Origin of the sequence: Halorubrum sp. Atlit-8R (genome assembly GCF_003666025.1) — an archaeon.
Taxonomy (GTDB): Archaea; Halobacteriota; Halobacteria; order Halobacteriales; family Haloferacaceae; genus Halorubrum; species Halorubrum salinarum.
The window spans coordinates 56042-111423 of record NZ_QPLV01000004.1 but is presented as its reverse complement, the minus strand read 5'-3'; the positions used below and the strand labels follow the sequence as shown (position 1 = coordinate 111423).

The 55382-nt window shown below is 71.0% G+C and carries 52 protein-coding genes and 3 tRNA genes (2 of these 55 running past the window's edge); 27 read left to right on the top strand and 28 right to left on the bottom strand.

From position 1 onward, the window contains the following. Both DVK05_RS11580 and DVK05_RS17355 read left to right on the top strand, forming a co-directional pair. On the top strand, positions 1-522 hold the end of the coding sequence (locus tag DVK05_RS11580; protein WP_121563490.1) for an anthranilate phosphoribosyltransferase. The gene continues 576 nt to the left of window position 1, outside the view; only the last 522 of its 1098 coding nucleotides appear in the window; its start codon lies off the left edge, out of view; it ends in the stop codon at positions 520-522. Between the two features lie 243 nt (positions 523-765). Next, on the top strand, positions 766-915 hold the full coding sequence (locus DVK05_RS17355) for a hypothetical protein (protein WP_167551883.1): 150 nt from the start codon (positions 766-768) through the stop codon (positions 913-915). Between the two features lie 112 nt (positions 916-1027). On the opposite strand, the gene DVK05_RS11575 is transcribed toward DVK05_RS17355, so the two are convergent. The 3 genes from DVK05_RS11575 to DVK05_RS11565 form a co-directional block, all read right to left on the bottom strand. Further along, positions 1028-1861: an NAD+ synthase gene (locus DVK05_RS11575; RefSeq protein WP_121563489.1), complete on the bottom strand. Its 834-nt coding sequence runs from the start codon at positions 1859-1861 to the stop codon at positions 1028-1030. A gap of 107 nt (positions 1862-1968) precedes the next feature. Next, a complete protein-coding gene (locus DVK05_RS11570; RefSeq protein ID WP_121563488.1) occupies positions 1969-2607 on the bottom strand; it encodes an NUDIX hydrolase in 639 nt (212 codons plus the stop codon). Further along, on the bottom strand, positions 2604-2987 hold the full coding sequence (locus DVK05_RS11565) for a hypothetical protein (protein WP_053770159.1): 384 nt from the start codon (positions 2985-2987) through the stop codon (positions 2604-2606). Before DVK05_RS11565 ends, DVK05_RS11570 begins: the two co-directional genes overlap by 4 nt. A gap of 130 nt (positions 2988-3117) precedes the next feature. Between DVK05_RS11565 and DVK05_RS11560 the strand changes: the two genes are divergently transcribed. The 4 genes from DVK05_RS11560 to DVK05_RS11545 all read left to right on the top strand — a co-directional run bounded on the left by DVK05_RS11560 (position 3118) and on the right by DVK05_RS11545 (position 6740). After that, on the top strand, positions 3118-4074 hold the full coding sequence (locus DVK05_RS11560; RefSeq protein WP_121563487.1) for a DUF5787 family protein: 957 nt from the start codon (positions 3118-3120) through the stop codon (positions 4072-4074). Positions 4075-4108: 34 nt separating this feature from the next. After that, positions 4109-4516, top strand: a complete 408-nt coding sequence (locus DVK05_RS11555) for a cyclic nucleotide-binding/CBS domain-containing protein (RefSeq protein WP_121563486.1) — start codon at positions 4109-4111, stop codon at positions 4514-4516. Between the two features lie 121 nt (positions 4517-4637). Beyond that, entirely contained in the window at positions 4638-6002 is a 1365-nt protein-coding gene (locus DVK05_RS11550) for an LLM class flavin-dependent oxidoreductase (RefSeq protein ID WP_121563485.1), read from the top strand. 363 nt (positions 6003-6365) lie between these two features. Further along, complete coding sequence (locus DVK05_RS11545) at positions 6366-6740, top strand: tautomerase family protein (protein ID WP_121563484.1); 375 nt, start codon at positions 6366-6368, stop codon at positions 6738-6740. 45 nt (positions 6741-6785) lie between these two features. Here the strand turns inward: DVK05_RS11545 and DVK05_RS11540 are convergent, their stop codons facing one another. Further along, positions 6786-7259, bottom strand: a complete 474-nt coding sequence (locus DVK05_RS11540) for a deoxyuridine 5'-triphosphate nucleotidohydrolase (protein WP_121563483.1) — start codon at positions 7257-7259, stop codon at positions 6786-6788. Between the two features lie 275 nt (positions 7260-7534). Between DVK05_RS11540 and DVK05_RS11535 the strand changes: the two genes are divergently transcribed. Further along, the gene (locus DVK05_RS11535; protein ID WP_121563482.1) at positions 7535-9520 is read left to right on the top strand and encodes an aconitate hydratase; all 1986 of its coding nucleotides are present in this window, start codon (positions 7535-7537) and stop codon (positions 9518-9520) included. Between the two features lie 224 nt (positions 9521-9744). Here DVK05_RS11535 and DVK05_RS11530 read toward each other — a convergent pair whose 3' ends face one another. The 9 genes from DVK05_RS11530 to DVK05_RS11490 form a co-directional block, all read right to left on the bottom strand. After that, positions 9745-10398: a 30S ribosomal protein S7 gene (locus DVK05_RS11530; RefSeq protein ID WP_053770165.1), complete on the bottom strand. Its 654-nt coding sequence runs from the start codon at positions 10396-10398 to the stop codon at positions 9745-9747. Continuing rightward, positions 10395-10823 (bottom strand): 30S ribosomal protein S12, encoded by a 429-nt coding sequence (locus DVK05_RS11525; protein WP_006111505.1) that lies wholly within the window; start codon positions 10821-10823, stop codon positions 10395-10397. Before DVK05_RS11525 ends, DVK05_RS11530 begins: the two co-directional genes overlap by 4 nt. A 201-nt stretch (positions 10824-11024) precedes the next feature. Beyond that, positions 11025-11837, bottom strand: coding sequence for a hypothetical protein (locus tag DVK05_RS11520; protein ID WP_121563481.1), 813 nt, complete (start codon positions 11835-11837; stop codon positions 11025-11027). A gap of 44 nt (positions 11838-11881) precedes the next feature. Further along, positions 11882-12301 carry a NusA-like transcription termination signal-binding factor gene (locus tag DVK05_RS11515; RefSeq protein WP_121563480.1) on the bottom strand — a complete coding sequence of 140 codons (420 nt, stop codon included), beginning with the start codon at positions 12299-12301 and terminating at the stop codon, positions 11882-11884. Further along, positions 12301-13515, bottom strand: a complete 1215-nt coding sequence (gene rpoA2 / locus DVK05_RS11510) for a DNA-directed RNA polymerase subunit A'' (protein ID WP_121563479.1) — start codon at positions 13513-13515, stop codon at positions 12301-12303. Before rpoA2 ends, DVK05_RS11515 begins: the two co-directional genes overlap by 1 nt. Then, positions 13508-16441 carry a DNA-directed RNA polymerase subunit A' gene (locus DVK05_RS11505; RefSeq protein ID WP_199241197.1) on the bottom strand — a complete coding sequence of 978 codons (2934 nt, stop codon included), beginning with the start codon at positions 16439-16441 and terminating at the stop codon, positions 13508-13510. Before DVK05_RS11505 ends, rpoA2 begins: the two co-directional genes overlap by 8 nt. Next, entirely contained in the window at positions 16442-18271 is a 1830-nt protein-coding gene (gene rpoB / locus DVK05_RS11500; protein WP_053770170.1) for a DNA-directed RNA polymerase subunit B, read from the bottom strand. A 2-nt stretch (positions 18272-18273) separates the two neighbouring features. Further along, entirely contained in the window at positions 18274-19839 is a 1566-nt protein-coding gene (locus DVK05_RS11495; RefSeq protein ID WP_053770171.1) for a DNA-directed RNA polymerase subunit B'', read from the bottom strand. Continuing rightward, positions 19836-20066, bottom strand: coding sequence for a DNA-directed RNA polymerase subunit H (locus DVK05_RS11490; protein ID WP_004599097.1), 231 nt, complete (start codon positions 20064-20066; stop codon positions 19836-19838). Before DVK05_RS11490 ends, DVK05_RS11495 begins: the two co-directional genes overlap by 4 nt. Before the next feature lie 276 nt (positions 20067-20342). Here DVK05_RS11490 and DVK05_RS11485 point away from each other — a divergent pair. Next, positions 20343-20415: transfer RNA gene (locus DVK05_RS11485), tRNA-Asp, on the top strand. Between the two features lie 30 nt (positions 20416-20445). Then, positions 20446-20518: transfer RNA gene (locus DVK05_RS11480), tRNA-Asp, on the top strand. Positions 20519-20764: 246 nt separating this feature from the next. Here DVK05_RS11480 and DVK05_RS11475 read toward each other — a convergent pair. The 3 genes from DVK05_RS11475 to DVK05_RS11465 form a co-directional block, all read right to left on the bottom strand. Next, positions 20765-21769, bottom strand: a complete 1005-nt coding sequence (locus tag DVK05_RS11475; RefSeq protein WP_121563477.1) for a histone deacetylase — start codon at positions 21767-21769, stop codon at positions 20765-20767. Further along, positions 21770-22201 carry a histone family protein gene (locus DVK05_RS11470; protein ID WP_004599099.1) on the bottom strand — a complete coding sequence of 144 codons (432 nt, stop codon included), beginning with the start codon at positions 22199-22201 and terminating at the stop codon, positions 21770-21772. Between the two features lie 79 nt (positions 22202-22280). Then, on the bottom strand, positions 22281-23744 hold the full coding sequence (locus DVK05_RS11465) for a single-stranded DNA binding protein (RefSeq protein WP_199712320.1): 1464 nt from the start codon (positions 23742-23744) through the stop codon (positions 22281-22283). A 248-nt stretch (positions 23745-23992) separates the two neighbouring features. Here DVK05_RS11465 and DVK05_RS11460 point away from each other — a divergent pair. Continuing rightward, positions 23993-24065, top strand: a tRNA-Arg gene (locus DVK05_RS11460). A 186-nt stretch (positions 24066-24251) separates the two neighbouring features. Here DVK05_RS11460 and DVK05_RS11455 read toward each other — a convergent pair. Then, complete coding sequence (locus DVK05_RS11455; RefSeq protein WP_121563475.1) at positions 24252-26087, bottom strand: cation:proton antiporter; 1836 nt, start codon at positions 26085-26087, stop codon at positions 24252-24254. A gap of 450 nt (positions 26088-26537) precedes the next feature. On the opposite strand from DVK05_RS11455, the gene DVK05_RS11450 reads away from it, so the two are divergent. Both DVK05_RS11450 and DVK05_RS11445 read left to right on the top strand, forming a co-directional pair. Next, entirely contained in the window at positions 26538-26816 is a 279-nt protein-coding gene (locus DVK05_RS11450; RefSeq protein ID WP_233559366.1) for a hypothetical protein, read from the top strand. A gap of 168 nt (positions 26817-26984) precedes the next feature. Further along, entirely contained in the window at positions 26985-27647 is a 663-nt protein-coding gene (locus DVK05_RS11445; RefSeq protein WP_121563473.1) for a hypothetical protein, read from the top strand. Between the two features lie 14 nt (positions 27648-27661). On the opposite strand, the gene azf is transcribed toward DVK05_RS11445, so the two are convergent. From azf to DVK05_RS11425, 4 genes are all read right to left on the bottom strand, one after another. Beyond that, positions 27662-28564 carry an NAD-dependent glucose-6-phosphate dehydrogenase Azf gene (gene azf, locus DVK05_RS11440; RefSeq protein WP_121563472.1) on the bottom strand — a complete coding sequence of 301 codons (903 nt, stop codon included), beginning with the start codon at positions 28562-28564 and terminating at the stop codon, positions 27662-27664. Positions 28565-28685: 121 nt separating this feature from the next. Beyond that, the gene (sepF, locus tag DVK05_RS11435; RefSeq protein WP_121563471.1) at positions 28686-29036 is read right to left on the bottom strand and encodes a cell division protein SepF; all 351 of its coding nucleotides are present in this window, start codon (positions 29034-29036) and stop codon (positions 28686-28688) included. Positions 29037-29085: 49 nt separating this feature from the next. Next, on the bottom strand, positions 29086-31881 hold the full coding sequence (gene mutS, locus DVK05_RS11430) for a DNA mismatch repair protein MutS (protein ID WP_121563470.1): 2796 nt from the start codon (positions 31879-31881) through the stop codon (positions 29086-29088). 84 nt (positions 31882-31965) lie between these two features. Then, positions 31966-32541, bottom strand: a complete 576-nt coding sequence (locus DVK05_RS11425) for a hypothetical protein (RefSeq protein ID WP_121563469.1) — start codon at positions 32539-32541, stop codon at positions 31966-31968. 274 nt (positions 32542-32815) lie between these two features. On the opposite strand from DVK05_RS11425, the gene DVK05_RS11420 reads away from it, so the two are divergent. After that, a complete protein-coding gene (locus DVK05_RS11420) occupies positions 32816-33691 on the top strand; it encodes a hypothetical protein (protein WP_121563468.1) in 876 nt (291 codons plus the stop codon). A gap of 138 nt (positions 33692-33829) precedes the next feature. Here the strand turns inward: DVK05_RS11420 and DVK05_RS11415 are convergent, their stop codons facing one another. After that, the gene (locus DVK05_RS11415) at positions 33830-34360 is read right to left on the bottom strand and encodes a hypothetical protein (protein ID WP_121563467.1); all 531 of its coding nucleotides are present in this window, start codon (positions 34358-34360) and stop codon (positions 33830-33832) included. 391 nt (positions 34361-34751) lie between these two features. Between DVK05_RS11415 and DVK05_RS11410 the strand changes: the two genes are divergently transcribed. The 10 genes from DVK05_RS11410 to DVK05_RS11370 all read left to right on the top strand — a co-directional run bounded on the left by DVK05_RS11410 (position 34752) and on the right by DVK05_RS11370 (position 46316). After that, positions 34752-36218: a VWA domain-containing protein gene (locus tag DVK05_RS11410; protein ID WP_121563466.1), complete on the top strand. Its 1467-nt coding sequence runs from the start codon at positions 34752-34754 to the stop codon at positions 36216-36218. Between the two features lie 122 nt (positions 36219-36340). Beyond that, the gene (locus tag DVK05_RS11405) at positions 36341-37669 is read left to right on the top strand and encodes a choice-of-anchor W domain-containing protein (RefSeq protein WP_121563465.1); all 1329 of its coding nucleotides are present in this window, start codon (positions 36341-36343) and stop codon (positions 37667-37669) included. A 139-nt stretch (positions 37670-37808) separates the two neighbouring features. After that, positions 37809-39548, top strand: coding sequence for a VWA domain-containing protein (locus DVK05_RS11400; protein ID WP_121563464.1), 1740 nt, complete (start codon positions 37809-37811; stop codon positions 39546-39548). Between the two features lie 136 nt (positions 39549-39684). Beyond that, positions 39685-41394 carry a SipW-dependent-type signal peptide-containing protein gene (locus tag DVK05_RS11395; RefSeq protein WP_121563463.1) on the top strand — a complete coding sequence of 570 codons (1710 nt, stop codon included), beginning with the start codon at positions 39685-39687 and terminating at the stop codon, positions 41392-41394. Positions 41395-41597: 203 nt separating this feature from the next. Then, positions 41598-42380, top strand: coding sequence for a hypothetical protein (locus tag DVK05_RS11390; RefSeq protein ID WP_121563462.1), 783 nt, complete (start codon positions 41598-41600; stop codon positions 42378-42380). Beyond that, positions 42377-43474, top strand: coding sequence for a hypothetical protein (locus DVK05_RS11385; protein WP_121563461.1), 1098 nt, complete (start codon positions 42377-42379; stop codon positions 43472-43474). The genes DVK05_RS11390 and DVK05_RS11385 overlap by 4 nt, the downstream gene beginning before the upstream one ends. Beyond that, positions 43474-44490 (top strand): signal peptidase I, encoded by a 1017-nt coding sequence (locus DVK05_RS11380; protein WP_121563789.1) that lies wholly within the window; start codon positions 43474-43476, stop codon positions 44488-44490. The genes DVK05_RS11385 and DVK05_RS11380 overlap by 1 nt, the downstream gene beginning before the upstream one ends. After that, positions 44487-45266, top strand: coding sequence for a hypothetical protein (locus DVK05_RS11375; protein WP_121563460.1), 780 nt, complete (start codon positions 44487-44489; stop codon positions 45264-45266). Before DVK05_RS11380 ends, DVK05_RS11375 begins: the two co-directional genes overlap by 4 nt. 2 nt (positions 45267-45268) lie before the next feature. Next, the gene (locus DVK05_RS17135; RefSeq protein ID WP_158598861.1) at positions 45269-45430 is read left to right on the top strand and encodes a hypothetical protein; all 162 of its coding nucleotides are present in this window, start codon (positions 45269-45271) and stop codon (positions 45428-45430) included. A gap of 88 nt (positions 45431-45518) precedes the next feature. Next, on the top strand, positions 45519-46316 hold the full coding sequence (locus tag DVK05_RS11370; RefSeq protein ID WP_121563459.1) for a ZIP family metal transporter: 798 nt from the start codon (positions 45519-45521) through the stop codon (positions 46314-46316). A gap of 25 nt (positions 46317-46341) precedes the next feature. Here the strand turns inward: DVK05_RS11370 and thiD are convergent, their stop codons facing one another. Next, on the bottom strand, positions 46342-47184 hold the full coding sequence (thiD, locus tag DVK05_RS11365; protein ID WP_121563458.1) for a bifunctional hydroxymethylpyrimidine kinase/phosphomethylpyrimidine kinase: 843 nt from the start codon (positions 47182-47184) through the stop codon (positions 46342-46344). Between the two features lie 111 nt (positions 47185-47295). Here thiD and DVK05_RS11360 point away from each other — a divergent pair, with 111 nt between their 5' ends. Beyond that, the gene (locus DVK05_RS11360) at positions 47296-47955 is read left to right on the top strand and encodes a DsbA family protein (RefSeq protein ID WP_121563457.1); all 660 of its coding nucleotides are present in this window, start codon (positions 47296-47298) and stop codon (positions 47953-47955) included. Positions 47956-47998: 43 nt separating this feature from the next. Here the strand turns inward: DVK05_RS11360 and DVK05_RS11355 are convergent, their stop codons facing one another. The 4 genes from DVK05_RS11355 to DVK05_RS11340 all read right to left on the bottom strand — a co-directional run bounded on the left by DVK05_RS11355 (position 47999) and on the right by DVK05_RS11340 (position 52406). Further along, on the bottom strand, positions 47999-48859 hold the full coding sequence (locus DVK05_RS11355; protein ID WP_121563456.1) for a phosphatase PAP2 family protein: 861 nt from the start codon (positions 48857-48859) through the stop codon (positions 47999-48001). Beyond that, entirely contained in the window at positions 48856-50721 is a 1866-nt protein-coding gene (locus DVK05_RS11350; RefSeq protein WP_121563455.1) for an ABC transporter substrate-binding protein, read from the bottom strand. The genes DVK05_RS11355 and DVK05_RS11350 overlap by 4 nt, the downstream gene beginning before the upstream one ends. 107 nt (positions 50722-50828) lie before the next feature. Further along, positions 50829-52022 carry a hypothetical protein gene (locus tag DVK05_RS11345; RefSeq protein ID WP_121563454.1) on the bottom strand — a complete coding sequence of 398 codons (1194 nt, stop codon included), beginning with the start codon at positions 52020-52022 and terminating at the stop codon, positions 50829-50831. Between the two features lie 81 nt (positions 52023-52103). Continuing rightward, positions 52104-52406, bottom strand: a complete 303-nt coding sequence (locus tag DVK05_RS11340; protein ID WP_121563453.1) for a hypothetical protein — start codon at positions 52404-52406, stop codon at positions 52104-52106. A gap of 114 nt (positions 52407-52520) precedes the next feature. Here DVK05_RS11340 and DVK05_RS11335 point away from each other — a divergent pair, with 114 nt between their 5' ends. Together DVK05_RS11335 and DVK05_RS11330 are read left to right on the top strand one after the other, a co-directional pair. Then, positions 52521-52952, top strand: coding sequence for an HIT family protein (locus tag DVK05_RS11335; RefSeq protein WP_121563452.1), 432 nt, complete (start codon positions 52521-52523; stop codon positions 52950-52952). An 80-nt stretch (positions 52953-53032) separates the two neighbouring features. Then, positions 53033-53851, top strand: a complete 819-nt coding sequence (locus DVK05_RS11330) for a ParA family protein (RefSeq protein ID WP_121563451.1) — start codon at positions 53033-53035, stop codon at positions 53849-53851. Positions 53852-53875: 24 nt separating this feature from the next. Here DVK05_RS11330 and DVK05_RS11325 read toward each other — a convergent pair whose 3' ends face one another. Further along, a complete protein-coding gene (locus DVK05_RS11325; RefSeq protein WP_121563450.1) occupies positions 53876-54397 on the bottom strand; it encodes a hypothetical protein in 522 nt (173 codons plus the stop codon). A gap of 163 nt (positions 54398-54560) precedes the next feature. Between DVK05_RS11325 and DVK05_RS11320 the strand changes: the two genes are divergently transcribed. After that, positions 54561-55382: the 5' portion of a transcription initiation factor IIB family protein gene (locus DVK05_RS11320; protein WP_121563449.1), read on the top strand. The gene runs 183 nt beyond the window's last position; 822 of the gene's 1005 nt are visible here — the first part of the coding sequence; it begins with the start codon at positions 54561-54563; the stop codon falls past the right edge of the window.

The window sequence follows — 55382 nt, the reverse complement described above, 5'->3', positions numbered from 1 at the left end:
AACACCGTGGAGACGCTGGCGAACCCCGCCGGCGCCTCCGTCCACCTCGGCTCCTTCTACCACCTCGCGTTCGCGAAGAAGGTGGTCGACACGTTCGTGGAAAGCGAGTTCCACGACCTCGACCGCGTCCTGATGTTCCAGGGCATGGAGGGGTACGACGACGTGCGCCCGGGCTACACGAAGGTCGCCGAGTGGGACGCCGCGGGCGACGACGGCGACGAGGCCGGCAGCGAGGGCGCCTCCTTCGACGACTTCGAGATCGAGACCGCGGAGTACGGGATGGACCTCGAGGAGGACGACCTCGCGGTCGACGACGTGGCCGCCGACTCGGCGGCGGTCACGGAGGAGGTGCTGGCCGGCGAGCGCGACGGCGCCTTCGCCGACGCGGTCGCGGTCAACGCCGCGCTCCGGATCTACGCCGGCGGCGACGCCGACTCCATCGAGGACGGCCTCGACGCCGCCCGCGAGGTCATCGACGACGGGAGCGCCCACGACGTGCTCGAAGCCCTGCGCGAGTTCTGACCGCCGGGCCCGTCGGCGGCGCGTCGCGCGGAGCGATCGACGGTCGCGGAGGGCGGCGGCGCGACGGAACCGCGTCGCCGTCGCGCCCGTGAACTCCATTCTCTCGACACGCGTTTTTCGCCCGTGTTCCGGCTTCGGTCCCCCAATTTGGGCCTGATTTGGGACGGAGTTTGAAAAGCGCTCTTGAGGTCAGAGCACCAAGTGAACGTGTACCGAATATGACCCACGATACCATTCACCGCCATGCCGACCTGTGAACACTGCGAGGCGCACGTCTCCGAGCGGTTCGTCCAGGTCTTCGGGGACGACCGGAGACGGGTACACGCGTGCCCGAACTGCTCGGCGAACGCCGGGATCGCCGAGGTGGCGAAGGAACGGGCGCAGAACGCCTGACCCCCGCTGACCGCTTCGGCTCGCCGTCCCGCACGGTCCTCCCGACCCCGGCGGCTCCCCGCCGCTCCGACCCTTCTTACTGCTCTAATCCCTCTTACCGCTCTGACCCCTCTTACCGCTCCGGCGCCGGCGGCATCGCGCGCTTGTGGGCGCTGCGCTCGTGGAGGTCGACCACGCGGTCGACGGCCGCCTCGGGCACGTCGAGTTCGCGGACCGTCGCCGCCCGCGAGAGCCCGCCGTCGACGTGGACCGCGAGGATTGCGTCGACGGTGTCGTAGTCGAGCCCCATCTCCTCGGCGTCGGTCTGTCCCTCCCACATCCCCGCGGTCGGCTCCTGCATCACCAGTTCGCGGGGGACGCCGACGTGCGCGGCCAGCTGGCGCACCTGCTGTTTGTAGAGGTTCCCGATGGGGTTACAGTCGACCGCCTGGTCGCCGTACTTCGTGTAGTAGCCGGTCATCGCCTCCGCGCGGTTCCCGGTCCCGAGGACGACGCGGTCCTCGGCGTTGGCGACGAAGTAGTTCAGCACGGCGCGGGTGCGGACGTAGACGTTGCCCGCGGCGGTGCGGTCGTCGGCCGCCTCCGGGACGGCGTCGAAGACGGCCTCCGCGATCGGCTGGATCTCGACCACGTCGTACTCGATGCCGAGGTCCGCGGCGACCCGCTCGGCGTCGCTCATCACGTCCGGGTCGTTGACCGCGGAGGGCATCGTGAGCCCGTGGAGGCCGTCCTCGCCGAGCGCCTCGACCGCGAGGTACGCGGTGAGCGTGGAGTCGATACCGCCCGAGAGGCCGAGGACCGCGCCCTCGGCGCCCGCGTCCTCGACCACGTCGCGGATGAACGAGACGATTCGCTCGCGGGTCGCCTCGAGCTCCGACTCCGAGAGGCGGAGGTCGAGCGGGGGGTCGTCCGACAGCAGCACCGACTGCTCCGAGGTCTGACTCATGACAGAGTACAGGGACCGAGGCGACTAATACCCCCGCTTCGCCCGGCCGAACTGGACGTACGTCGGGTTCCCTGGGGGATCGGGAGGCGATCGGGCTCCGCGAGCGCCTACAACAGGCCCTCGCGCTCGGCGAGCAGGAGTCCCTCCAGCGTCGCGTCGTTCGTCGGCGGGTCCCGCGCGGTCGCCAGCGCCTCCTCGACCGGGACCGACCGCGGGGCGAGGAACTCGTTGCTGTCGTGGTCGACGTCGACCGGCTCCAGCCCCTCGGCGAACACGTAGCCGCGCCGGTGGCGCAGCACGCCCGTCGAACACCACACCTCCTGGAGCAGCGAGGTCGACGACGGCGCGAAGCCGGTCTCCTCGGCGAGCTCGCGCGCGCCGGCCTCGGTGTACGACTCGCCGGCCTCGACGACCCCCGCCGGGAGCTCCAGCTGCGTGTTCCGCACGGTGGGGCGGTACTGCTCGACGAACAGCACGCGGTCGTCGGCGACGGCGACGATGACGGTCGCGGGCGACAGCTCCGCCCAGTAGTACTTCTTCTCCGTCCCGTCGGGCTGCTCGACGCGGTCGTAGCCGCCGACGAACCACCCCTCGTCGTACTCGACCGCGACCTCCCTGACGGGCCACTCCGGCTCGCCCGGCAGCGAGTGGCTGCGGCCGTCGGAGAACGCGGGGAGGTCGCGGAGGTCGGCCGCCGGCGCGTCGTCCGGGGCGTCGCCCGCGTCCCCGCCGCGGTCGCCCGTCACGGGCGGACCACCTCCGCGTGGTACACCTCGCCGTCGCGGCGCACCCGCACGCCGCCCTCGGTCGCGGCGCCGGGCACCTGTTGGGTGAGCGCGTCCACCTCGTCGAACGGCGTGTGCGTGAACCACTCCTTCACGCCGTACGGGCCGGTCTGGTAGCCCTTCGACCGGCCGTCGTCGCTCTCTATCGCGCCGATCAGGTACGGGTACCGGCGGTCGGAGACGTTGTTCACGTCGGCCGCGGTGCCGTTGGTCTCGATCGGTTCGACCGTGAGGTAGTAGGGGTCGCCGCTGCCGAGGTAGCTGGGGAGCGCGCCGAGCGCGAGCAGCGCGACGACGACCAGCGCGATGGCGACGACGACGTTCCGGGTGACCCGGCGCATGGTCGGGGTAGGTGCCCGCGGGGAATACCGGTTTCGACCGACGGTGGGGGCGTGGGGGGAGGGCGGGCGAAGCCGGGGCCCCGGGCGGGGTCGCCGACGCGCTTTAGCCCGCCGCGTCCCTTCCTCACCCATGGAGTACCGGTTCGAGCTGGCGCTGTGCGCCGCGCTCGAATCCCCCGACCGGGTCGTCGCCCGCCAGCTCGGCGCGGGCGTCGAGACGCCCGGGACGCGCATCGTCGACGTCTGCCTGCTGTCGCCGGGGCCCGGTTTCGACGACCGCGCCGCGATCAGCGCCGAGCGGATCCCCGATCCCGCCGTCGAAGCCGCCGTCGGCCCGGGCGAGGCCGTGCCCGTCGCCGAGGCGTTCGACCACCCGCCGGACCGCGCCGCGGCCGTCGTCGACCGGGCCGTCGAGGTCGGCTACCTCGAACGCGAGCGGCGGAACGGGCGGGACGCCGTGCGCGCGACGGCGCGCTACCCGGACGACTGGGTCGGCGGCCTCGTCGCCGTCGAGAACAAGCCTGACCTCGGGACGCCGGGCGACCTGGAGGCGCAGCTTCGCTACGACGCCGCGCTCGGCCTGTTCGACGAGGTCGTGCTCGCGACCGCCTCCTACGTCACCCGCGCGCACCTCAACCGGATCCCGGAGGCGGTCGGCGTCTGGCGGTTCGACCCGGAGACGGGCGAGCGCGAGGTGGTCCGCGAGCCGACGCCGCTCGACCCGGACGCCCCAGGCGTCGAGATCCGCGCCGAGCGCCCCTCCCGCACGGACGTCGCCCTGGTCGGCCCCGAGGCGAAGGCGCGCAAGCGGCGCCGGGTCGCCGAGCGCGCCTACGGGAAGGGGTGGCGCCCGGAGCCGCCGGCGTGCGCGCACGGCGAGGCGACCGCCGACGGCCGGCCCCGCTGCGCGCACTTCGACCGCGTGGTCGACCCCGGCCGCGAGTGCGGGAGCGGGTGTCCCGCCTTCGAGCCGGCCGACCCGCCCGAGGCGGACCGTGACCGCCTCCGGGACGAGCGAACGGCGTGGGTCGCGGAGCCCGAGGGCGCCGGGCCGCGACGGCAGTCCGGGCTCTCACGGTATCTGTGAGAACGCTTATACGGCGAGGGCGGGTGTTTCAGGTATGGACGAGATCGAAGACGTGTTCGTCGCGCGACTGATGTCGACGGACCTCCACACGGTGACGCCGGACACGCTGGTCGAGGACGCGGCCGCCGTGCTGCTCGACAACGACATCAGCTCGGTGCTGGTCGTCGACGACGACGGGGGGCTCGTCGGAATCCTGACCTCCACGGACTTCGTCGACATCGTCGCGAAGAGCCAGCCGAAGGCAGAGACGACCGTCGAGCGGTACATGACGCGCGATCCGATCACGGCGGGCGCGCAGGACGACGTGGCGGCCGTCGCCGCGACGATGCTCGAACACGGGTTCCACCACGTCCCGGTCGTCGACGGGGACACGCCGATCGGCATCATCACCACCTCCGACTTCGCCGCGTACGTCTCCTCGCCGGAGTCCGTCTCGGCGTAACGCGCCCGCGCCCCGCGTCGACCGCGGCCGCGGTCGCCGGAGCCCGCGGAGTCCGTCCGCGACCGCGACAAGTCCCGCCACTTCCTGTGCCCGTATTACCCCGGAGCGCGTACCGAGAGGCGTGTCCGATCACCTACACCTCAACCTCTTCACCATGGCCTCGGTCGAGCACGTCTCGCCCGGGTCGTGGCGGTACCCCGGCGACCGGTCGGCGGACTACGCCGACCGCGAGTACTGGACCGAGGTCGCGCGCACCGCCGAGCGCGGCGGGTTCGACGCGGTGTTCTTCGCGGACGTGCGCGGCATCTACGACGTGTACGGCGACGACCGCGAGACCGCCGTCGAGAAGGCCGTCCAGACGCCCGCGAACGACCCGCAGCTCGTCGTCCCCGCGATGGCGGAGGTCACCGACGACCTCGGCTTCGCGGTGACGCGCTCGACGACGTACACCCACCCGTACCAGCTCGCGCGCGAGTTCTCGACGCTCGACCACCTCACCGACGGCCGGGTCGCGATCAACGTGGTCACCTCCTACCTGGAGTCGGCCGCCGAGAACCTCGGGCTCGACGAGCGGATGGACAAGGAGACGCGCTACGACCGCGCCGACGAGTTCCTCGACGTCTGCTACAAGCTCTGGGAGGACTCCTGGGAGGACGACGCCGTCGAGGTCGACCGCGAGAGCGGGCGGTACAGCGACCCCGAGAAGGTCCACGCGATCGACCACGAGGGCGACCACTTCTCGGTGCCGGGGCCGCACGGCTGCGAGCCGTCGCCCCAGCGCACCCCGGTCGTCTACCAGGCCGGCTCCTCCGACTACGGCCGGTCGTTCGCCGCGCGCAACGCCGAGGCCGTCTTCGCCAGCCAGCCGACGGAGGAGGGCGTCGTCGAGTACATGGAGGACGTGAAGTCGCGCGCGGCCGACGCCGGCCGCGACCCCGGGAGCCTCCGCTTCTTCATCGGCGTGGTGCCGGTCGTCGGCGAGACGCAGGCGCTCGCGGAGGCGAAGTACGAGGAGTACAAGCGGCACGTCGACGTCGAGGCGACGCTCGCGCTGCTCTCGGGGTTCCTCGACATGGACCTCTCCGAGCTCGACCCGGACCAGAAGGTCGAACACATCGAGACGGACGCGATCCAGGGGACGATGAACGCCTTCACGAAGGCCCAGCCGGACCGCGAGTGGACGGTGCGCGAGGTCGCGGAGTTCTGCGGGCTCGGCACCACCTCGCCGAAGATCGTCGGGACCCCCGAGCTGGTCGCCGACGAGCTCCAGCGCTGGCACGAGGAGGTCGGCGTCCACGGGTTCAACGTCAAGGAGGTCGTCCGCCCGGACTCGCTCGTCGACTTCGTCGACCTCGTCGTCCCGGAGCTGCGCGAGCGCGGCCTCGTCCCCCCGGCCGACGCCGAGCCCCCGGGAGAGACGCTCCGCGAACGGCTCCTCGGCGAGGGGCAGACGCGCCTCCGCGCGGACCACCCCGCTCGGCAGTAGTCGGATCGGATCGACGGACAGATCGGCGGTCGTCGGGTCGCCGTCCGGCGGATTCTCGGTTCCTGTTGACCGCGTGTTGTGAACGCGTTGCCGCTAACTAATACGACAACGCTGCCGCCCCCGGCACGCTTAAGTGTCTACCACCGCTTGTTTCAGGTGACGCTTCGCTTGGAGGGCCGAAGCGTCAGCGGGGACCTACAGAACGACACGCTCGTGCCATCTTTTCCCGGCACGGGCGTGCCGTTCGTTCCTTTACCTACCGAGCGACTCGCTCGCGCAGCCGCCGCGCGCGTTGAGGCGTCCGCACGCGAACTCGCACCCGGGAGCCGATAGCGCGAAGTCCCGCCCGGCCGAAGCGCGGGTATGCCCCTGTTACAGTTCTCGACCACGCTGTCGCTGTCGCCCGCGGAGCGGGAGTCGTTCGTCGCGTTCGTCACCGACCGGTACACCGAGGAGATGGAGACGACGGCCGGGCACGTCGCCGTGACGATCGCCGAGCGCGAGCCGTCGGCGATGGCGATCGGGCGGGGGGTCGACGGCCCGCTCCTCTTCTTGGACGCCGAAATTCGCGAGGGGCGCCCGTTCGAGTACAAGCGCGCCTTCGCGCTGGCGGTGATGGAGCGGGCGGTCGAGGCGTTCGGCGTGCCCGAGCCGAACTGTAAGGTCGTGTTCACCGAACACGCGGGCGAGGACATGATGGGCATCGACCGCGTCGGCGGGGACTGGGACGGGTCGTAGTCGGCCTCGGGGGGTTCTCAGGCGCGGCCGTCCCACACCACCCGCTCAGAGGTTCTCCGCCTGGTAGTCGCCCTCGTACGTCCCGTCGTGGTCGGCCTCGGCGAGGACGAGCTGCGCGATCCGCGCGCCCGGCTCGATCTCGATGGGGTGGCCCACGTCGAGCCGCCCCTCGCCGACGCCCTCGTAGCCCGCGTCCCACACCGCGGTGTCGAGGGTACAGGCGTTCCGCAGCAGCGTCGAGCGCGGGAGGACGAAGCCGATCCGGCCCTCCGGGATCCGCACCGGCTCGCCGTAGCGAACGACGTAGCTCCCGCGTTCGAGCCGGTAGCAGTCGCCCCGGGGCTCCAGCTCCCGCCGCTCGCCCACGCGCTTCCCGTCGCGTCCGAGGCGGCCCGGTTCGGTCTGTGCGAACACCGCGTCGACGGTGAGGTCGACGCCGTTCGGCTGTCGCTGCGCGTCATCGAGGTCGGCGCCGGCCGCCTCCAGCGCCGCCGCGACCGCGGCTCCCGAGTCGAACATGCGCGTCCGGAACCGCGGGCGAGCCAAAACGGTGTCGCCCGCGAGTCGCGGCGCCGACGGGGGAACCGGCCGGAATCACCGGGACCGCCGAGTCACCCGATTTCGGCCGTTTCAGGCGTTTAATGTCCTAAAACACTCGGGACGGCTACGTATTTCACGGTGCGTGGTACCACGCGGAGTTCGGGGCGAGGGTTGCCGCATCGCGGGATCTAACACGGTCGATCTTCTGGAAACTCGCGGGTTTTATATCCACGGGAGAGCCATCATCGCGTACTATGGGACAAACGATTACCGAGAAGATCCTCGATGACCATCTCGTCGAGGGCGAGCTGACGCCCGGCGAGGAGATCGGCATCGAGATCGACCAGGTGCTGACGCAGGACACGACGGGGACGATGGTGTGGCTCCAGTTCGAGGCCCTCGAGATGGACGAGGTCCAGACGGAGCTCGCCGCGCAGTACTGCGACCACCAGACGTACCAGTTCGACTTCAAGAACACCGACGACCACCGCTTCCTCCGCTCCGCGGCCGGCACGTACGGCGCCTACTTCTCGCGGCCCGGCAACGGCATCTGCCACCAGGTCCACAAGGAGAACTTCGCGGCGCCCGGCAAGACGCTGCTCGGCTCCGACTCGCACACGCCGACCCCCGGCGGGCTCGGCCAGCTCGCGATCGGCGCGGGCGGGCTCGACATCGCCGTCGCCATGGGCGGCGGCCCCTACTACGTCGAGATGCCCGAGGTCGTCAACGTCCACCTCGAGGGCGAGCTGCCCGAGTGGGCGACCGCCAAGGACATCGCGCTCCACCTGCTCGGCGAGCTCACCGTCAAGGGCGGCGTCGGCAAGATCTTCGAGTACACCGGCCCCGGCGCCGAGAAGCTCACGATCCCCGAGCGCACCACGATCACGAACCTCGGCACCGAGCTCGGCGCCACCTCCTCGATCTTCGCGACCGACGAGAAGACGAAGGACTGGCTCGCGCGCCAGGACCGCGAGGACGAGTACGTCGACCTCCAGCCCGACGACGACGCGGAGTACGCGGAGACGATCGAGGTCGACTTAAACGAGCTCGAGCCGCTCGTGGCCGCGCCCTCGATGCCCGACAACGTCGCCCCCGTCAGCGAGTACGAGGGCACCGACGTCGAGCAGGTCATCGTCGGCTCCTGTACCAACGGCGCCTACGAGGACATCCTCCCCAGCGCGAAGATGCTGGAGGGCCGCGAGGTCGCCAAGCAGACCGAGATGATCGTCGCGCCCGGCTCGAAGCAGGCCTCCGAGATGCTGGCCCGCGAGGGCTGGACCGCGGAGATGATGGCGGCCGGCGTCAACTTCTCCGAGGCGACCTGCGGCGCGTGTATCGGCATCGGCCACGTGCCCGCCTCCGACTCCGTCTCGCTGCGCACCTTCAACCGCAACTTCGAGGGTCGCTCCGGCATCGAGGACGACTCCGTCTTCCTCTGTTCGCCCGAGGTCGCCACCGCGGCGGCCATCACCGGCGAGATCGTCGACCCGCGTGACCTCGCGGACGAGCTCGGCGACCTCGAGGCGCCCGGCCTGGAGATGGGGACGAAGTACGGCCCCGGCATGGGGAAGGACGACTCGGACATCATCTCGCCCGACGAGGCGATCGACGACGGGCTCGTCAAGGGCCCGAACATCGGCGACGTGCCGCTGAAAGACGGGATCGACGTGGACGGCGGCGAGGCCCTCCTCAAGATGGAGGACAACATCACCACCGACCACATCATCCCGGCGACGGCGGACATCCTGAAGTTCCGCTCGAACATCGAGAAGCTCTCCGAGTTCACGCTCTCGCGCGTCGACGACACGTTCGCCGAGCGCGCGCTCAACGCCGACGGCGGCGTCCTCGTGGCCGGCGAGAACTACGGCCAGGGCTCCTCGCGCGAACACGCCGCGCTCTGTCCGATGTACCTCGGCATCGAGGCCGTCTTCGCGCAGAGCTTCGCCCGCATCCACAAGGCGAACCTCTTCAACTTCGGGATCGTCCCGCTGGCGATCGACGAGGAGACGTACGAGAAGATCGACCAGGGCGACGACCTCGAAATCGTCGACGACGTGCCCGCGGGCGTCCGCTCCGGGCAGGAGGAGTTCACCGTGAGCGTCAACGGCGAGTGGGAGTTCACCGCCGACCTCGACGCCTCCGAGCGCGAGCGCGACATCCTCGCGGCCGGCGGCAAGCTCTCGTGGGTCAAACAGCAGCACGCCGACGGCGGCTCCGGCGCGGCGCCGGCCGACGACTGAGCCGACGGCCGACGCGGACCGCTCGACGCCGACGTTCTCGTTTTTTTCACGCCCCGACAGCGACGGTGCGACGCCCGGCGATCCGACCGGTACGCGACGACGAAGTCACTGACCGACGAGAGAAAGGTACGCGACGACGGAACCGACGACCGGCGACCCGATCGGGACGGACCCGCGGGTGGCCGACGGGAGAGAGACGAGAGAGAAAGCGCCGGCGGCCGAGTTCAGCGGGCCGCGGCGGCGACGCGCTCGCGCTCCTCCTTCTGCGAGATGGAGTAGGAGCCCTCGACGTCGTAGTCGGCGGCGGCGACGAGTTCGTTCGCGAGCGCCTCGGCGGCGGGCGTCGACGACTTGTACGTCGCGCTGGCGACGGCGTCGGAGATGAACAGCAGCGCCTGGTCGACGCGGCGCTGGGGCGCGACGTCGACGGCCTTCGGGACGGAGATGCCGCCGTACTTCAGGCGGACGGTCTCCTCGCGGGGCGCGGCGTTCTCGACGGCCGTCACGAGGATCTGGACCGGGTTCTCCTCGGTCCGCTCGTGGACGATGTCGAAGGCGTCGCGGACGATCCGCGTCGCCTGCTGCTTCTTGCCCGTGTTCTCCTCGGTCTGCATCAGGCGGTTGATCAGCCGCTCGACCAGCGAGATCTCGGACTTCTTGAACTGCTTGGACGCGTGGCGACCCATCGTGTGGGCGATGGGCGTCACCGTCATGTACCGCTTCGTCGAGGGGTCCTCGTAGGCGATTTCGGTGACGTCCCAGACGCCGAACAGCTGGGCGTTCTCGTTGGCCGCCTCGCTGGAGGCGGGCGCGTCCGGGTCCGGCTCGTCGGCGGCGACGTCCTCCTCGGACGGCGCCTCGGTCTCCTCGCCGCTCATCTGACCGGCTTCTCCGCGTTCCCGCGAACCAGTTCGATCATCGACACGCCGTTGACCTTCTCGACCTTGTAGTTGACGCCGGAGAGGTCGCCCATCGCGCGACCCTTCGCACCGCCGATCCCGGCGATGGTGACCTCGTCGTGCTCGTCGATGAAGGAGATCGCGCCGTCACCGGGACAGAACGCGGTGACCTGCTTCCCGTTCTTGATGAGCTGAACCCGAACGCACTTTCGGATCGCCGAGTTCGGCTGCTTTGCCTCGATGCCGACCTTTTCGAGGACGATGCCGCGCGCCTGCGGGGCACCCTCCAGGGGGTCGGACTTCGTCTTGAGCCCGCGCTCTCGCCGAGCGTACTCGGAGTCGGACCAGCGGCGCTTCTGCCGGTCCTTTTTGAGCTTACGGGCCGCGTACTTGCCGTTCGCCATCGTACGCCTACTTCCGAACGGAGCTACTTAAGCGTCGTCTTTCTCCGTCGCGAAACGGCCTCAGATCCTCCGAGCGGTACCTCTCGACGGATCTGAGGGTGTTTCACGGGGCGTCGGTTGTCGGAAACGACGGACGTTCGCTCCCGCTGAGCCGGTAAGCGGACGAGAGCGCCCGTCGTTTCGCCCGGAACGGGACGAGCGTCAGCCGCTCGTCTCGTCGCGCGCCGTCGCGACCCACGCCGGCTCCGTCACCGTCGCGCCGAGGTCGCGGTAGTCGATGTCGACGTCGACCGTCGCCCCCTGCCCGTCGTGTTCGCCCGCCCACGACTGTTCGAGCCGCGGCACGACGCCGGACTCGTACACGTGGACGGTCGCCGACGCCGTCTCGACGGTCTCGGGGACGTTCCGGTCGCCGTCGAAGGAGTCGGACGCGAACCGCGCGGTCGGCTCCCCGCGCACCTCGCCCGCGCCGTCGCTCGTCGGGGCCCAGAGGTTCAGCCCCTCGTACGCCGTCTCGCCGCTCGCGGTCTCGCTCTCGACGCGGATCCCCGTCAGGACCTCCGCGCGCATCGCCGATTCGAGCTCGCTCGCCGAGCGGTCCGTCGACTGCCGACTGTACCGCGTCCCGTCGGCCGTCTCGCGACGGATCAGCGCCACCCCGTCGGCGACGTACAGCTCCGAGACGTCCGGCTCGTCGGTCTCGGTCACTTCCTGTCGCACGTACTGGCGACCGTTTTCGAGGTCGTAGGCGGCCTCGTACTCCTGTGACGGGAGCCACGGGGTCGGCTCCGCGTCGCCGTCGTGGCTCGTCGCCGCCGTCGAGAACAGCGTGGCGCCCCCGGCGTCGACGAGCGCGGCGGCGTGCCGCTCCGCGAGGGTCGCGACGTCGAGGCCGTCCTCGCTCCGCCAGTCGGCGTCGGGGAACGGCCGCTCCGCCGAGTCGCCGCCGAGACAGCCGGCGGCGCCGACCGCGGCGCCGGCGCCGACTCCGGCGAGGAAGCGTCTCCGGTCCATGCGACGAGGAACGGGCGCGTCGGCAAAAGGGCGTGGGTTCGCCGTCAGGTCAGCTGCACGTCGTCGACGTCGTAGTGCCGCTCCGCGAGCCGGCGGGCGGTCTCGATGTTCGCGCCGTCCGCGCCGATGGCGACGCCGCGGTCCGCCTCCGGGACCTCGACGTACGCCACGCGGTCGTTCTGCTCGGAGATGGTGACGGCGTTGACGGCCGCCGGCGCGAGCGTGCTGGCGACGAACGCCTCGGCGGTGTCCGCGTCCTCGACCAGTTCGATCGACTTGTCGAGCCGCCGTTCGGCCTCCGCGACGGTCTCGCCGCCCTGACCGATCGCGGCCGCCATCTCGCCGGCCGGGACCACGAACACGAGCCGGTCGCCCTCCACGAGGCAGTCGGTCGGCGTGACCCCGGTCAGCTCGTCGAACCGACCGATGTACCGCCGCGCCTCGTCGGAGAGCTCGACGTACATTAGTCGTCGCTCACGACGCGCGACCCCATCCGGAGGTCGACGTCGCCGGTCCCCATCGAGATGGGCTTGCCGGCGATGACGTTCTCGATGACGCCGTCGAGGTCGTCGTACTCGCCGTGGATCGCGGCGTCGAGCAGGTGGTTGACCGTCACCTCGAACGCCGCGCGCGCGAGGACCGAGTCCTTGTTGCCGGAGATGCCGTGCCGGCCGATCGACTCGATCTCGCCGTTGTTCGTCATGATGTCGGCGACGAGCATGAGGTGGCGGACGTTCACGTCGTCGAGCCCCTGCTCTTCGAGCGTGTTCTTCGTCTCGTCGATGATCGTCTCGCGGGCCGCCTCGACCCCGAGGTTCCGGTAGATCTCGTGGATGTTGTTACACGTCGTCCGCGAGGCGTCGACGCCCTCGATGTCGAGGGTGTCGCCGAACGCCGACCCCTCGGTGTAGAGGACGAACTCCTCGTCGCCGTCGATCTCCTCTTTGCGGATGACGACCCGCTCGATCTCCTCGATGCCCTTGAACACGATCTCCCGGAGCCGCTCGACGAGCTGGAGCAGCTCGCGGTAGCTCGGCTCGTTGGGGCCGAACTCGATGACCGTGCCGGCCTGTCGGGTCTCGACGCCGAGCGAGTCCTCGATCGTCTCGGCGATGATCTCCGCGACCTCCGTCGCGTCGGAGTGGGTGGGCCACCGCTCGAGGAGGGTGTCGTCGTTCAAGTCGATCCGGACCAGCATGTCGGCGACGTTCGTCGACACGTCGCCGAGCGCGAGGATGCGCGTCGCCTCGATCGACCAGACGACCTCGTGGGCCTTCTCGCGGTCGGTCGCGTACTCGCCGTCGAGGTGGACCGTCATCATCGGCGTGTCCGGCGTCTTCCGGGCGTCCACCAGCTCGATGAGCCGGGGGAGCCCCTGCGTGACGTCGATCTCCGCGACGCCCGCGTAGTGGAACGTGTTCATCGTCATCTGCGTCCCGGGCTCGCCGATCGACTGCGCCGAGACCGTCCCGACGGGGTCGAGGGGGTCGACCCGCGTCTGCTCGTAGCGGTTCACGACGCCGTCGACGATGTCGGTTGCCTGCTCGATGGTGACCTCGCCGGCCTCCTCGGCCTTCCGGTCGATGGCCTCGTACACCTTCGTCTTGAGCCGACGGGGGAGCTCGGTCGCCTCCACGACCGCCTCCATGTCGTCGGTGACGCCGTCGTACTCAGTCATCGGACTCCACCCCCGGCCCGCCGGCCTTGTTCAGCCCCGGCCCGGCGTGCTCCGAGAGGTTCGTCGGCGGCTCGCGCTCGCCGAGGAACCGCTCTTTCTCCTCGTCGGAGGCGAACTCCGCGTCGACCACGCGGTCGACGATCCCCTCGACGTCGATGCCGTCCTCCTCGCCGGAGGAGACCTTCACCGGCGAGGTGCCGTCCTCGCCGAACTCGAACTGGACGATCCGGCCCGAGGTGTCCCGGACCGTGCCGTCGTACTGCGCCTCCAGTTCGGAGAGCGCGTTGATGAGCCGGCGCTGGAGGTAGCCGGACTTGGAGGTCCGGACCGCCGTGTCGACGAGCCCCTCGCGGCCGCCCATCGCGTGGAAGAAGAACTCCTGGGGCGTGAGCCCGCCGCGGTAGGAGTTCTCCACGAAGCCGTGGGCCTCCGAGGAGAGGTCGTTCGGCCGGTAATGCGAGAGCGTCCGGTCCTCGTAGCCGCGGTTGATCCGCTCGCCGCGGACCGCCTGCTGGCCGACCGAGCCGGCCATCTGCGTCAGGTTCAGCATCGAACCGCGGGCGCCGGAGCGGGCCATCACGACCGCCGGGTTGTCGTCGCCGAAGTGCTGGTCGGCGATCTCGCCGGCCGAGTCGCGGGCCTTCCCGAGCGTCTGCATGATCTTCATCTCCAGGGTCTCGTCGACGCCGCGGCCCGGGAGCGACTCCAGCTCGCCGGCCTCGTACGTCTCGATGAGCTCCTGGACGCGGTCGTAGGCGCTCTCGATGGCGTCGTCGACCTGCTCTTCGGCCTCCGGCGGGATCGACTCGTCGTCGATCCCGATCGAGAACCCGAAGTTCATGATCGCGCGCATCGCCAGCGACGCGATCTCGTTGATGAACACGCGGGCGCGGGTCTCGCCGTACTCCTTCGTGAGCGTGTCGACGACCTCGCCGCCGAACGCGCCGACCGCGTCCTCGTCGATGGTGCCCTCGATCAGCTGGCCGCCCTCGATGACGACCTCGTCGCCGGCCGAGGAGGTAAAGGAGAGGTCCAAGTCGTCCGGGAGCAGCTCCGAGAACAGCGTGCGGCCGGTCCAGAACTCGCGGCCGTCGTCGTCGACGCCGTCGGCCTCGGGCAGCTCGTCCACGCGCGTCGCGCGGAGCAGGTCCAGCGCCTGCGTCTCCGTGAACTCGGGGTTCGAGTGGGTGAGCAGGTAGGTGCCGGAGATGTGGTCCTGGATGGCGCCGATGATGTTCCCGCCGAAGCGGGGCGAGAGGATCTGCTCTTGGACGCGCATGAGGACGCGGGCCTCGGCGCGGGCCTCCTCGTTTTGCAGCGCGTGCATGTTCATCTCGTCGCCGTCGAAGTCGGCGTTGTACGGCGGACAGACGACGGTGTTGAGCCGGAACGTCTTGTACGGCATCACCACGACCTCGTGGGCCATGATGGACATCCGGTGCAGCGAGGGCTGCCGGTTGAAGATCACGATGTCGCCGTCCACGAGGTGGCGGTTCACTTCCCAGTCGGCCTCGACCTTCTCGGCGAGCTCCTCGCAGTTCTTCTCGGTCACCTTCAGGCGGCGGCCGTCGGGGCGGCGCACGTAGTTCGCGCCGGGGTGGGCCTCGGGCCCGTTCCGGACGTACTGCCGCGCCTCCTCGACGTTGCGCTCGGTGACGTTGAGCGTCTGCGTCATCTCCTTGGCCACGCGGTCGGGCACGCCGACCTCGTTAAGCGAGAGCGTCGGGTCGGGCGAGATGACGGTCCGGGCGGAGAAGTTGACGCGCTTGCCGGACAGCGAGCCGCGGAAGCGGCCCTCCTTGCCCTTCAGCCGCTGGCTGAGGGTCTTCAGCGGGCGTCCGGAGCGGTGTCGCGCCGGCGGCGTCCCGCTGATCTCGTTGTCGACGAACGTGGTGACGTGGTACTGGAGGAGCTCCCAGAGGTCCTCGATGATCAGCTGCGGGGCGCCGGCCTCGCGGTTCTCCATGAACCGCTGGTTGATCCGGATGATGTCGACCAGCTTGTGGGTGAGGTCGTCCTCGGAGCGCTGACCGTTGTCCAGCGTGATCGAGGGACGGGTGGTCACCGGCGGCACCGGCAGCACCGTCAGGATCATCCACTCCGGCCGGGAGTGTTCGGCGTCGATGCCGAGCACCTCGAGGTCCTCGTCCGGGATGTCCTCGAACCAGTCGCGGATGTCCGAGGGCATCAGCTTGTTCATGTCCTCCTCGGTGAGGTCGACGTCTAACGCCTTCTCGATGGCGCGGCGGTCCTCCTTGCGCGGGCGGAACTCGCCGGCCATGATCTCGTTGATCCGGTCGAGGGCGATGTCGGTCGCGTCGGCGAGCTCCTGCGGGGAGGTGCCCGGGTCGTCCTCCTCCTCGTCGGGCTGCATCGCCGCCGCGATGCGCTCGGAGTAGTCGCCCGAGAGCACGTCCTGGACCTCGTAGTAGGTGGTCGGCTTCTCGTGTTTGATGTCCGCCTGCGGCTCGCCGCAGAACGGGCAGGTCGACGCCTTCCGGGCCTGCCGGACGGCCGCCTTCAGCACGTCGTGCTCGTCGTCGCCGAGCTCCTTCGCCCGCTCGTAGCGGTCGCGGAACTCGTCGCGCTGCGCGTCGTCCAGGGCGAGCCGCCCGCACTCGCGGCACGTCGAGCGGAGCAGCCGCCGGATGAGCTTCGTGAAGCCCACGTGGATGACGGGGGCGGCCAGCTCGATGTGGCCGAAGTGGCCGTTACAGGAGCCGGAGTGGGACCCGCAGGTGCGGCACTCCAGGCCGGGGTCGATGACGCCCAGTCGCGGGTCCATCAGCCCCATGTCGATCGGATAGCCGTCGTCGTCGTACGTGTCGGCCGTGATCACCTTCGTCGCGGACATGTCCCGGTACGTCTCCGGGTCCATGAGGCCGAAGTCGATCCCGCCGAGCACTTTCGGTGTTTGCGTTGACATCTAAATCGCGTCCTCCAGTTCGAGTTTCGGTCGGATGCCGAGGGCGATCATCTCGTCGAGCAGGAGCTTGAACGCGTAGCTGACCTCCAGCTCGTGGATGTCGTCCTCGTCGCCCGTGACCGGGTCGTACACGCGGCGCTGCTCTCGGTCCTCGACGGCGACGAGCCCGGTCTCCGCGGAGACGTGGACCGTCTCGGCGTCGGAAGACTCCAGCAGCCGCTCGTTGAGCACCATCGACGCGCCGTGGCCGATGATCGTGTCGCGCTCCATCTCCCCGACGCGCAGGCCGCCCTCGCGGGCGCGCCCCTCGGTCGGCTGGCGCGTGAGCACCTGGACCGGCCCGCGCGAGCGGGCGTGGAGCTTGTTCGACACCATGTGGTACAGCTTGTGGTAGAAGATCGTCCCGACGAAGATCTCGGCGTCGATCTTCTCGCCGGTGACGCCGGAGTACATGACCTCCTTGCCGGAGGACTTGAAGCCGTACTCCTCGAGCTGGTCGCGGAGCTCCTCCTCGTCTTCGCCCTGGAACGGCGTGCCGTCGACCCGCGAGCCGCGCAGCGAGCCGACCTTGCCGCCGAGCATCTCCAGCACGTGGCCGACCGTCATCCGCGACGGCAGCGCGTGCGGGTTCATCACGAGGTCGGGGACGACCCCCTCCTCGGTGAACGGCATGTCCTCCTGGGGCGCGAGGTGGCCCACGACGCCCTTCTGCCCGTGTCGGGACGCGAACTTGTCCCCGAGCTCGGGGACCCGCTGGTCGCGCACCTTCACCTTCGAGAGCTTGGAGCCGTCCTCGCCCTCCATCAGCGTCACGGTGTCGACGACGCCCGACTCGCCCGAGCGCATCGTCACCGAGGTCTCCCGGCGCTTCTGCGGGGAGAGCCCGCCCATGTCGTCGGGCTCCTCGAGGAAGCGCGGCGGGCTGGTCTTGCCGAGCAGGACGGAGGACTCGTCGACCTTCGTCTCCGGGTTGACGAGGCCGTCCTCGTCGAGGTGCGTGTAGGCGTCCTCGCCGCGGGCGCCGCGCACGTCCTGGTCCGGGATCTCGAAGCGGTCCTCCTGACCGCCGGGGTAGCGGCGCTCCTCGCCCTCGTAGGTCCGGAAGAAGTGCGAGCGGGTGAGCGCGCGGTCGACGGAGCCCTGGTTCATCACCAGCGCGTCCTCGATGTTGAACCCCTCGTAGGACATCACGGCGACGACGAAGTTCTGCGCCGCCGGCCGCTCGTCGAAGCTGATCTGGTCGGAGGTCTGCGTCTTCACCATCGCCAGCTGCGGGTAGTGGAGGAGGTGCTGGCGCGTGTCCGGCCGGATCCGGTAGTTCGCCGAGGGGAGCCCGAGCGACTGCTTCATCATCCCCGCGCCCATGGTAATCCGGGGCGAGGCGTTGTGCTCGGGGTAGGGGATCATGCCGGCGCCGATGCCGAAGACGAGCTGCGGGTCGATCTCGAGGTGCGTGTGGTCCTCGGTCACGTCCTCCTCGTCGACGGCGACGAGGATGTCCTCCTCCTCCTCGGCGTCGATGAACTCGACGTAGCCGCGCTCGACGAGGTCCTCGAACTCGACGTCGCCGCGTTCGAGGGCCTCGATCTCCTCGTCGCCGAGGAGGGGCTCGCCGTTCTCGACGACGATGAGCGGGCGCCGCGCCCGCCCCGCGTCGGCGTTGACGATGACCTCGCGGGTCCGGTCTTTGACCGAGACGTTCACCATCTCCGAGACGTCGCCCCGGCGGCGCGCCTCGCGGATCTGTTCCGCGAGCTCGTGGGGGTTCTCGTGGGTGCCCACGAGGCTCCCGTTGACGTACACCTTCGCTTCGCGTTCTGCTTGTGCCATGATCAGTCGTCCGCCGTCTGTCGGTCGACGCCCTCGATGCCGGGGATCCCCTCGACACCCATCGACGCCAGTTCTCGTTTCAGCCCCTGTTCGTCCTCGACCGTCTGTGACAGCTCCATCGCCTGCGCGAAGTTCTTCACGAGCCCGCAGTTCGGCCCCTCCGGCGTCTCGGAGGGACAGATGCGACCCCACTGGGTCGCGTGGAGGTCCCGCGCCTCGAAGTGCGGCTGCGACCGCGACAGCGGCGAGCGGAGGCGCCGCAGGTGCGAGAGCACGCCCATGTAGTCCGTCCGGTCGACGAGCTGGGAGACGCCCGAGCGGCCGCCGACCCAGTTGCCCGTCGCGATCGGGTGTTCGAGCCGCTCGGTCAGCACGTCCGAGCGGACGACCGTGTTGACCGTGAGCTGCCGGTTCCGCATGTTCGCGCGTTCGAGCTGGTACTTCACGTCGCGCGCCAGCTTGTTCAGGGCGGTGCGGAACAGGTCGCGCATCAGGTCGCCGGAGACCTTCAGGCGCTTGTTCGCGTAGTGGTCCTTGTCGTCGGCCTCCCGGCGGTCTAAGGCGAGCTCGAAGCACGCCTCGGCCATCCGGCAGAGGTAGTACGCCTTGTTGATCCGCACGTCCTCCTCGTCGACGCCCTCCTCGTGGAGGTGCGGGAGCAGGTAGCGGTCGATGACGTAGTTCGCCCGCTTGAGCTGGTAGTTCTTCCCCTGGCCGGAGGCGACGCGCTCGCCGAGGGTCTCGATGGCCTCCTCGGTCGTCTGGACCGAGGCCTCCTCTAAGTTCTCCAGCATGAACTTCACGATCTCGGGGTCGTCCGAGACGCGGTGGACGATCTCCTCGTCGGATTCGAGCCCGAGGGCGCGGACCAGCGTCACGAAGTCGATGGAGCCGGAGACGGAGGGGAACGACACTTCGAGCAGCCCCTCGCGGTTGCGCTCACAGAGGACCAGCGCGCGGTACCCGCGGCGCTGGGAGAACGTCTTCGCGACCTGGATCTCGTCGCCGTACTTCGAGTCGTACTCCGCGAGGATCTTGTTCGGCGCCAGGTCCTCCGAGGTCATCAGCACGCGCTCGGAGCCGTTGACGATGAAGTAGCCGCCGGGGTCGACTGGGTCCTCGCCGATGTCGATGAGCTCCTCGTCGGAGAAGCCCGCCATGTTACACTTGTCCGAGCCGACCATGATCGGCATCCGGCCGACCTTGGTCTCGGTCGTGTCGACGACCTGTTCGGGCTCGTCCTCGCCGCCGCGCACGATGGACATCTCCATGAACACGGGCGCCGAGTAGGTGATGTTACGGAGGCGCGCCTCCTGGGGGTAGAGCAGCTCCTCGGAGCCGTCGGCCTCGCGGACGCGCGGGGTGACCATCCGCACGTCGCCGAGCTCGACGTACACCGGTTCCTGGCCCTCCTTGTCGCCGATGTCCGTCTCGATCGTCTCCTTCTCGTCGACCACTTCCTGCATGCCGCGGTCCAGGAAGTTGTTGAACGAGCGGAAGTGGTGTTCGGCGAGCCGTTCGTCCGAGAAGTACTCGCGTGAAACCACGCGTCGGTCTTGCCTGTTCATGAGACGACCAGTCGGTACACGACCGCCTCGTCGGTCGTGCGGGAGTCGCGGACGATCTTCACCACGTCACCGACTTCGGCCTCGTCGGGGAGCGCGGGGTCTGTGCGTTTGATCTTCGGTAAATTCGTTTTCTTCACGTCGTACTCCGCCAGGACCTCCTCGACCTCCTCGGGGTCGTCGAGGAGAACGTGGTCCGGGACGAGTTCGTGTTGGCTTACGTCTACCATGGGTGCTGGTGGTGGGGAGAAGCTATCACGAGATACTACAGTTGCGTATATACGCCAGCGGCATAAGAGTTACCAAGCGCGCCGCGCACGGCTCACGGTCGCGGGGCGGGCGACACTCCCACACACGCGCGGTCGGCACAAAAGCATACCGGCCGCGACCCCGATCGGGCCTCCAACGTCGCGGCCCGCGAGCCGCAATTCCCTGTCACCCACCCGCACTCCCGTCAGGGATGACAAGCCTTATTTGCCAGACAGGGATACGAACTGATGCGACAAGCCCGGATGGTGTAGTGGCCCATCATACGACCCTGTCACGGTCGTGACGCGGGTTCAAATCCCGCTCCGGGCGTCCCCACGTTTCGGGGCGCTGTCGCTGTCTGCCCGGATGGTGTAGTGGCCCATCATACGACCCTGTCACGGTCGTGACGCGGGTTCAAATCCCGCTCCGGGCGTTTCTGCTGTCGCAACAACGAGCGAGGAGCGGTAGCGACGAGCGAGTACCGCGACAGCAGAAACCATCGAAGGGATTTGAAGCAGGGAGTGGAGCGAGCGTAGCGAGCGGAACGACCGAGGTTCAAATCCCGCTCCGGGCGTTCTGTCGACGCCGACTACGAGCGAGGAGCGCCAGCGACGAGCGAGTACTGCGGCAGCGACACGCCAAGAGATTTGAACCAAAGAGCGAAGCGACTCCCCGCGCCCTACAGACCCAGTTCCGCCCGGAGGTCATCGACGAGCGACTCCGTCTTGGCGTCGGGATCCTCGTCGGTGTCGACGGGCGGCCGCCCGTCGTACGTCTCGTGGACCATCGAGACGCCCTCGGCGAGGGTGTCGAGCCCGTAGCCGCCCTCCAGCACGTACGCGTCCGCAGCGCCGACGTTCTCGGCGAGCGTCCGGATCCGGTCGGTTAACAGCGCGTACCCCTCCGAGGAGACGCGCATCCGCGAGATGGGGTCGTGGCGGTGCGCGTCGAAGCCCGCGGAGACGATCAGCAGGTCGGGGTCGAACCGGTCGACGGCGGGCGCGATCGCCTCGTCGACGGCGTAGAGGTAGTCGGCGTCGCCGGCGCCGGCCGCCAGCGGGAGGTTCGCGGTCGCCCCCTCGCCGTCCCCCTCGCCGGTCTCGTCGAGGTCGCCGGTGTCGGGGTAGAGGCCGTCCTCGTGGAGCGACGCGTAGAAGACGTCGCCGCGGTCGTAGAAGATGTCCTGCGTCCCGTTGCCGTGGTGGACGTCCCAGTCGAAGATCGCGACGCGGTCCGCGAGGTCCTCGTCGAGCGCAGTCTGGGCCGCGACGGCCGCGTTGTTGAAGAAGCAGAACCCCATCGCGTCGTCGGTGACCGCGTGGTGGCCCGGGGGGCGGCCGAGCGCGAACGGCGTCTGTCGGCCGGTCGAGCCGTCGAGCGCCGCGCGGGCCGCCCACTGGGCGAGGCCGGCGGAGGTGAGCGCGGCGTCCCACGTCCCGTCGCTGGCGACGGTGTCGGGGTCCCAGCTCCCGCCGCCGTCCGCCACGAACGACTCGAGCTCGTCGACGTACGCGGCGTCGTGGACCGCCGTGACCGCCGCCTTCTCGGCGGGGTCGGCCTCGACGTACTCGACGCCGTGGCGCTTGGCGAGCCCGCGGCGGATCGCGCGGAGCCTGTCCGGGTTCTCCGGGTGTCGTTCGCCGGTGTCGTGGTCGAGGCACCGCTCGCTGTAGCCGAACCGCATCTACTCGAACAGCGCGAAGTACGTCTCGATGTCCTCGGCCTGTACCGTCCGTCGGTCCGCGTGGCGGGCCAGCGTCGCGGCCGCGCTCGCGACGTTGTCCGCGTAGTCCTCTAGGATGTCGGCCAGCGCGACCCGCGCGTCGACGCCCACGCGGTACCGGTCGTCGATCCGGAGCCGAGCGATCCGGTCGATGGGCGCGACCGGCAGCGTGAGGTCCTCGCGGCTGACGACCTGCTCGACCCCGAAGTCGGCCGCCATCAGCGTTTTCCGACCGTCCGCGGTCGCCCGCTCGGCCGCGTCGACGGCCAGCTCCGCGCCGTGCGACTGGATCCGTCGCGCGAGCTCCTCGGCGGCGTCCGCGCTGACGCGGAGTTCCCCCGCGTTCCGCCGGATGATCCCGTCGACCGGCGCGAACGGCAACTCGACACTCATACACACAGTCGCGTCCGTGTATCGTATAACGCTTTCCGTTACCCGCGTGGCCGCCGGTTCCGGAGGGGAGCCGGAAGCGTCAGAAGACCTCGTCGGCGTCGATGGTACCGTCCCGCTCCGGCCCCCGAACGGTTATCTCCTCGCCGAGGCGGAGGCTCGCGTCGGTCTCGACCGTCTTCGTCCGCTGGCCGTCGTCGAGGACGACCGGGTCGCCCGTCTGGACGACCGTCCCGGTGAACTCCACCGCCTCGCCCGACTGCTCCGCCGTCGCGGCCGCGGCGCCGCCCGCGCTGCCCGCCTCGTCTTCGCCGCCCTCGCCGGCGACGGCCTCCGCGGCCGCCTTCTGTCCGTCCTCGGCGAAGGCGCCGAGCCCGGTCTCGTCGGCGTCGCGGTCGCCGCCCGAGCGTCCGCCCCCGGCGGCGTCCGCCGCGTCGCCCTCTCCCTCGAGGACGGTGACGGTCGAGCGCCAGTTCGCGGACGCCTCCAGGTCGTCCTGCCAGCCGTCCTGGATCTCCACGTCGGTGAAGACGACGCGGTCGGCCAGTTCGATCTCGCGGTCGGCCTTGTCGCCCCACAGCGCGACGCGGATCTCGCCCGTCTCGTCTTTGATCCGGACGTTGCGGACCTGCCCCTCGCTGCCGTCGTCGCGGTCGAACGTCCGTTTCGGGTCCGTCTCGATGACGCCGCCGCCGACGTCGACGGTCTGTCCGATCTCGAGGTCGGCGATGTCGGTCGTCTCCGGGACGTACTCGACGTCCTCGTCGACGCGCTCGACGGTCCCGCGGTCGCCGACGTGGAGCTCCAAGTCGCCGTCGCGCTCGCGGACGTAGCCGTCGCCGACCTCGACGACCTCGCCGGGGTCGAACTCCTCGGCGAGGTCGGCCTTCCCGTCCCACAGCGTGACGCGGACGCGCCCCGTCTCGTCGCCGACGGTGAGGTTCGCCACGCGCCCCTCGCTGCCGTCGTCGCGGTCGAACGTCCGGATCGAGTCGGTGTCGAGCACCTGGCCGACGAGGTCGACGTCGGACGCGCCGAGCGTGAGGTCCTCGACGCGGTAGGTGTCGAGCACCTGGACGTCGACCTCGGCGTCCTCGTCCGGTTCGACCTTGTCCGCGCTCACTTCGAGCCCGCTGTACCCCTCCTTGGGGCGGCCCATGACGCGGAGGACCTGCCCGACCTCGAGCTCCTCCTCGGCCGCCGCGGCCATGTCGTCCCACAACGCGACCCGGACGGAGCCGGAGGCGTCCGCGACGTCGACGTTACACACCCGGCCCTCCTCGGCCTCGTCGTCGTCGCGCTCGAAGGTCCGGACCTCGCCGATGGCGGTCACCTTCCCGAGGAACTTCACCTCGTTCATCCCCGGCTCGATGTCGGCGATGGTGTCGGCCTCCTCGTCGCGCAGCTCGTGCGCGATGAGCATCGCGGCGGTCTCCTCGTCGGCGAGCCCGCCCATCTGCTCGACCTTGTCCTCGACCGCGGCCTCGAACTCCTCGAACTCGACCTCGGTGTCGAGGTCCTCGTACACCTCTTCTATGGCTCCCATACTCGTCCCTCCGTGGTCGGCGAGGTCACGCATAAGCGTTGCCGTTGCCCGGGGTTCGCGCCGGCTCCCGGCCGGTCGGCGGGGCGACCGGCGCGGGTCGCGGTCGCGGCTCGAAGGCGTCGCATAGCGGTTCATGGTGCCCGTCGATACAAAAGGTGTTCATCCCGCCCGGAGCGTCCGTGCGGACCGGGGGCACGCGGCCGCCGGACCGTAACCGTCTTAAGTTCTACCGCGATACGTAGAGATGAGTCCTGGTAGGGTAGTGGACTATCCTCTTGGCTTGCGGAGCCAGGGACCGGAGTTCAAATCTCCGTCAGGACGCTCACTTTGCGGCTGCCTCGCTTCGCTCGGCAGCCGCTGCGTTCGGTCCTGACGTGCCCTGCGCTCGCTTCGCTCGCGCAGGACTCCGTCAGGACGCCTCCTTGGTACGGCTTCTAAATGACTCAGCGTCAGGTCATCAGCCGCAGTTCCCCCACGGTGAACGGTTCGAACGCCGTAATGTGCGTCTTAGTCGTGTGGGTGGAAGCGCTCCATCGCGCGGCGGACCCCGTCGGTGTCGCCGATGAACGTCAGGTGGTCGCCCATCTCGACGACGCTGTCCGCCGAGGGGACGCGGTTCTCGCCGTCGCGGCTGACCACGGCGACGAAGGTGCCGTCGGGGATCTGCGCGTTGAGGTCGCGGATGCTCTGCCCCGCGAGCGTCTCGGAGGTCACCTCCACCTCCTGAACGTCGTGGCTGTCGCCGAGCTCGTTCATCCAGTGGGTGAGCGCGGGCCGCTCGATCTCGTCGTCGATGGCGACCGCGGTCGCGGTCGTGGCGTCGATGCCGGTGACGCCGATGCTGTCGAAGGCGTCGACGTTGTCCGGGTCGTTCACGCGAGAGTAGACGGACTCGACATCGAACTTAGTGATCGCGAGCTGACAGGCGAGGAGGTTGATGTCGTCGTCGGCCGTCGTCGTGATGAACCGCTTGGCGTCCTCGATGTGGGCCTCGCGCAGCGTCTCCGTGTCGCTGCCGTCGCCCTCGTAGACGGTGAACCCGGCCGAGCGCGCGCGCTCGACGACGTCGGGGTCCGTCTCGACGACCACGACGTACTCGCCCCTGTTCTCCAGTCGCGTGGCGAGCGCCTGGCCGACCCGACCCCCGCCGATGATTATCGTGCGCATTGGTGACACTCCGAGGAACTCTCCGATCTGCCGCGCGAGCCCCGCCTCCACGAGGACCGTCGCGAAGATGACCGCGAACACCGTGCCGACGAGCAGTTCGCCGGCGGCGACGCTGCCCGCCAGCTCCAGCTCGATGGCGAACAGCGTCGCCACGCTTGCCGGGATGATACCCCGCGGGCCGACGCTCGCGAGGAACAGCCGCTCGGGCCGGGTGAACCGCTCGACGCCGGCCGTCGCGATGAACGCCCCCAGCGGCCGGAGGACGAGCATGACGACGACCACGATCGCGACCACGCCGAGCCCGAGGCCGGCGATCGCCTCCACGTCGATCAGCGCCGCGAGCGAGATGAACACGAACGATAAGACGATCGTGGTGGTGTTCTGCGCGAACCGCTCGATCTCCTCGCGGTTGTCGATCCCGAGGTTCCCGAGGAGGATCCCGCTCGTCGCGGCCGCCGCGATGCCCGCCTCCGCGGCGACCGCCTCCGCGGCCGCGAACGACCCGATCGCGGCCGCGAGCACGAGGAACTGCGACGCCTGCACGTCGCGTTCGGGGACGAGGTCGCTCTCCAGCAGCGCGTAGATGACGACCGTGGCGAGCAGCCCCGCCGCGACCCCGACGCCGAACCGCTGGAGGAACGAGACCACCGTCGCGGGGACGCCGAGGTCGTCGAGCAGCAGCGTCTCGAAGATGACGACCGCGACGATCGCGGCCGTCACGTCGTTGACGATCCCCTCCGTCTCCAAGGCGGTCGCGACGTGGTCGCGCACTCGGACCACGTTGAGGATCGGCGTGATGACGGTCGGGCCGGTGGCCACGAGCAGCGCGCCGATCAGCAGCGCGATCTCCCACGTGCCGTCGGTGAAGGCGCGGACCGCGGCCGCGGTCCCGACGAACATCACGAGGGCGCTGACGGTCACCAGCCGGAGCGACGCCGTCGACGCGCGCCGGATCCGGTCGATCCGGAGCGCGAACGCCCCCTCGAAGACGATGATCGCGACGCTGAGCCCGACGATGATCTCCAGGCCGTCGCCGAACGTCTCCAGCGTGACCAGCCCCAGCAGCTCGGGCCCCAACAGCACCCCGATCGCGAGGTAGAAGATGACGCTGGGGACCCGCAGCCGGTGCGCGAGGAGCTGGACCCCGAGCCCCGAGACGAGGACGACCGCGATCACCGGGAGCAGGCTACTGGACACGGCTACCGGCGATACGCTCCCGGCCTTCGTTAGTGTACTGGTGGTCGGGGGGGCGGCCGGTCGGCCGCGACCGCCGGCCGCGGCATTGGGTCACACACACGAGCAACTATTAACTCGGTTCCGTTTCTGGGTGATGACACGCCCGGTCGGTCCCCACCGCCGGGTCGAACCCATGACCGTCCGCGACCCCATCCCGACGTTCGCCCCCCGCCGGAGCGTCCGGAAGGTCCGCGGGCCGGTCGCCGCTCTCCTCGGCGCCGTCGCCGCGTGACCCCGACGCGGGGACGGCCGGCTCGTCCACCGAGGCGAGCCCCCCGCCGCTCCCTTCGCCGACGCGACGGCCTCGACTCGTAGCGCGTCCCGCCGTTCTCGACGGCCGAACCGACTCGACCCGCGAGGCGTCCGCCTCGCACCACACCCCATCCGACGATGAACGCAGACCGATCCCCCTCCAGACGCACCGCCCACCCCGACCCGAACGCGGGCCCCCACCCGTCCGAACCGCTCCCGTCGCGCGGCGCGATGGTCGCCTTCGCGGCGCTGCCGGTCGCGACGGTGGCAGCCCTGTCGTTCCCGACCGCGGCCGCCGTCGCGCTGGCGGCCCTCTGCGGCGCCGTCGCCGGCGCGGCGATCCACCGGCGCTACCCCGCCGCGGTCGACCGAACGGTCCGCCTGCCCGACGACAACGGCGCCGTCCGGGAGGCCTGATCCGGCGGCCGGTCCCGCTCCCCCCGCTGACGCGCCGCCCTCCAATTCCCCGCTGACGCGCCGCCCTCCAATTCCCCGCTGACGTGCCGCCCTCCACTCTCCTGCTGACGCGCCGCCCTCCCGACGCGGAACTCGACATTTATCATTCGCCGTCGCCGACCGTGAGGCGTGACCGACCGCCACCGCGGTCCGGATCGAGGCGCACGCGACGCGCCCGGCGCGTCAGCCGCGCTCGGAGCCGGCGCCGCGCTGTTCAACGAGCGGCGCTTCCTCGCGGCGCGCGACGCCTGGAACCGGGGGCGACGACCCGACAACGAGCGCGACGGCGCCGACGAGCGACTGCTCCGGGCGCTCGCCGCGACCGCGGCGGCGACGCACCGCGCGGCCGACGGCGACCGCGCCGGCGCGGCGGCGGAGGCGGACGACGCCGCGGCGGCGCTGAGGGGCGTCGCCGACGCGCGGGACGTCGCGCTGGCTCCCGTCCGGGAGTGGGTCGACCGGCTCGCGGCCGATCCGGGAGGAGCGGACCCCGCGAGCGCGCCGCGGATCCGCGTCGACGGCGAGGCGCCGACGGTCGACGGGCTGTCGCTCGCCGCGGCCGGGGTCGCGGCGCCGGCGCTCGCGACGGCGGGCGAGCCGGGCGACCCGGAGACGCTCGCGACCGCGGCGGCCTTCGCCCGAGAGGAGCGCGGGACGGGCCGGACCGAGTTCGCCGAGCTGCTGTTCGCGTACCTCCGGACGCCCGACGCCCGGCCGCAGGTGGCCGCGCGGCTCGGCGATCACGTCGACCGAGAAGAGCGGAAGCGCCGCGACGTCGACGGGCTGTTCTGAGCGCGGCGGGCCGGTCAGGCGTCGTCCGGATCGGCCGGGAAGTTCGGTTCGGCCGGCGACTCGTTGGCGGGGCGGTCGGCGTCCGGCGCGAAGGACTCGGGCGCGTAGCGGTCGCCGTCGGCCTCGGCGTCGCGGTCGGACTTCGGCTCGCCCTCGAAGGTGTAGTCGGCGGAGTTGTCGGCGGGGTCGTAGCCGAGCGCCTCGCGGGCGCGCTCGATGGAGTAGTAGCGGCGGTCGTTGTCCGAGATGCCGTACACGATCTCGTAGCCGTACTCCGCGCGGAGACAGCGGTCGAACAGGTGCGCGCAGTCGCGGTGCGAGAGCCACATCGCCTGCCCGCGCTCGTACTCGCGGGGCGGGTGGTCCTTGGTGAGGTTCCCGATGCGGACGCAGACGACGCTCATGTCGAACTCGTCGTGGTAGAAGCGACCGAGCGACTCGCCGGCCGCCTTCGAGACCCCGTAGAGGTTGCCGGGGCGGGGCAGCTCGCTCCCGTCGAGCCGGTAGTCGTCCTCGGGGCGGTACAGGTCCGGAGTCCGCTCGGCCGTCTCGTAGCCGCCGACGGCGTGGTTCGAGGAGGCGAACGTGAACTTCTCGACGCCGGCCTCGGCGGCGGCGCGCATCACGACCTGCGTCCCGTCGATGTTGTTCCGGAGGACCGAGTCCCACGGCGCCGTCTTCCGCGGATCGCCGGCGAGGTGGATCACCGCGCCGACGTCGGCGACGGCCTCGCGGACGGCGCGCTCGTCGGTGATGTCGGCGACGTACCGGTCGGCGTCGGTGACCCCGTCGGGCACCTTCGCGGCCGGGAGCGGCTCGCGGTCGAGGAGCCGCCAGTCGTACTCGTCGCCGAGACCGCGGAGGATGGCCTGTCCCACCCGTCCGCCGGCGCCCGTCAGGAGGACCGGCTCGTCCATTCGACTCTACGTGGGCGGGAGAACGGCATATATGACACGGTTCGCCCGATACGGGCGAGTGCGGGCCGCAAAGGGGTGGCTGCGGGAGAATCGGAGAGAAGAAATCGCCGGAGCGCGGCGCTTACAGCTTCTGCCGCGAGACCTTGACGCCGGTCGGGGTGACGATGATCTGGTCGTCGCCCTTCTGGACGATGTCGCCGTCGACCTCCTGGACCACCTGGCGGAGCTCGTCGTAGACGTGTTCTATCGTCCGGTCCGACGTGGAGTGGCGGGTGATGTCCGCGATGACGAAGTCGCCGTCGTAGACGGCGTCTTTGATCGGGATGACGTCGCTCTGGTCGGCGATCTCGGCGAAGTGTACCTGCGTCCCCGTCTCCGCGTGCGCGTCGGCGAAGTCGTCCGAGTCGAGCTCGACGTAATCGTCGACGGAGCGGCTCCCACTTCCGCCGAGGATCTTGCTCATGATGCCCATACACACCACACGACGAGGTCAGACATTAGTTCTTACGTCAGACGCGCCCTCACTCCAGCCGCTCCTGCCACTCCTGGACGCGGGAGAGCAGCTCCACCGGCGCGGTCGCCGCGATGTCGACCTCGCTCAGCTCCTCGATCACGGCGCGGGTCTCGGGGTCGAGGCCGTCGGCGGCCGCGGAGCCCTCGGACTCGGCGCCGTCTGTCGCCGTCGACTCGGCGGCGGCCGTCGGTTGGGACCCGGAGGCCGATCCGTTGCGACCCGCCTCGGAGCCCGAGGCGTCCGCGGTCGCCTCCTCGGCGTCGCCGCCGCCCGAGAACGACCCCGACGAGAGGTCGAACACGACCTGCTGGGTCTCGCCGTCGCCGGGGGGCCCGTCGGCGGCGTCTCCCCCGCTCCGCGAGCCGCGGGCCTCGATGGCCTTCTCCTCGCGGAGCCGGTCCAAGACCTCGTCAGCCCGGGAGACGACGGGGTCCGGCACGCCGGCGAGGTCGGCGACGTGGACCCCGTACGAGCGGTTCGTCGGGCCGTCGCGGACGGTGCGGAGGAAGGTCACTTCGCCGTCGCGCTCGTCGACGGCGACGTGGACGTTCGCGACGCGCGGGAGGTGGTCCGCCAGCGTCGTCAGCTCGTGGTAGTGGGTGGCGAAGAGGGTCCGCGCGCGCACCTCGTTGTGGAGGTACTCGGTGGCGGCCCACGCGATGGAGATGCCGTCGTAGGTGGCGGTGCCGCGGCCCACCTCGTCGAGGATGACGAGCGACTCGTCGGTCGCGGAGTGGAGGATGTTCGACAGCTCTTGCATCTCGACCATGAACGTCGACCGGCCCTGCGCCAGCTCGTCGAGCGCGCCGACGCGGGTGTAGATGCCGTCCACGAGCCCGACCTCGGCCGCGCGGGCGGGGACGAACGAGCCCGCCTGCGCGAGCAGCTGGATCAGCGCGGCCTGTCGCATGTACGTCGACTTCCCGCTCATGTTCGGGCCGGTGACGATGAGGAAGCCGCGCTCCTCGTCGAGCCGGAGGTCGTTCGGGACGAAGTCGGTCGTCCCCTCGACGACCGGGTGGCGCCCGGCCTCCACGTCGAGCCGCCGCTCCGCGGTCAGCTCCGGGCGCGTCCAGTCGTTGCGGGCGGCGTGGGTCGCGAGCGAGGCGAGCGCGTCCAGCTCCGCGACCGCCCGCCCGGCGTCCTGGAGCAGCTCGGCGCGCTCGGCGACGCGCTCGCGAAGCTCCTCGAACAGCTCGTACTCCAGGTCGCCGCGGGCCTCCTCCAGGCGGAGGACCTCCCGCTCCTTCTCGGCCAGTTCGTCGGTGACGAACCGCTTCGAGTTCTTCAGCGTCTTGATCTCGCGATAGCCCTCCGGCACCTGATCCGCCACCGACTTCCCGACCTGGATGTAGTAGCCGTCCGTCTTGTTGCGGTCGACGGTGACGTGGCTGAGCCCGTGCCGGCGCTTCTCGCGCTCCGCGAGCCCGTCGAGCCACGACTTCACCGACTCGTGGCGCTCGATCAGCTCGTCGAGCTCGTCGTCGTAGCCGCGCTTGAGCAGTCCGCCGCCCGTCTTCGCCTTCGGCGGGTCCTCGGCGAGCGCCTCGGCGAGCTCCTCCCGGAGGGCGGCCGCGCGGTCGCGGTCGACGCGGTCGAGGACGGCGGCCGCGGGCGAGTCGGCGAGGGCGGTGTCGGCGACCGCGTCGGCGAGGTCCGGCAGCAGCGCGAGCGTGTCGCGGACGGACAGGAGTTCGCGCGCGCCCGCGCTTCCGCTCGTCGTGCGCGCCGCGAGCCGTTCGAGGTCGTAGGCGTCGCCGAGGACCTCGCGGATCCGGTCGCGGGCGAGCGCCGCGGACGCCAGCGCCTCCACGGCGTCGAGGCGGTCGGCGAGCGTCTCGCGGTCGCGCCGGGGGCGAGTGAGCCACTCGCGGAGCAGCCGCCCGCCGGCGGCGGTGACGGTGTGGTCGACGGTGTCGAACAGCGAGCCGTCGGCGTCGCCCCGCATCGTCTCCGTGATCTCGAGGTTGCGCTGAGTGGTCGCGTCCACGTCGACGCGGTCGTCGGCGCCGTAGGCGGTGAGGCGGGTCATCGACGCCAGCACGCCCGCGCCCGTCTCCTCGACGTACGACAGGACCGCGCCCGCCGCGCGGACCGCAAGCTCCGAGTCCAGCCCGACGCTGTCGGTCGTCTCGCGGCCGAACTGCTCGCGCACCGCGTGTCTCGCGCGACCCGCCGCGAACGCCTCCGCGTCGAAGGCGGTCACGCGCCCCGAGAGGTCCTCGCGGACCGCCCCGAGCAGGCCGTCGTCGTTGCGGACGCGCGGGCCGGGCAGCACCTCCGCGGGGTCGAACCGGTAGAGCTCGGCGCGCAGGTCGCCGCCGTCCTCGACCGTCGTCGCGAGGAACCGCCCCGTCGTCACGTCGGCGAAGGCGAGCCCGTAGGGGCCGTCGGCCGCGTCTCCCGCGTCCGTCGCGCCGCCGGCGTCCTCCTCCCGGACGACGGCCGCGAGGTAGCGCGCGTCGTCGTCGCTCGTCTCCAGGACCGTCCCGGGCGTGACGACGCGGACGACCTCGCGGGCGTGGTCGCCGCCCTCCGTCTCGTACTGGTCGGCGACGGCGACCCGGTAGCCCCGCTCGACCAAGGCGTTCACGTACGGCGTCAGCTCCGAGAGCGGCACGCCCGCCATCGGGTACGACGAGCCGTGGGAGGACTTCTGCGAGATGGAGAGGTCCAGCTCGTCGGCGACCAGCTCCGCGTCGTCCGCGAAGAACTCGTAGAAGTCGCCGCACTGCATCGCGAGGACGTCAGCGTCCGTCTCCGCCTTGAGATCGAGGAACTCCCCGACGATCCCCGTTGCCATATGTCCGTACTCCCGCCGTGTGAGGCTAAAACCCTGCGGGTGTCCGCGCGGCCCCGCCGGTCGGGGCCGCTCGCCGGCGGCCGGTCATCCGACCCGGTTCCGCCTCGTTGAGGTGCGGTGGACGATCCCGGAGATGCCGAAGAGGACCGCGAAGAGGGCCGCGTACGTGTATCCGGAGACCGCGTCGAACGGGACGGTGCCGGCCCACGCCGCGCCGGCCAGCAGTCCGCACACGACCGCGAGCCCGACGTAGTACTCCCCCCAGAGGATCTCGTTTTCCGAGACGACCTCCAGGTACACCTCTAGCTGCCGGCTCTCCTCGGTGAGCGACACCAGCCCGCGGTCGGGCTCGTAGTCGATGAAGCCGCTTGCGGCCAGCTTCGGGAGGTGCGACTGGTGGAGCGCGGTGTACACGCGCTTGCGCTGTTTGTACGTGACCTCGTTGATCCCGACGTCGTTCTCCCAGGCCGCCAGCTGCTCGGCGATGTCGCGGACGCGCACCTCCGAGCCGTTCTTCTTCAGGTACTTGATGACGTTCCGCCGCCGCGCGTTACTCAGCGCGGTGAACACCTCGTCGCGCGAGGGACCGGCGTCGTCCTGCGGGGGATCGTCCTCCCCGTCGACGAGCGATGCCTCCGATCCAATGAGTTGTGGTGTCATGGCTCATTCATTTAATTGAGAACTAGATTCTCGGGAGGAGTCTTATCATTTTCGGTTAATAATAGTCTGTAGAGTCGTGAATCGGTGGCGCATCGATATCACGATTTTTAGCGCCCCGAAATGGCGCTGATACCGACCGGCGAAACGCTATTTCAGTCCACTTCCGCTTTAATCTCAGTATAGTATAATTTTTTGACTATTCCGGGCCCGAAATCGGGCACGACTGAGCGGTAGGCGGCCCATACATAGGTCGGTTCGCCGCCGTTCAGTGTGTATGAACGCGTCACGCGCCACGCTGTCGGCCAGACTCGGACGACCCGCCCGGACCGCCGTCGATCGCCTCCGGCAGCCCGAGTACACCGGCGAGAACCGTTGTCTCCCGTGTACGGTCGTCAACGTCGGGATCGCGGCGGTCGGCGCGGCGGCGGTGACCGCGGTCGGCGCGCCGGTCCTCGGCGCGGCCGGGTTCGGGGCCTCGCTCGCGGCGATCTGGCTGCGCGGCTACCTCGTCCCGGGGACGCCCGAGCTCACGAAGCGCTACCTGCCCGAGCGGGTCCTCGCGCTGTTCGGCAAGGCGCCCGGCGGGACGGGGCGCGGGAAGCGTCCGGCGGGCGACGTCGACCCGGAGGCGTACCTCCTCGACGCCGGCGTCCTCGTCGAGACGCCGGGGGGCGACGACTTCGCGTTCGCGCCCGACTTCGCCGCGGCGTGGCGGGCGGCGGTCGACGCCGACGCCGAGGGGGCGGCCGACGGCGACCTCGACGCGCTCGCGTCGCTCACCGGGGTCGACCGCGACGAGCTGGCGATCGACTGGTACGAGGGCGTCGGCTTCGCGTACGCGGGCAACGAGAAGATCGGCCACTGGGAGTCGCGCGCGGCGTTCCGGGCGGACGCCGCGGCCGACCGCGTGCTGACGGCGACCCGCGACGACTGGACCGACCTGCCGCTCGCGGACCAGAGCACCGTCCTCGGGGCCCTCCGGCTGTTCGTCGAGGAATGCCCCTCCTGCGCCGGGGACGTGGCGCTCGAAGAGCGGGTCGTCGAGTCCTGCTGTTCCAGCTACGACGTCGTCGCCGGACGGTGCGCGGGCTGTGACGCGCGGCTGTTCGAGCTTCGGCTGCCGCCGTCGCTCGCGGCCGCGAGCGAGTAGGAAAGCCAGGAAATCGAAGCGACGGAGGAGAACGAACCAACGGAGAAGAACTGAACCGACGGAAGAGAACTAAAGCGACGGAGGGGAATCGAAGGGAAGTGGTCGAAAATCTAGTAGGGGCTGTTTTTCAGAGCCGAGTCACCGCGGCCGCAGCTGTCGCAGCACCGAGAAGCGGTTGACCCACAGCTGGACGGCGCTCGCGGCGGCGAAGGCGCCGAGCGCGAGGCTGGTCCAGAGGACCGGGTCGACGGCCGACACGAGCGGGACGTCGAGGAGCGCGGCGAGCACGACGAGCAGCGACGCCACCGCGAGCGCGCGGTAGATCTCCGACCACGTCGCGCCGCCGGGCGCGAGGATCTCCGTGTAGAGCCGGACGTCTCGCGCGCGTCGCGAGAGCTCGATGGTCTGTGAGTCCCGGTCGTACGTGATGACGCCCGCGTCCGCCAGCTTCGGGAGGTGCGTCTGGACGAGCGACGTGTACACGCTCTCGCGACAGCGCTTCGGCGGCGGGCTCTCGCCGGTCTCGCGGCCCGCGACGAGCGTCGACAGCTCGTTGACCGAGACGGGCCCGCCGACGGACCTGAGCTGTTCGATCGCGCGCCGTCGGCGCTCGTTCGCGAGGATGGCGTACACCTGTTCGGCCGGAAGCACGTCGTTTCGGAGTTTCATGGGTGGGGATCCGGAGACCGCGCGCGGCGGCGTCCGAGGTCTGTCGCCTACTGCGTCAGACGGGGGTATATGTATGAACTCGCTACCCGGTGAGATCCCCCTTCGAGCGGCGGAAGTACGAGGTCCATGTCGGATTCGGGCCGACGAGTACGGTCCCCGTGCCGCGTTCCGAGGCGGCGGTACGAGGGCCATACCGGCAATATCGGCGGGAGTAGGGGCGCCGGACCGCCGGTCGAACGCTCCGTTTGACTCGGCGACTGAGACGTTCTATCACGTGGAATCGGTCGTTCGACGGTGACATGGGAGCGCGTAACTACGTCGGTATCCCTCGGAGGGGGAAGTAACCGATTCGGCTGTCCAGCGCGGACGGGGGCGGGTCGGGGGAGAAAGCATGAGCCAAGACACAAACGACAAAATCGGACTCTCGCGGCGCAAAGTCCTCGCCGGCCTCGGTGCCGTCGGCGTGGCCTCCGCGGGCGCTGGACTGGGAACCACGGCGTACTTCAACGACACCGAGTCGTTCGAGGGCAACACCCTCACCGCGGGCGAGCTGGACCTCAAGCTGGACTACAAGTCGACGTACCTCGGCGGCCCCGGCCGCCTGAGCGACGTCCAGGCCATGGGCTACCCGGACGCCGAGGACCTCGGCGACGGGCGCTACCTGCTCGGGCAGGCGCCCACGCCCGGTGACATGGAGGCGTGGGAGGACCTCGTTCAGGGCGAGGGTAGGGCGTTCGACTTCTGTTCGCCCGAGGCGGACCAGTTCCTCATCAACGGCGACGAGATCCCGGTGTTCACGCTCGACGACGTGAAGCCCGGCGACTCCGGCGAAGTCACCATCAGCGTTCACATCTGTGACAACCCCGCGTTCCTCTACCTCGCGGGCGAGCTGACCGAGAACGCTGAGAACGGTCAGAGCGAGCCCGAGATGGAGCAGGAGGGCGAGGACACCGACGGCATCGGCGAGCTCGCCGACGCCATCGAGGTCTGCGTCTGGTACGACGAAGACTGCGACAACGTCTACGAGCCCACGGGCACGGGCCAGCAGAACGAACTGGAAGTCGCTCTGGTGAGCGACGTCTCCGGTTCGATGGGCGGCAGCAAGCTCGCGGCGTTGAAGACGTCCGCGACGGGCTTCGTCGACAACCTCTCCTCGCCCGACGAGGCCGCCGCGATCTCGTTCGCATCGTCCGCGAGCCTCGACCAGGAACTGACGACCAACTACCAGGCCGTCAAGGACGCCATCAACGCGTACACCGCGGGCGGCGGCACCTCGATCGCGGCCGGCGTCAGCGCCGGTGAGAACGAACTGCTCAACGGGACCAACGCCACCCCGGGCGCCTCGAAGGTGATGATCGTCCTGAGCGACGGTCAGTCCAACGCCAGCGCGGCCATCGCGGCGGCCGACGCGGCCAAGGGGAACGGCATCCGCATCTTCACCATCGCGCTCGGCGCCGGCGCGGCGACGGGGCTGCTCGAGGATATCGCCACCTCGCCCGACGACGCCTTCGTCGCTCCCGACGCGGCCGACCTCGACACCGTCTACGCGGAGATCGCGCAGGTCGTCCTCGCGGGCGAACAGAAGATCTTCGAGGGGTCGATGGCCGACTTCTTCGGAAACTTCCTCGCCGACGGGCACGCGCTCGACGGCGACCGGCAGGAGGATGGCCGTCAGCCGTACCCCGGCGCGACCACCCAGTGTATCGGCTTCGAGTGGACGCTCCCGGCGGAGGTCGAAAACGAGATCCAGACGGACTCGGTCATGTTCGACATCGGCCTCTACGCCGAGCAGTCGCGCCACAACGACAACCCCCAGGTGACGTTCAACGGCACGGAGGCGAACAGCACCAGCGTGTAAGCGGCGAAACAACGCTGTCCTCCGGACGATGAGACACGTCCGGTTCCCGGCTCGGCGCCTTCGGGCGGCCGACGCGGCGGTTCGCGACCGCCGCCGGGAGTTCCCTTCGGGGATGATACACAATGAACGACGACACTATCGGACTTTCGCGGCGCAAGATGCTGGTCGGTCTCGGAGCGGTGGGCGTAGCCTCCGCCGGCGCGGGCCTCGGCACCACGGCGTATTTCAACGACACGGAGACGTTCGAGAACAACACGCTGACGGCGGGTTCGCTCGACTTATTCGTTGACTACGAGGCATCGTACGACAGCGACGGCGCGGTCGAAAACCTGGCCGACATGGCCGCCGGCACGCAGGACGGCGAGCCCGCCGGGATGTTCTACGACCTCGACGACGTCAAGCCCGGCGACTCGGGTCACGTGGAGTTCTGCTTCCGGATCGTGGACAACCCCTCGTACATGTGGGCGTGCGGTGACCTCTCGCAGGCCGAGAACGGCATGAACGAGCCCGAGATGGAGGTCGACATGACCCCCGGCCTCGGCGAGCTCGGCGAATCGATCGACGCGCGGCTCGTCTACTGCGAGCGCGTCGACGGTGAGATCGTCGAGGGCGAGGAGATCGTCTCCGGTTCGCTCGTCGACGTTATCGCGGCGATCACCGGCGGCGCGGCGCTCGACGGCATGGGCATGGCGGGCATGGTTCCCGGCGAGCAGGCGGAGTACGCCGACGTCGTCGAGCCCGACGACGGCGAGGCATACATCACCGGCCCGTGCGTCTGCCTCTTCTGGGAGATCCCGACGAGCGTCGGGAACGAGATCCAGTCCGACTCCCTGACGATGAACTTCGAGTTCCACGCGGTCCAGTCGCGCCACAACGACGGCACGGCGAACCCGTGCGTCCCGTCCATCACGACCCGGACCGGCGAGGGCTTCGCCAAGCAACAGGAGTTCGCCACCCAGCAGGAGACCTCCTTCGCCCGCGGCCGCTTCGGGAACAACGGCCCCTCGGGCTCGTGGGAAGTCGCGGTCGGCCCCGACGTCGGCAGCGCGACCACGGCGAACTACGTCTGGACGCCCGGGAACACCGTCCCGTTCAGCTACTCGTTCGACGGCAGCGGCAACGCCTCGTTCACCCTTGACGGCGTGAACGTCGCGAGCGGGATCCCCGCACCCAGCGGGAAGCTCGCGATCACGACGAAGGCCGACGAGGCGACCGTGTCGGTCGCGAACCTCGCGCTCGACCTCGACGGCACCGTCGTCACCCTCAACGGTCCCGACGCGATTTCGGCGTCCAACGACGGCTCCGGCCGCGAGGTCACCTACCTCGTGTTCGACACCGACGCGGCCGACGTCGCGAACGCGTTCACGATCACCGGCGACGTGACCGTGGACGTCCAGGGCGACTACTCCGGCAGCGACGAGGGCGTCGCGTTCGACATCAGCGTCGAATAAGCCCGGAACCGAACGCACGGCACCTACCCGGGTCTCCCGGGCGGTCCGTGACGCGTCCGACCGCGACGATCGCGGTCCCCCCACGTGGCGTACGACGGTTCGACTCCGTCGGTGGGGTTCCCCTCGGGGACTCACAATCATGGCAGACAAGAACTCAACCGACTCGATCGGGCTCTCGCGGCGCAAGGTCCTCGCCGGTCTCGGCGCGGTCGGCGTGGCGTCCGCGGGCGCGGGCCTCGGTACCACGGCGTATTTCAACGACACCGAGTCGTTCGAGGGGAACACCCTCACGGCGGGCCAGCTCGACCTGCTCGTCGACTGGCAACAGACCTACAACGGCCCCGCGGAGGGCCCGATGTACGCGCCCGCCGGCTACCCTTACATCAACGCGTACCCGGACAGCGACGGCGACGGGATTCAGGACGACGTACCCCAGTCGTTCGTCATCTGGGCGAAGCGCAACGGTTACGACCTGAACACCGCACAGGGAACGTCGGACGCCGTCGCGGACTTCAAAGACGCCTTCTTCGCCGACCTCGGTGAGGGACAGGATTGGGAGGCGCCGCTCATCTCCTTGGACGACGTGAAGCCCGGTGACACCGGAGAGGTGACGATGTCGCTACACTTCTTCAACAACCCGGCATACGTCCAGCTCACCGGCGCGAAGACCGACGAGAGCGAGAACGGTCTCACCGAGCCGGAGAGCGAAGTCGACGACACCGCGGACGCGGGCGAACTCGGTGACGCCGTCGACGTGCTCATCTGGAACGACGACGGCGACAACGTGTACGAGCCGCGCAACGGCCAGGACGTCGACGTCGTCGTCCTGTTCGACACCTCGTGTTCGATGGACTGGGCCGATTCGTCGGCCGGCTGCAACGCCAACCAGAACACCGCCGCCCCGGAAAAGTTCCCCCAAGCCCAGGCGGGCGCGAAGGCGCTGTTCGAGGAGCTGCTCGCCGAGCCGGACGTCTCCGGGCTCGGCCTGCCCGCCGACATGGTCCCGGACGCCAACGTTCGCGTCGCGCTCGTGGAGTACGGCAACAACACGGGCGTCAAGCAGCCGTTCACCCAGGACCTCGACGCGCTCCGCGACGAGATCGACGGCATGTCTCCCGGGAGCTCGACGTTCCTCCCGACCGCGCTGGAGGAGGCCATCGACCTGCTTGAGGGCAGCGAGGCGGACGAGAAGTGCGTCGTCGTCATCGGCGACGGCCAGCCACACGACGAGCCGAACAACGAGCCCGGCCCGAACTCGCCCGTCAGCCCGCTCGCCGGCGTCACCTACGACAGCTGGGGTGCGACCTACTCGGTCCAGCTGACCGAGTACCTCGAACAGACGGTCGGCGCGAACATCCTGACGGTCCACTACGAGGTCGACCCCGACGTGTCGCTCGCGCAGGGCATCGACACCGCGTTTGCGCAGGGCACCGCACCGGGCTACGACATCGGGACGGACGGCGAGATCGACACGATCGAGCTGTTCGAGATCATGGCGTCGCCCGTCAGCGGCGACATCGCCGACCTCTCGCGGTTCTCGTTCGCGGCCGACCGCGACCGGCTGGTCTGCGTCCTACACCGCATCGCGCACCTGTGCGCCGGCGAGGTCCCGCTGTTCGCGGGCTCGCTCAACGGCGCGCTCCAGGCGCTGGACGACGGCGTCCTGCTCGTCGGCAACCCGCGCGTCGAGGCCGACCCGGATATCGACGCACCCGTTCGCTCCGTGCTGGAGTGGTCCTGCACGTACTACATCGGGTTCGAGTGGTCGGTCGACGCGGCCGTCGGCAACGAGATCCAGACCGACTCGATCGAGTTCGAGCTGGGCGTGGCGGCCGAACAGGCCCGCCACAACGATACGCCGTTCGCGACGGCGCCGTAGATCGCGACGGCACGAAAGGCGAAGGCGGACGCGCCCGCGGTCAAGAGGGCGCGTATCTCCCCATACCGGACCCGCGCGGGCGGCCGGGACGACGGTTCGACTCCGTCGGTGGGACTCCCTTCGGGGAATCACAATCATGAGCGACAAGGAAAACATCGACACGATCGGACTCTCGCGGCGAACCGTTCTGGCCGGCCTCGGCGCGGTCGGTATCGCCTCGGCGGGCGCGGGCCTCGGCACCACGGCGTACTTCAACGACACCGAGTCGTTCGAGGGCAATCAGCTGACCGCCGGGCAGCTCGACCTGCTCGTCGACTGGCAACAGACCTACGACTTCGGCGAGGGTCACCAGTTCGTCAGCGCGCACCCGGACCACGACGGCGACGGCGAGCAGTCGATCGAGATCGACGGTACAGTCTACAAGTACAGCGACTTCCCGGACGAGGAGGACGAGGACAGCAACGGCGCGAACATCCCGGTGCTGGACTGCGAGACCATCCCGCCGCTCTCTGAGGCGGACTTCGGCACCGACCCCGTCACGGGCGAGGACATGGACACGCTGGTCAGGCTCACCGACGTGAAGCCCGGCGACTCCGGCGAGATCACCTTCTCGCTCCACCTCTGTGACAACCCCGGCTACATCTGGATGCAGGCGGGCAACATCTCCGAGTCCGGCGGCGCCGGCACCGAGCCGGAGCTCATCGTCGACCCGGACAACATGGGCGACCTCGGCGACGCGATCAACGCGCGGCTCTGGTACGACGAGGACTGCGACAACGTCTACGACGCCGCGCGGCCGGTCGACATCATGCTGACGCTCGACTTCTCGGGCTCGATGCTGTACAACCAGTACGGCGGCGTGGTCAGCAGCGACCCGATCACGATCAACGGGACGACCTACAACGAGACGACGAAGATCGACCTCGTCGAGCTCGGCACCCGGCAGTTCATCGACTTCCTCCAGAACGCGGGCGCTGACGCGCAGGTGGGCGTGGCGTACTTCGACGGCGAAGGCAGCAACGACACCCAGCCCCGGACCGGCATCCTCCAGCCCCTGACCAGCAATCTCTCGGACGTCGACACCGCGCTGTCGAACCTCCGGCAGAAGCTGGCGGACGTGGTGACCGGCGGCGAGCCCTCGACGCCCGGCGACGGCGACGGCAACCCCGACCCGTTCTCGAACGCGAGCGGCATCGCGACGGGCACCTACATCGGTGAGGGCGTCGACGACGCGCAGGGCGAGCTCGACGCGAACGGCCGCGCGAGCGCCGACAAGCGCAACATCGTCCTCTCGGACGGCCAGTCGTTCAACGGGACCGGCAGCACCCAGTTCTCCTCGCCCATCGACGCGGCCAACGACGCCCGCGCGGCGTCGCCGAGCCCCGCGACCGAGCTGTACACGATCAACGTGAACGGCAGCGCCAGCACGCTCCTCGCGATGGCCGGCCCCGCCGGCGGCGCGGGCGGCGACCCGGTGTTCTTCAACGACCTCGACGACCCGCTGAACATCCCGACGGTGTTCGGCAACCTCGCGGCGCAGGCCACGCAGGAGAAGGTCATCATGGACGACACCCTCGCGAACGTCCTCGCCGCGCTGGCGGACGGGAACGGCGTCCCGCTCGACGGCAACCGCTCGACGCTGTACGACGAGCTCAACGACGCCCCCGACGACGCGGACCGCGACGCGTTCCGCGGCGACGGCGTGATGCACTGCGTCGCGCTCTCGTGGGAGCTCCCCTTCGACGTGGGCAACGAGATCCAGGGCGACACGCTCGGCTTCGACCTGGGCTTCTACACCGAGCAGGAGCGCCACAACGACGGCGCCGGGCCGTCGGCGGCGGCCTGATCCGGCGGTTCGGACCCCGCCGCGGCGCCGTCGAGCGAGACCGACCGACGGGCGAGCGGATCGAGCGACCGCGGGCGGGTACGGTACCCATACCGTCAGGGTACGGAGCCCCGGCCGCACGGGTAGGACGCGCATACATACGAGCACAGTGAGAGTAGGGAGGGTATCGACGACACGGCCGTTCGGAGCCGCGACGACAGATAATGACACAGAAGGAATCAGGACTTACGCGGCGGGAGGCACTCGCGGGCGCCGGAGCCGTCGGCTTCGCCGCCCTCGGAGCCGCCTCCGGACGGCCGACGGGAACGGACAGCTGGGGTGAGTATACGGACTACACCTACGCGCAGACCGACCGGCCGTGGGACCTGCTCGTCGGCTGGCGGCGCACGGAGAACGGGACGGTCGTCGATTCGAGCCCGACCGACGCCGAAGACGACGTCGAGGCGGCCGGAATCCGTCTCGTCGACGTCGACAACGCCCTCCCGCACGACACCGGGACCGCGAGCGTGGGGCTCCGCTTGGAGGACCCCGCGGGCGCGGCGCCCGACGGCGTCCGGGTGTGGCTGAAGATAGCCCCCGGCCTCGACGGCGCGGACGCCGCGAGCCGCGCGCTCGCCGAGCGCATCCGGCTGGAGGTCCGGTACGACACCGGCCTCCTCGGCGTCGGGGCGTGCGCGGGCGCCGAGAGCGACTTCGCCGGCTACGGCGAGCTGATCGCCGCCGGCACGCTCGCGGAACTCAGCGCCGACCCGGTGGCGACGGGGATCGAACTCGATCCCACGCTGCTCGGGAACGGCTGTCTCACGACCGAGGAGCGCCGCTGTCTGACCTTCACCTGGGAGTTCGACGGCGAGGGCGGCAACGCCGGACAGGGCGGCGCCGTCGACTTCGACGTGCGGTTCGCCGCCGACGACTGCTCGGCCGAGGGGAACCCCTTCGCGATGAGCGACGTGAGCGACGGCAACGCCACCGAGGTGGGACAATGACCCCCGGAGGCGACGGTGGACGGCGCCCGAGCGGGCTGAGCCGCCGCCGGCTGCTCGCCGGGATCGGCGGCGTCGGCGCGGTCGGGATGGCGAGCGGGATCGGCACGGGCGCGTACCTCTCGGACCGCGAGACGTTCCCGAGCAACGTCTTCGGCGCCGGCGAGGTCGGGCTGACGGTCGACGGCGACCCCACGAGCGGGACCGTCACCGTCGGGCCGCTCGCGGTCGACCGGACGACGTTCGACGACCGCCCCGCCCCCGAGCGGTTCGAGGTAGGGGCGTCGGCGAACCCCGTGCGGGTGTGGCTCGCGACGGAGTGCCCGGACGGCGACCGGCTCGGGAACGCCCTGGAAGTCGAGATCGTCGTCGACGGCGCGTCGGTGACGGACGGCTACCGCCCCCTCGCGGCGGTCGAGCGCGACCTCGCGACCGGGGTGCGAATCGACGACGGCTGCCTCGACCCGGACGGCGGCCCGATCGTCGTCGAGGTCGCCCCGTACCTCCCGGCGGATTCGCCCGACGTGGGCGGGGAGGCGACGGACCTGACCTTCCGGCTCTACGCCGAGCAGTGCCGCCACGTCTCGGAGGAGCAGGCGAACGCGCCGGGGGCGAACCCCTTCGCGGGCGTCGTCTGCGAGCCGACGTGCGTCCCCTGCGAGGACGAGAACGGCGTCAAGGTCGGATCGCTCACGCTGCGGTACCTCGGTGACGACCCGGCGACCGTCGTCGTCGTCGCCACGGGCGGCGGCCGCGGCGGCGTGGGCGCCGGCGGGACGACGGTGTTCGACGCCGAGGTGGCGCCGAACGAGACCTTCGTGGTCGACGGGAGCGCCTCCCCGACCAACGGCGATCCGAACTGGATCGGCCCGAACATCCGCCTCGACGACGGCAGCGGAGCCGGCGGCGACAACGGAGGCGGAAGCAACGGGAACGGGAACGGCGGCAACGGTGGCGGTCAGGACCGCACGGGCGTCGACATCCACACGAGCTGTTCGGTTCCGCTCCGGGTCGGCGACGTCTACGGCGGGCTGTACGAGATCGTCGCGGCCGCGACCACGGACGGCGAGCCGCTGTGCGGCTCGGAGGCGAACTGATGACCAAACTACTCACATCACCACGGACGAAGCGCGCGGCGAACGTACTCGGGATCGTCCTGCTGATCGCGGTCGTCGCGCCGTTCGCGGTGTTCGCGGTCCCCGAGGTCGTCGGCGCCGACGAGAGCTTCGTGGTGCTCACGGCGAGCATGACGCCCGCCATCGCGCCGGGCGACGTGGTCATCGTCGCCGAGCGCGACCCGACCGCGATCGCCGAGGGCGACGTGATCACGTTCGTCCGCGGCACGAGCGACGTGCCGGTGACGCATCGGGTGATCGGCGTGAGCGGCGAGGGAGCGGCGCTCGCGTTCGAGACGATGGGCGACGCCAACGAGGGGCCGGATCCGGGGCTCGTCCCGGCCGGGAACCTCGTCGGCGTGGTGACGCTGACGATCCCGTGGATCGGCTACGTGATCCAGTTCGCGGGCACGCGCGCCGGGTTCGTCGCGCTGGTCATGCTCCCCTTCGGCCTGCTCGCGGCCACCGAGGTTTGGTCGATCGTCCGCGACCGCGGCGAGTCCGGAGGACAGGCCCCGGCGACCGTCGAGCCGGTCGAGTCGACCGACGGAGCGGGCGTCGAGGTAGCGGCCGCGACCGACGCCGAGCCCGCCTCGACGGCCGACGCCGCGGGCGGGTCCGGCGGCGTCTCGGTGGACGCGGTCGGGGGCGCGGCGGCGGTGCTGGCCGCGGTCACCCCGTACGCGGTCTACGTCGCGTTCGAGCTGCGCACCGCCGTCGCCATCGCGGTGGCGGTCGCGGCCGCGACGCTCCTGCTGGGCGCGCTCGCGGCGTGGATCCCGGCGAGCGGCGTCCTCGACCGGAGCGGTCCGAGCGCGGCGGAGACCGACGCGCCGGCCGCGGCCGCCGACGGCGGCGTGTCCGAGACCGACGGGGGCGCTGACGCGCCGGCGACCGACGCCGGCGAGCGCGAGGTCGACGCGGTCGACCACCCGGATCGGGAGATTCCAGCGACGACGCCGGCGCCGGCGGACGGCGCCGCGGAGGCGGACAGATGACCGCGAACCGCGGGCTCGTCGCGCTCGTCGCCCTCGCCGTGTTGGTGTGGGGCGTCGCGTTCGCCGGGGGGGCCACGATCGCGGTCCTCACCGCGAACGCCACCGTGACGACGACGTTCGAGACGCCAGACGAACTCCGGCAGATAGACGAGTCCGCCGGCGAGGGGTTCGCCGTCGCGGCCGTCGCGAACGGAACGACCGAGGTGAACGGAACCGCGCCGGCGGCGACCGCCACCGGACCGGGCGAGAACGTCTCGGCGCCCGCAGGCGGCAACGTCTCGGCGCCTCCCGACGGTAACGCCTCGGCACCGACCGACGGCAACGTCTCGGATCCCGCCGGTGAGAACGTCTCGGCGCCCGCAGACGGCAACGTCTCGGCACCGACCGAGGGCAACACGTCGAGCCCGAGCGAAACGGGACCGGCCACCGACGGCAACGCCTCGGCGCCCGAGGGTGACGGCGCTTCGGCGCCCGCCGACGGCAACACGTCGAGTCCGACCGAAACGGCACCGACCGCGGGCGGTAACGCCCCGGCGCCCGCGGACAGCGGCGAGTCGAGCCCGGGCGAAACGGCACCGACCGCGGGCGGTAACGCCCCGGCGCCCGCGGACAGCGGCGAGTCGAGCCCGGGCGAAACGGGAACGGAACCGTCGGAGACGGGCGAACCGTCGACGAACGAGTCGAGCGGCGCGGAGAACTCGACGGCGGTCTCGGCCCCGGCGAACGCGTTCGACGCCGATCTGCGGCCCGCGTCCGACCGGCCGAACGGGACGTGATCATGGACGCGCCGATCGGCTCGCAGCAGTCCGGAGAGGGGCGCGGGAGGAGTCCGTGCGCGCGGCGGTCGGCGCTCGGGATCAAGCTCACCGCGCTGCTGCTCTTCGTCGCGCTGCTGCTGCTGCTCGCGTTCCTCGTCGCCATGATCCGCGGCCTCGGGTGATCGGACCGGGCCCGGATGGCGACCGATTCCCGGATCGTGGGGGCGTCCCGCGGAATTATCACCGGGAGCGTCGTAGCCTCGCCAACGAATGGTCGCTATCGACGCCTACGCGTTCGTGTTCGTCGCCGGGCTGATCACGGCGCTGGCGACCGGGATCGGCGCGCTTCCGTTCTTCTTCTTCGAGACGATCAGCGACCGCGGGAACGTGGCGCTGTGGGGCTTCGCGTCGGGGATCATGCTCGCGGCGTCGCTGTTCGGCCTCGTCCAGGAGGGGCTCGCGGAGGGGACGGTCGTCGAGATCGGCGTCGGGATGCTGGCGGGGGTCGTCCTCGTCGTCATCGCCCACGAGGTGCTGCTGGACGCCGACATCGATCCGAGGGAGTACGCTGAGGCGGACTTCAAGAAGCTGATCCTGATCCTCGGCGTGCTGACGGTCCACAGCTTCCCCGAGGGGATCGCGGTCGGCGTCTCCTTCGCCGACCTCGGGCTCGAGGGCGGCACCGCGCTGTTCGGCTTCACCGTCCCGCTGTTGGCCGTGTTCATGACCGTCGCCATCTCGATCCACAACGTCCCCGAGGGGACGGCCATCTCGATCCCGCTGCGGTCGATGGGCGTCTCGAAGTGGAAGATGGTGTGGTGGTCGGTGTTCTCCAGCCTCCCGCAGCCGATCGGGGCGGTGATCGCGTTCGCGTTCGTGCGGTACGCCCGCGAGGTCCTCCCGTACGGCTTCGGCTTCGCGGCGGGCGCGATGATCTACCTCGTGCTCACCGAGTTCGTCCCCGAGGCGCTCGAAACGGGCGCCGACCTCCCGCGGGGCGGCAAGCCGGTCCTCGTCGGCGGGATCGCGCTCGGCGTCGCGCTGATGGTCCCGCTGGCGTACCTGTGATCGCCCGGGGCCGAGCGGGCGGCCCTCACTCAGCACCCAGCACGGTCGGGTTGACCGCGCCGGGCCCCTCGCCCACGTCGTAGCCGCGCCGGACCGCCTCGGTCATCCCCTCGACCGCGGCCTCGACCGCCTCGCGAACCGATTCGCCCCGCGCCAGCCGCGCCGCGATCGCGCTCGACAGCGCGCAGCCGGAGCCGTGCGTCGCCGCGGTGTCGACCCGCGGCGTCTCGAAGCGGTCGACCGCGGGACCGGACCCACCCTCGCCGTCGGCGCGGACGAGAGTGTCGACGACGGCGTCGTCCCCGCCGTCTCCGCCCGTCAGGTGTCCGCCCTTCACCAGCGCCGCGTCCGCGCCGAGCGCGACCAGCTCGCGCCCGGCCGCCTCGGCGTCGGCCGGCGTCTCGACCGGGTCGCCGGTCAGCACGGCGGCCTCGTCCGCGTTCGGCGTGACGAGCGTCGCGGCCGCGACCAGGTCCTCGTAGGCCGCCTCGGCCGCGGGCGAGAGCAGGCGGTCGCCGGTCGCCGCGACCATCACGGGGTCGACGACGAGGGGAACGTCGGCGTCCGCGACCGCCTCGGTCACCGTCTCGACGATCTCGGCGGTCGCGAGCATCCCCGTCTTGACCGCGCGCACGTCGAAGTCGTCGGCGACCGCCGCGTACTGGGCCGCGACGTGGTCGGCCGGGAGCGGGTTCACGTCCTCGACGCCGCGGGTGTTCTGGGCGGTCGTCGCCGTCACGACCGATGTCCCGAAGACGCCGTGAGCGGTCATCGCGGTCAGGTCGGCCTGGATCCCCGCGCCGCCGCCGCTGTCGCTGCCGGCGACCGTCAGCGCGACCGGGGGGTCGACCGGGTCGTACTCGGGCATACACGGTGGTACAACTTAGTGATATTAATTGGTAGTGATTCGGTCGCGCGCGCTCGGACGGCGCCTGCCGTCGCCGAACGACCTTTTCGGCTCCGCGGCGTACCGGCGGGCATGGCAACCGACTCCGACGCCGCGACCGGCGCCGACGAGCGCGAGTCGATCACCGTCTACTCCGACTACGTCTGTCCGTTCTGCTACCTCGGGCGGCGGTCGCTCTCGCGGTACCAGGAGACGCGCGAGGAGCCGCTCGCGATCGACTGGCACCCGTTCGACCTCCGCGCGGGACAGCGCGGGCCGGACGGCGAGATAGACCACGACGCCGACACCGGGAAAGACGACGAGTACTACGAGCAGGCCCGCGAGAACGTCCGGCGGCTCCAGGAGGAGTACGGCGCCGACGAGATGGAACTCGAACTCGCGACCGAGGTCGACTCGCTGCCCGCGCAGGTCGTCTCGGTCCGCGTGCGCGAGACCGCGCCGGACGCGTGGCTCGCGTTCGACGAGGCCGTCTTCGACGCGCTGTGGCTGGAGGGCCGGGACATCGGCGACCGCGACGTGCTCGCCGACATCGCGGCGGACGTCGACGGGCTCGACGCGGGCGTCGTCGACGAGGCGCTCGGCGACGACGACCTCCGCGAGCGCGTGACCGAGATGTTCGACGCCGCGCGGCGGCGGGGCGTCACCGGCGTCCCGACGTTCGCGTACGACGGCCACGCCGCCCGGGGCGCGGTCCCGCCGGAACAGCTCGAACGGCTCGTCGAGGGCGTCTGATCGGGGCGAGAGCGCCGCGCCGACGGGACGCCGAGACCGGCGGTCAGTCGTCCGCGCCGGCTTCGGACCGCTCCTCGGCCGCGTCGCGCCGCGACTCGACGGGGTCGCTCCGCGGGTCCACGAGCCGGTACGCGAGCGCGACGCAGCCGAACGCGAGCGCGAACCCGGCGACGACGTCGGTGAGCCAGTGGATCCCGAGGTACATCGTCGCGACGACGACCGACAGCGAGAGCGGGACCGCCAGCGGCGTCCACCGCGGGAACGCCTCGCGTGTCAGGACCGCGAACGTCCCCACGGTGACCGCCAGCGACGTGTGGAGCGACGGGAAGACGTTCGTGTTCACGTTCACCTCGCTCGCGAGGAGCATCACGTCGGGCTGGTTGGTGAAGAGGAGCGGCGTCACCATGTCGGGCATCACGTTCCGCGGGCCGTAGGCGAACACGAGCGTGTACAGCGCCAGCCCGATCCCGTAGTTGAGCGCGTAGGCGACGAGGAGCCGCCTGAGCGCCGTCGTCCGCGGGAGAGCGAGGTACGCGATCACCGGGAACGAGAGGAGGAAGGCGTAGCCGTACACGTACACCCACGAGAAGTACGCGGTCAGCGCGGGGGTCGCGAACGTCGCCTGGACCCACGCGACGAACCCGCCCTCCAGCGCGTAGATGAGCGCCGTCGCCTGAACGCCGAACAGTCTGGAGACGGCCTGGAGCGAGCCCCGGCCGACGGCGCTGGCGAGCAGCACCACGCAGAGGAGCGCGATCGCCCGACGGGCGTCCCAGATCCGGTCGCGGAGCCCGCGCGACGCCGCCCGGAGCCGGGCGGGACCGACCACCGCGAGCGACGCGGCGGCGAGCATCGCCCCGACCCACGCGACGACCGACGCGACGACCGAGAGGAACGGCGTCATTGGCCCCGGGAGAGCAGCCGCCCCTCGTCGTCGAAGCGATACCCGATCTCGCGGAACGCCTCGCGGGCGGCCGCGACGTCCAGCGACCCGTCGTCGTCGAAGAACGGGTGGACCGGGTCGCGCCCGTCGTCCCACGCGAGCGACGACGGAACCGCGTCGGGCGACGCCGCCAGCGGCGACGCGGCCGCCTTCGCGTACCCGTCGAACGCCTCGTCGACGAGCGCGGCCTTGTCGATCAGCCGGGCGACGACCGCCCGGAAGCGGGGGTTCGACAGCGGGCTCCGCCGCGTGTTGTAGCCGACGTGGTAGAACGCCGCCGACCGACCGCTCACGAGCCTGGCGGCGTCCGAGCGGCCGATTCGCGGGACGGACGCCGGGCCGAGGTTCGCGGCGGTCGCGTCCGCGAGCCCCTCGGCGACCGCCTCCACGGCCGAGATGTCCGACGGCAGCACCTCGACGCGGAGCCGGTCGAAGGCCGGCTTCCCGTGGTACCGCGGCGGGATCCCCGCGCGGGGGTCCGCCGTCTCGTCGTCGGCATCCGGCGCCGGGCGGACGAGGAAGTGGTCGGGGTTCCGCTCGAAGACGACCGACTCCTCCGCGGTCGCCTCGACGAAGCGGAGCGGACCGCTCCCGACCGGGTCGGGGTTGTTCGAGACCACCGCCTCCGTCGTCTCGAAGTCGAACTCGAAGCCGGCGATCGTCGCCGCCTCGGTCCGGTCGGCCCAGACGTGTTCCGGGAGGACCGGCACCTGAAGCGCCCGGGCGGCGACCCGGTCGTTGACGTCGGGCAGCGTGAGCCGGACGGTCGCGTCGTCGAGGGCGCGCTCGTCCTCGACGAGGGAGCTCCGGCCGCGGAACCGCGGCGTCGGCACCGATGTCTCGACGCTCCCCAGCGAGGTGTCGCGGAGGAACCGGTAGGTGAACGCGACGTCGTCCGCCGTCACGGGCTCGCCGTCGTGCCACCGGGCGTCGCGGAGCGTGACGTCGACGGCGGTCGCGTCGACCCGCTCCCAGTCGGCCGCCAGCCACGGGACGATCGACCCCTCGTCCGCGCGGACGAGCGGGTCGTACAGGAGCCCGGTGAACGTGCCGTGCCGCCGGAACTCGGCCGCGATCGGGTTCCAGTTCTGCGTGATCCGGTCGTCGGTCGTCACGAGCCGGAGCACGCGCTCGGACTCGTCGGCGTCCGCGGCCGTCGCGTTGCCGCCGCTCGCGTCGCCGTCGCCGGCCGATTCGTCCTCCGTGGGCGCGCGGTCGAGGCCGAGCAGTCCGGAGACCGACACCGGCTGGCGGTCCTCCGTCCAGCCCTCGAAGCGGTTCTCCTGGACGGCGGTGAGGGCGTCGGGGAACGCGACGACGGAGAACGGCTGGAGGTCACACACCGTCTCCTGGAGCGCGGCGACGGCGTCGCTCCGTTCGCCGGCGGTCGCTCGGCGCTGTCGCTCCAGCAGGTCGTCGACCGCGATCTCCGTGAGCCCGAACGGGTTCTGCCACCCCGGCTCCGCGACGAACCGCGAGTGGGTCAGCCCGTACAGCGCGTCCGGGTCGAACGGGTCCGTCTCCACGAACTGCCCGACGTAGACGTCGAAGTTCTGGTTTATCAGCACCTTCCGCCAGAGGTCGGTCTGTCCGACGGTGTTGAGTCGGACGTCGACGCCGACGGCGGTCAGGTGCTCCTCGAGCTGTCTCGCGATGCGAATGCCGTTCGGGTCCGCGTCCGCGGGCGTGGTGTTGATCTCTAAGGTCAGCTGCGAGTGGGGGTCCCGTCCGGCGATGTTCTCCGTGCGACCGAGACAGCCGGCGCTGGCGGCCGCGAGGCCGAGTCCGGCGAGCGCGGCTCGTCGGCTGATCGGTCGCGCCATCGGTTCGTCTCCCCCTGTTTTCCGCCACCGGATATATCTCTTCTGTGCTGTCGGCGCGCCGAGAGGTCGCGTCGGGGGCGCTCTCGCCGCGAGCGTCCGTGACGCGCTCAGATCAGGTCCGCCAGCGGGAGCGCCAGGCCGACGGCCCACGCCAGCAGCCCGGCGACGGCGACGGGTCGGTCGGCCGTCGCCCGCCCGATGGCGACCACGGCGAGCGCGGCCAGCAGCGCCACCCGGTGGAGGATGAGGTCGGGGGGAACGGTCACCCCGAGCGCCGCGAAGTCGGCGAGGAAGCCGGCGCCGAGGCCGACAACGACGGCCGCGGCGGCGGCCGCCGGGTCGGACCGCGGCGCGCGCCGAGCGACCAGGGCGGGCAGCCCGGCCGCGAGGACGAGGTACAGCGGGGCCGCGATGGCCTTCGGCGACACGGCCGGGAACGCCGTCTCCAGCGCCACGCCCGCGACGCGGACGCCGACGAGGACGGCGCCGAGCGCCAGCCCGAGCGTCGCGGCCGCGGCGTGTCGCCGCGCGTCGGTCCGCAGCCGGCCGAGGAGGTCGACGGCCGCCTCGCGGGTGCGCCGGCGGAGCAGCGCCCCGGCGAGCGCCGCGGTCGCCGCCAGCTCGATCACGGAGAGCCAGCCGTCGCTGCGCCCGCCGTCGATGCCGCGGTACTCGCGGCGCACGTCGGTCGCGCGGCCCGACTCGATGAAGTCGTCCTCCAGCCGCGTCGCGGGCGCGTCGATGTCGGGGACCGTGTGGCGGAGCCGGAACCAGTCGTAGTACTCCTCGTGGGCCTGGATCGCCGTGTAGGCGCCGTCGGGCGACTCGTACGCGCGGAGGTGGTCGCGGACGCCGAGGTACCGCCCGTCGTGGAGCTCGAACGTCTCGGCGAGCCACGCGCCGCCGTCCGGGCCCTCGACGTAGGAGTAGCGGAGCGAGCTGCGGGCGTCCCGCCAGTCGCGCCCGACGACCTCGCGGAGCTGGTCGTCGTCGCCGGCGGTCGCCGCGGCCTCGTCCGGGGGCGTCGCCTCCCAGTCGGTGCCCGGGTCGCCCTCGATGGCGGCCCGGGTCGCCTCGGCGTCGGCGTGGAAGACGACGTTGATCGCGAGGGTCCGCCCCTCGACCGTCCGGCTCCGGCTCGTGTACGGCCAGAGCCGGTAGTCGCCGTCGACCTCGATGAGCCGGTCGTCCGCGACGTCGTCCGCCCGCGGCTCATCGGCGACGCCCGCGAAGGCCCCGGAGAGGGCGAGCCCGACCCCGACGACAGCGAGGAGCGCGACGACCGCGCCGACCCGGTTCATGCGCCGCTCCACGGCGCCGGGGAACAAACCCCTTCGGGTGGGACGCGGCGCGACGGCCGGGCGTCCCGCCGGTCCCGGCGCTCACCACGTCTCGACGAACCCGTCGCGGACGTCCTCCGCGCAGCCCTCGCAGTCGGGGTGCCCGGACTCGAAGCAGGCGGGACGCCCCTCGTCGTCGACCGGCACGGTCCGGCGCTCGGCGTGGCGGCGGCAGACGATGCGGGCGCGCCCGGCGTCGTCGGTCGGGAGGTCGAACCGCGCCGCGGCGGCCGCGCTGCCCTCCGGGTCGTCGCGCCCCTCGGCGTAGGCGCGTTTGGCCTCCTCGAACTGCTTGCCCGCCTTCCGGAGCTGCTGGCGGATGACGCGTTCGAGCCGGTCGTCCATACCGCCCGTTTCGGCGCGGCGGATATAGGTCCGTTGGCGGCGCGGAGCGGGTGGACCGCCCCACGCCCGCCGCCGCGGGAAACCTTGATGAGAGCGCCGAGCGATCGGTCGGTCATGTCCGACGACTGTATCTTCTGTTCGATCGTCGCCGGCGACATCCCGGCGCGGACCGTCCACGAGACCGACTCGGTGCTGGCGTTCCTCGACGCGAACCCGCTCGCGCGCGGCCACACGCTGGTGATCCCCAAGTCGCACGCCCAGCACGTCGGCGACCTCGACGCCGACCTCGCGAGCGACCTGTTCGACGCGGTCGCGGCGCTCACGCCCCGGATCGAGGAGGCGGTCGACGCCGACGGCGCCAACGTCGGCGTCAACGACGGCGAGGCGGCCGGCCAGGAGGTCCCGCACGTCCACATCCACGTCGTCCCCCGGTTCGAGGGCGACGGCGGCGCGCCGATCCACGCGGTCGCCGGCGCCCGGCCCGACCTCTCGGACGACGAGCTCGACGCAGTCGCCGACGAGGTCGCGGCCGCGATAGCGGAGTGAGGGGACGAGCCGGGGCGCGGTTCGCCGGACCGCGGCCCGGCTTCGCGATTTTTACAAGCGACCTCCGGCGAGGCCGGCGTATGAACGCGACGACGCTCGCGCTGGTCGGGGCGACCGGCGGCGCGGGGACGACGCGGACCGCTGTCGAGCTGGCGGCGATGGGCGCGCGCGACGGGGCCGAGGTCGCGGTCGTCGACGCCGCGTTCACCACGCAGGGGCTCTCAGAGTACGTGACCGGGCGGATCGACCCCGACCTCACCGCGCTCCTCACCGACGACCCGGACGCGGCGCTGTCGGCGGCGGCGTACCCGATCGCCGGCGCCGGTTCGGGCGCCGGGCGTCCCGGGGTCGGCGACTCCGGCGGCGGCGAGGGGGACGCGACGGACCTCCCCGGGCGCGTCGACGCGGTGCCGGCGCGGGCCCCCTTCGAGCGGGTCGCGCGGGCGAAGACGGCGGAGGCGGCCCGGAAGCTGGAGCGGCGGATCGACGAGGCGGCGACGACGTACGACGCGGTGGTCGTCGACGCCGCCCCGGTCGGGTCGAACGAGGCCGTCGCGGCCGCGACGACCGCCGACCGCGCGGTCGCGGTCAGGCCGGCGACGGCCCACGGGCGCGACGCGGCCCAGCGGCTCCGCGGGCGCGTCGCCGACGTGGGCGGGGGACTCGACGCGACGCTCGCCGTCAAACGGGCGGGCTCCGGGGACGGCGAGGACGACGGGAGCGAGTCCGGCGTCGTCCGCGTGCCGGCGACCGACCCGGACGTGGCGGCCGCGCCGACGGCGGCGACTGGGGACGGCGCGTACGCGCGAGCGATCGCGACCGCCTACGAGGCGGCGTTCGACGCGTCGCTCGGCGTGGAGTTCCCGGAGCCGGGGCTCGTCGAGCGGTTCACGCCCTGAGACGAGTTGAGGAAGAGCCGCGGTTCAGCGGAGCCCGTCGGTGGAGCCGAGCGCGTCGCCGAGGGGGTCGTCGGCGCCGAGGCCGTCGCCGAGCGGCGCCGACCCGGCGACCTGCGCGTCGACCGCCTCCGCGAGGGGCTCGACGGGGTCGTGGGTCTCGACGTACGTCGCCAGCGCGAAGTCCGCCTCGTCGCCGCCGGCGAGTTCGACGGCCTCGCTGCGCGAGGTCCGGCCGGCGAGCCAGTCGCGGACCACGTCGCGCCCGGTCGGCGAGAGCGGACAGACCCCGGCGACGCCGCACCGGTGGAGCGCCTTCGCGGCGGTCATCGGGGAGACGCCCGCCTCGCGGGCCGCGTCGCCGACGCTCCGGCCGGCGGTGTAGGTGTCGACGAGCGTGGCGGTCGCCTCGGGCGTACACGGGAGCACGTCGGCGTGGGCCGACAGGCGGTCGACGAGCGGCGTCTCCGTGTCGTCCGCGAGGGCCACGCCCCGATCGCGCTGGCGGGAGGTGACCTCGACCCCCGCCGCGATCTCCGACAGCGTCATGCGAGGCGATGGCGCGGGCGGCGGGTTAAAACCACCGTACTGCGGCGGCGTCGGCCGCGTGATCACCGACCGGTTACCGGTCGGTTCGGCGGCGCCGATCCGGCCGATCGACCGCCGATTCGCCCGGGTTTAAGTAAGGCATCGGGCCGGAGTTCGACGTGTGATGAGTGACGCACGCTCCACCCGCGTTCGTTCGCCCCGGACCGAGACCGACGACGCCGCGACGACGGACCGCGCGGCGACCGCCGACCGCGCCGCCGTCGCGGAGCGGAGCCCGACCGGCGACGAGAGCCGGACAGCCGACGAGGCCGGCGACCGCGAGACGTGCCCGGAGTGCGGCGGCCGCACGCGCGTCGAGGACGCGGAGCGCGTCTGCGCCGACTGCGGGCTGGTCGTCGAGGCCGACCGGATCGACCACGGCCCCGAGTGGCGGTCGTTCGACGACGAGGACACGGACCCGAAGCGCACCGGCGCGCCGCTGACGCGGTCGCGGCACGACCGCGGCCTCTCGACGGAGATCGGTCGGTCGACGAAGGTGAAGGGGCGCAAGCGCCGGCGGCTCGCCCGGATGCGGACCCAGCACAACCGCGCGCAGATCTCGACGAAACGCGACCGCAACAAGGTGTACGCCTACACCGAGATCCGCCGGCTCACCGGCGTCTTGGAGCTGCCCGACAGCGTCCGCGACAGCGCCTGCGCGCTGTTCGACTCCGCGCAGGAGGAGAGCCTGCTCCGCGGGCGCTCGCTGGAGGGGTTCGCCGCGGCCTGCGTCTACGTCGCCTGCCGCACCGCCGACGTGGCCCGGACGGTCGGCGAGGTGTGCGCCGAGGCGAAGGCGACGGAGGACGAACACCAGGCGGCCTTCGACGCGATGAACCGCGAGCTCGGCCTCCCCATCGCGCCGAGCGGCCCCGCGGAGTACCTCCCGCGGTTCGCCAGCGACCTCGGCTGCGACCCGGCCGTCGAGCGCCGCGCCGGCGAGCTG

Excerpts from the sequence above, each read along its gene's own strand:
- DVK05_RS17355 (WP_167551883.1), top strand. The coding sequence starts at position 766 with ATGCCGACCTGTGAACACTGCGAGGCGCACGTCTCCGAGCGGTTCGTC.
- DVK05_RS11575 (WP_121563489.1), bottom strand. The coding sequence starts at position 1,861 with ATGAGTCAGACCTCGGAGCAGTCGGTGCTGCTGTCGGACGACCCCCCG.
- DVK05_RS11565 (WP_053770159.1), bottom strand. The coding sequence starts at position 2,987 with ATGCGCCGGGTCACCCGGAACGTCGTCGTCGCCATCGCGCTGGTCGTC.
- DVK05_RS11560 (WP_121563487.1), top strand. The coding sequence starts at position 3,118 with ATGGAGTACCGGTTCGAGCTGGCGCTGTGCGCCGCGCTCGAATCCCCC.
- DVK05_RS11555 (WP_121563486.1), top strand. The coding sequence starts at position 4,109 with ATGGACGAGATCGAAGACGTGTTCGTCGCGCGACTGATGTCGACGGAC.
- DVK05_RS11545 (WP_121563484.1), top strand. The coding sequence starts at position 6,366 with ATGCCCCTGTTACAGTTCTCGACCACGCTGTCGCTGTCGCCCGCGGAG.
- DVK05_RS11540 (WP_121563483.1), bottom strand. The coding sequence starts at position 7,259 with ATGTTCGACTCGGGAGCCGCGGTCGCGGCGGCGCTGGAGGCGGCCGGC.
- DVK05_RS11535 (WP_121563482.1), top strand. The coding sequence starts at position 7,535 with ATGGGACAAACGATTACCGAGAAGATCCTCGATGACCATCTCGTCGAG.
- DVK05_RS11530 (WP_053770165.1), bottom strand. The coding sequence starts at position 10,398 with ATGAGCGGCGAGGAGACCGAGGCGCCGTCCGAGGAGGACGTCGCCGCC.
- DVK05_RS11525 (WP_006111505.1), bottom strand. The coding sequence starts at position 10,823 with ATGGCGAACGGCAAGTACGCGGCCCGTAAGCTCAAAAAGGACCGGCAG.
- DVK05_RS11520 (WP_121563481.1), bottom strand. The coding sequence starts at position 11,837 with ATGGACCGGAGACGCTTCCTCGCCGGAGTCGGCGCCGGCGCCGCGGTC.
- DVK05_RS11515 (WP_121563480.1), bottom strand. The coding sequence starts at position 12,301 with ATGTACGTCGAGCTCTCCGACGAGGCGCGGCGGTACATCGGTCGGTTC.
- rpoA2 (WP_121563479.1), bottom strand. The coding sequence starts at position 13,515 with ATGACTGAGTACGACGGCGTCACCGACGACATGGAGGCGGTCGTGGAG.
- DVK05_RS11505 (WP_199241197.1), bottom strand. The coding sequence starts at position 16,441 with ATGTCAACGCAAACACCGAAAGTGCTCGGCGGGATCGACTTCGGCCTC.
- rpoB (WP_053770170.1), bottom strand. The coding sequence starts at position 18,271 with ATGGCACAAGCAGAACGCGAAGCGAAGGTGTACGTCAACGGGAGCCTC.
- DVK05_RS11495 (WP_053770171.1), bottom strand. The coding sequence starts at position 19,839 with ATGAACAGGCAAGACCGACGCGTGGTTTCACGCGAGTACTTCTCGGAC.
- DVK05_RS11490 (WP_004599097.1), bottom strand. The coding sequence starts at position 20,066 with ATGGTAGACGTAAGCCAACACGAACTCGTCCCGGACCACGTTCTCCTC.
- DVK05_RS11475 (WP_121563477.1), bottom strand. The coding sequence starts at position 21,769 with ATGCGGTTCGGCTACAGCGAGCGGTGCCTCGACCACGACACCGGCGAA.
- DVK05_RS11470 (WP_004599099.1), bottom strand. The coding sequence starts at position 22,201 with ATGAGTGTCGAGTTGCCGTTCGCGCCGGTCGACGGGATCATCCGGCGG.
- DVK05_RS11465 (WP_199712320.1), bottom strand. The coding sequence starts at position 23,744 with ATGGGAGCCATAGAAGAGGTGTACGAGGACCTCGACACCGAGGTCGAG.
- DVK05_RS11450 (WP_233559366.1), top strand. The coding sequence starts at position 26,538 with ATGAACGCAGACCGATCCCCCTCCAGACGCACCGCCCACCCCGACCCG.
- azf (WP_121563472.1), bottom strand. The coding sequence starts at position 28,564 with ATGGACGAGCCGGTCCTCCTGACGGGCGCCGGCGGACGGGTGGGACAG.
- sepF (WP_121563471.1), bottom strand. The coding sequence starts at position 29,036 with ATGGGCATCATGAGCAAGATCCTCGGCGGAAGTGGGAGCCGCTCCGTC.
- mutS (WP_121563470.1), bottom strand. The coding sequence starts at position 31,881 with ATGGCAACGGGGATCGTCGGGGAGTTCCTCGATCTCAAGGCGGAGACG.
- DVK05_RS11425 (WP_121563469.1), bottom strand. The coding sequence starts at position 32,541 with ATGACACCACAACTCATTGGATCGGAGGCATCGCTCGTCGACGGGGAG.
- DVK05_RS11420 (WP_121563468.1), top strand. The coding sequence starts at position 32,816 with ATGAACGCGTCACGCGCCACGCTGTCGGCCAGACTCGGACGACCCGCC.
- DVK05_RS11415 (WP_121563467.1), bottom strand. The coding sequence starts at position 34,360 with ATGAAACTCCGAAACGACGTGCTTCCGGCCGAACAGGTGTACGCCATC.
- DVK05_RS11410 (WP_121563466.1), top strand. The coding sequence starts at position 34,752 with ATGAGCCAAGACACAAACGACAAAATCGGACTCTCGCGGCGCAAAGTC.
- DVK05_RS11405 (WP_121563465.1), top strand. The coding sequence starts at position 36,341 with ATGAACGACGACACTATCGGACTTTCGCGGCGCAAGATGCTGGTCGGT.
- DVK05_RS11400 (WP_121563464.1), top strand. The coding sequence starts at position 37,809 with ATGGCAGACAAGAACTCAACCGACTCGATCGGGCTCTCGCGGCGCAAG.
- DVK05_RS11395 (WP_121563463.1), top strand. The coding sequence starts at position 39,685 with ATGAGCGACAAGGAAAACATCGACACGATCGGACTCTCGCGGCGAACC.
- DVK05_RS11390 (WP_121563462.1), top strand. The coding sequence starts at position 41,598 with ATGACACAGAAGGAATCAGGACTTACGCGGCGGGAGGCACTCGCGGGC.
- DVK05_RS11385 (WP_121563461.1), top strand. The coding sequence starts at position 42,377 with ATGACCCCCGGAGGCGACGGTGGACGGCGCCCGAGCGGGCTGAGCCGC.
- DVK05_RS11380 (WP_121563789.1), top strand. The coding sequence starts at position 43,474 with ATGACCAAACTACTCACATCACCACGGACGAAGCGCGCGGCGAACGTA.
- DVK05_RS11375 (WP_121563460.1), top strand. The coding sequence starts at position 44,487 with ATGACCGCGAACCGCGGGCTCGTCGCGCTCGTCGCCCTCGCCGTGTTG.
- DVK05_RS17135 (WP_158598861.1), top strand. The coding sequence starts at position 45,269 with ATGGACGCGCCGATCGGCTCGCAGCAGTCCGGAGAGGGGCGCGGGAGG.
- DVK05_RS11370 (WP_121563459.1), top strand. The coding sequence starts at position 45,519 with ATGGTCGCTATCGACGCCTACGCGTTCGTGTTCGTCGCCGGGCTGATC.
- thiD (WP_121563458.1), bottom strand. The coding sequence starts at position 47,184 with ATGCCCGAGTACGACCCGGTCGACCCCCCGGTCGCGCTGACGGTCGCC.
- DVK05_RS11360 (WP_121563457.1), top strand. The coding sequence starts at position 47,296 with ATGGCAACCGACTCCGACGCCGCGACCGGCGCCGACGAGCGCGAGTCG.
- DVK05_RS11355 (WP_121563456.1), bottom strand. The coding sequence starts at position 48,859 with ATGACGCCGTTCCTCTCGGTCGTCGCGTCGGTCGTCGCGTGGGTCGGG.
- DVK05_RS11350 (WP_121563455.1), bottom strand. The coding sequence starts at position 50,721 with ATGGCGCGACCGATCAGCCGACGAGCCGCGCTCGCCGGACTCGGCCTC.
- DVK05_RS11345 (WP_121563454.1), bottom strand. The coding sequence starts at position 52,022 with ATGAACCGGGTCGGCGCGGTCGTCGCGCTCCTCGCTGTCGTCGGGGTC.
- DVK05_RS11340 (WP_121563453.1), bottom strand. The coding sequence starts at position 52,406 with ATGGACGACCGGCTCGAACGCGTCATCCGCCAGCAGCTCCGGAAGGCG.
- DVK05_RS11335 (WP_121563452.1), top strand. The coding sequence starts at position 52,521 with ATGTCCGACGACTGTATCTTCTGTTCGATCGTCGCCGGCGACATCCCG.
- DVK05_RS11330 (WP_121563451.1), top strand. The coding sequence starts at position 53,033 with ATGAACGCGACGACGCTCGCGCTGGTCGGGGCGACCGGCGGCGCGGGG.
- DVK05_RS11325 (WP_121563450.1), bottom strand. The coding sequence starts at position 54,397 with ATGACGCTGTCGGAGATCGCGGCGGGGGTCGAGGTCACCTCCCGCCAG.